Annotated in this window: 47 protein-coding genes (2 of these 47 cut by a window edge); 26 read left to right on the top strand and 21 right to left on the bottom strand. The window is 43.3% G+C overall.

Annotated features, from left to right (window positions below):
- A protein-coding gene (secDF, locus tag VL121_RS15715; RefSeq protein ID WP_325407055.1) for a protein translocase subunit SecDF crosses the window boundary here: on the bottom strand, nucleotides 1-2,161 show its 5' portion. It extends 896 nt beyond the left edge of the window; 2,161 of the gene's 3,057 nt are visible here — the first part of the coding sequence; the start codon lies at nucleotides 2,159-2,161; its stop codon lies beyond the left edge, outside the window.
- A gap of 442 nt (nucleotides 2,162-2,603) precedes the next feature.
- On the opposite strand from secDF, the gene VL121_RS15710 reads away from it, so the two are divergent.
- Entirely contained in the window at nucleotides 2,604-4,073 is a 1,470-nt protein-coding gene (locus tag VL121_RS15710; protein WP_325407053.1) for a DUF5723 family protein, read from the top strand.
- 154 nt (nucleotides 4,074-4,227) lie between these two features.
- Nucleotides 4,228-5,211 (top strand): glycoside hydrolase family 43 protein, encoded by a 984-nt coding sequence (locus VL121_RS15705; RefSeq protein ID WP_325407051.1) that lies wholly within the window; start codon nucleotides 4,228-4,230, stop codon nucleotides 5,209-5,211.
- Nucleotides 5,212-5,290: 79 nt separating this feature from the next.
- Here VL121_RS15705 and VL121_RS15700 read toward each other — a convergent pair whose 3' ends face one another.
- From VL121_RS15700 to VL121_RS15690, 3 genes are all read right to left on the bottom strand, one after another.
- Entirely contained in the window at nucleotides 5,291-7,333 is a 2,043-nt protein-coding gene (locus tag VL121_RS15700; protein ID WP_325407049.1) for a M13 family metallopeptidase, read from the bottom strand.
- 96 nt (nucleotides 7,334-7,429) lie between these two features.
- Nucleotides 7,430-8,110: a YggS family pyridoxal phosphate-dependent enzyme gene (locus VL121_RS15695; protein WP_325407047.1), complete on the bottom strand. Its 681-nt coding sequence runs from the start codon at nucleotides 8,108-8,110 to the stop codon at nucleotides 7,430-7,432.
- Between the two features lie 56 nt (nucleotides 8,111-8,166).
- Entirely contained in the window at nucleotides 8,167-9,321 is a 1,155-nt protein-coding gene (locus VL121_RS15690; RefSeq protein WP_325407045.1) for an acyl-CoA dehydrogenase, read from the bottom strand.
- Between the two features lie 222 nt (nucleotides 9,322-9,543).
- On the opposite strand from VL121_RS15690, the gene VL121_RS15685 reads away from it, so the two are divergent.
- The 5 genes from VL121_RS15685 (at nucleotide 9,544) to VL121_RS15665 (ending at nucleotide 15,857) form a co-directional block, all read left to right on the top strand.
- Nucleotides 9,544-9,861 (top strand): hypothetical protein, encoded by a 318-nt coding sequence (locus tag VL121_RS15685; protein ID WP_325407043.1) that lies wholly within the window; start codon nucleotides 9,544-9,546, stop codon nucleotides 9,859-9,861.
- Nucleotides 9,862-9,988: 127 nt separating this feature from the next.
- Complete coding sequence (locus tag VL121_RS15680; protein WP_325407041.1) at nucleotides 9,989-11,005, top strand: cation diffusion facilitator family transporter; 1,017 nt, start codon at nucleotides 9,989-9,991, stop codon at nucleotides 11,003-11,005.
- Nucleotides 11,006-11,056: 51 nt separating this feature from the next.
- Nucleotides 11,057-12,316 (top strand): YeiH family protein, encoded by a 1,260-nt coding sequence (locus VL121_RS15675; RefSeq protein WP_325407039.1) that lies wholly within the window; start codon nucleotides 11,057-11,059, stop codon nucleotides 12,314-12,316.
- A gap of 430 nt (nucleotides 12,317-12,746) precedes the next feature.
- Nucleotides 12,747-15,269 carry a phosphocholine-specific phospholipase C gene (locus tag VL121_RS15670; RefSeq protein ID WP_325407037.1) on the top strand — a complete coding sequence of 841 codons (2,523 nt, stop codon included), beginning with the start codon at nucleotides 12,747-12,749 and terminating at the stop codon, nucleotides 15,267-15,269.
- A 75-nt stretch (nucleotides 15,270-15,344) separates the two neighbouring features.
- Nucleotides 15,345-15,857 carry a hypothetical protein gene (locus VL121_RS15665; RefSeq protein ID WP_325407035.1) on the top strand — a complete coding sequence of 171 codons (513 nt, stop codon included), beginning with the start codon at nucleotides 15,345-15,347 and terminating at the stop codon, nucleotides 15,855-15,857.
- Between the two features lie 245 nt (nucleotides 15,858-16,102).
- Here the strand turns inward: VL121_RS15665 and VL121_RS15660 are convergent, their stop codons facing one another.
- Nucleotides 16,103-16,999: an SDR family oxidoreductase gene (locus tag VL121_RS15660; RefSeq protein WP_325407033.1), complete on the bottom strand. Its 897-nt coding sequence runs from the start codon at nucleotides 16,997-16,999 to the stop codon at nucleotides 16,103-16,105.
- A 172-nt stretch (nucleotides 17,000-17,171) separates the two neighbouring features.
- Between VL121_RS15660 and pfkA the strand changes: the two genes are divergently transcribed.
- From pfkA to VL121_RS15645, 3 genes are all read left to right on the top strand, one after another.
- Nucleotides 17,172-18,158 carry a 6-phosphofructokinase gene (gene pfkA / locus VL121_RS15655; protein ID WP_325407031.1) on the top strand — a complete coding sequence of 329 codons (987 nt, stop codon included), beginning with the start codon at nucleotides 17,172-17,174 and terminating at the stop codon, nucleotides 18,156-18,158.
- Nucleotides 18,159-18,271: 113 nt separating this feature from the next.
- Nucleotides 18,272-19,762, top strand: a complete 1,491-nt coding sequence (pyk, locus tag VL121_RS15650; RefSeq protein ID WP_325407029.1) for a pyruvate kinase — start codon at nucleotides 18,272-18,274, stop codon at nucleotides 19,760-19,762.
- Between the two features lie 98 nt (nucleotides 19,763-19,860).
- Nucleotides 19,861-20,193: a DMT family protein gene (locus tag VL121_RS15645; RefSeq protein WP_325407027.1), complete on the top strand. Its 333-nt coding sequence runs from the start codon at nucleotides 19,861-19,863 to the stop codon at nucleotides 20,191-20,193.
- Nucleotides 20,194-20,338: 145 nt separating this feature from the next.
- Here the strand turns inward: VL121_RS15645 and VL121_RS15640 are convergent, their stop codons facing one another.
- From VL121_RS15640 to VL121_RS15615, 6 genes are all read right to left on the bottom strand, one after another.
- The gene (locus VL121_RS15640) at nucleotides 20,339-21,688 is read right to left on the bottom strand and encodes a S41 family peptidase (protein ID WP_325407025.1); all 1,350 of its coding nucleotides are present in this window, start codon (nucleotides 21,686-21,688) and stop codon (nucleotides 20,339-20,341) included.
- A gap of 135 nt (nucleotides 21,689-21,823) precedes the next feature.
- Nucleotides 21,824-22,291 (bottom strand): GNAT family N-acetyltransferase, encoded by a 468-nt coding sequence (locus VL121_RS15635; RefSeq protein WP_325407023.1) that lies wholly within the window; start codon nucleotides 22,289-22,291, stop codon nucleotides 21,824-21,826.
- Nucleotides 22,292-22,394: 103 nt separating this feature from the next.
- Nucleotides 22,395-24,203 (bottom strand): serine hydrolase, encoded by a 1,809-nt coding sequence (locus VL121_RS15630; RefSeq protein ID WP_325407021.1) that lies wholly within the window; start codon nucleotides 24,201-24,203, stop codon nucleotides 22,395-22,397.
- 55 nt (nucleotides 24,204-24,258) lie between these two features.
- Nucleotides 24,259-25,485 (bottom strand): trans-sulfuration enzyme family protein, encoded by a 1,227-nt coding sequence (locus tag VL121_RS15625; RefSeq protein WP_325407019.1) that lies wholly within the window; start codon nucleotides 25,483-25,485, stop codon nucleotides 24,259-24,261.
- A gap of 176 nt (nucleotides 25,486-25,661) precedes the next feature.
- The gene (azu, locus tag VL121_RS15620; RefSeq protein WP_325407017.1) at nucleotides 25,662-26,183 is read right to left on the bottom strand and encodes an azurin; all 522 of its coding nucleotides are present in this window, start codon (nucleotides 26,181-26,183) and stop codon (nucleotides 25,662-25,664) included.
- Between the two features lie 135 nt (nucleotides 26,184-26,318).
- On the bottom strand, nucleotides 26,319-26,798 hold the full coding sequence (locus VL121_RS15615; RefSeq protein ID WP_325407015.1) for a hypothetical protein: 480 nt from the start codon (nucleotides 26,796-26,798) through the stop codon (nucleotides 26,319-26,321).
- Between the two features lie 177 nt (nucleotides 26,799-26,975).
- Here VL121_RS15615 and VL121_RS15610 point away from each other — a divergent pair, with 177 nt between their 5' ends.
- The 4 genes from VL121_RS15610 (at nucleotide 26,976) to VL121_RS15595 (ending at nucleotide 30,859) form a co-directional block, all read left to right on the top strand.
- Nucleotides 26,976-28,430, top strand: coding sequence for an arginine deiminase family protein (locus tag VL121_RS15610; protein ID WP_325407012.1), 1,455 nt, complete (start codon nucleotides 26,976-26,978; stop codon nucleotides 28,428-28,430).
- Nucleotides 28,431-28,475: 45 nt separating this feature from the next.
- Nucleotides 28,476-29,378 (top strand): citrulline utilization hydrolase CtlX, encoded by a 903-nt coding sequence (gene ctlX / locus VL121_RS15605; protein ID WP_325407009.1) that lies wholly within the window; start codon nucleotides 28,476-28,478, stop codon nucleotides 29,376-29,378.
- 51 nt (nucleotides 29,379-29,429) lie between these two features.
- Nucleotides 29,430-29,846 (top strand): hypothetical protein, encoded by a 417-nt coding sequence (locus VL121_RS15600; protein ID WP_325407007.1) that lies wholly within the window; start codon nucleotides 29,430-29,432, stop codon nucleotides 29,844-29,846.
- Between the two features lie 677 nt (nucleotides 29,847-30,523).
- Nucleotides 30,524-30,859, top strand: a complete 336-nt coding sequence (locus VL121_RS15595) for a helix-turn-helix transcriptional regulator (protein ID WP_325407005.1) — start codon at nucleotides 30,524-30,526, stop codon at nucleotides 30,857-30,859.
- 3 nt (nucleotides 30,860-30,862) lie between these two features.
- Here VL121_RS15595 and VL121_RS15590 read toward each other — a convergent pair whose 3' ends face one another.
- Nucleotides 30,863-32,215, bottom strand: a complete 1,353-nt coding sequence (locus VL121_RS15590) for an aspartate aminotransferase family protein (RefSeq protein ID WP_325407003.1) — start codon at nucleotides 32,213-32,215, stop codon at nucleotides 30,863-30,865.
- Nucleotides 32,216-32,472: 257 nt separating this feature from the next.
- On the opposite strand from VL121_RS15590, the gene VL121_RS15585 reads away from it, so the two are divergent.
- Entirely contained in the window at nucleotides 32,473-33,123 is a 651-nt protein-coding gene (locus VL121_RS15585; RefSeq protein ID WP_325407001.1) for a J domain-containing protein, read from the top strand.
- Between the two features lie 8 nt (nucleotides 33,124-33,131).
- Here the strand turns inward: VL121_RS15585 and VL121_RS15580 are convergent, their stop codons facing one another.
- Nucleotides 33,132-34,385, bottom strand: a complete 1,254-nt coding sequence (locus VL121_RS15580; RefSeq protein WP_325406999.1) for a peroxiredoxin family protein — start codon at nucleotides 34,383-34,385, stop codon at nucleotides 33,132-33,134.
- 35 nt (nucleotides 34,386-34,420) lie between these two features.
- Entirely contained in the window at nucleotides 34,421-35,368 is a 948-nt protein-coding gene (locus VL121_RS15575; protein ID WP_325406997.1) for an NAD-dependent epimerase/dehydratase family protein, read from the bottom strand.
- 267 nt (nucleotides 35,369-35,635) lie between these two features.
- On the opposite strand from VL121_RS15575, the gene VL121_RS15570 reads away from it, so the two are divergent.
- The 3 genes from VL121_RS15570 to VL121_RS15560 all read left to right on the top strand — a co-directional run bounded on the left by VL121_RS15570 (nucleotide 35,636) and on the right by VL121_RS15560 (nucleotide 38,135).
- Nucleotides 35,636-36,397, top strand: a complete 762-nt coding sequence (locus VL121_RS15570) for a 3-keto-disaccharide hydrolase (RefSeq protein WP_325406995.1) — start codon at nucleotides 35,636-35,638, stop codon at nucleotides 36,395-36,397.
- A gap of 242 nt (nucleotides 36,398-36,639) precedes the next feature.
- A complete protein-coding gene (locus VL121_RS15565; RefSeq protein ID WP_325406993.1) occupies nucleotides 36,640-37,113 on the top strand; it encodes a GAF domain-containing protein in 474 nt (157 codons plus the stop codon).
- A 14-nt stretch (nucleotides 37,114-37,127) separates the two neighbouring features.
- Entirely contained in the window at nucleotides 37,128-38,135 is a 1,008-nt protein-coding gene (locus tag VL121_RS15560; RefSeq protein ID WP_325406991.1) for an aldo/keto reductase, read from the top strand.
- A gap of 63 nt (nucleotides 38,136-38,198) precedes the next feature.
- Here VL121_RS15560 and VL121_RS15555 read toward each other — a convergent pair whose 3' ends face one another.
- Nucleotides 38,199-39,464: a neutral/alkaline non-lysosomal ceramidase N-terminal domain-containing protein gene (locus VL121_RS15555; protein ID WP_325406989.1), complete on the bottom strand. Its 1,266-nt coding sequence runs from the start codon at nucleotides 39,462-39,464 to the stop codon at nucleotides 38,199-38,201.
- Nucleotides 39,465-39,578: 114 nt separating this feature from the next.
- On the opposite strand from VL121_RS15555, the gene VL121_RS15550 reads away from it, so the two are divergent.
- Entirely contained in the window at nucleotides 39,579-40,712 is a 1,134-nt protein-coding gene (locus VL121_RS15550) for an AI-2E family transporter (protein ID WP_325406987.1), read from the top strand.
- Between the two features lie 321 nt (nucleotides 40,713-41,033).
- Here the strand turns inward: VL121_RS15550 and VL121_RS15545 are convergent, their stop codons facing one another.
- Entirely contained in the window at nucleotides 41,034-42,995 is a 1,962-nt protein-coding gene (locus VL121_RS15545) for an acetoacetate--CoA ligase (protein ID WP_325406985.1), read from the bottom strand.
- Between the two features lie 237 nt (nucleotides 42,996-43,232).
- Here VL121_RS15545 and VL121_RS15540 point away from each other — a divergent pair, with 237 nt between their 5' ends.
- On the top strand, nucleotides 43,233-43,634 hold the full coding sequence (locus VL121_RS15540) for a hypothetical protein (RefSeq protein WP_325406983.1): 402 nt from the start codon (nucleotides 43,233-43,235) through the stop codon (nucleotides 43,632-43,634).
- 22 nt (nucleotides 43,635-43,656) lie between these two features.
- On the opposite strand, the gene ade is transcribed toward VL121_RS15540, so the two are convergent.
- The gene (gene ade / locus VL121_RS15535) at nucleotides 43,657-45,294 is read right to left on the bottom strand and encodes an adenine deaminase (protein WP_325406981.1); all 1,638 of its coding nucleotides are present in this window, start codon (nucleotides 45,292-45,294) and stop codon (nucleotides 43,657-43,659) included.
- 102 nt (nucleotides 45,295-45,396) lie between these two features.
- Here ade and VL121_RS15530 point away from each other — a divergent pair, with 102 nt between their 5' ends.
- A complete protein-coding gene (locus VL121_RS15530) occupies nucleotides 45,397-46,119 on the top strand; it encodes a hypothetical protein (RefSeq protein WP_325406979.1) in 723 nt (240 codons plus the stop codon).
- 23 nt (nucleotides 46,120-46,142) lie between these two features.
- On the opposite strand, the gene VL121_RS15525 is transcribed toward VL121_RS15530, so the two are convergent.
- On the bottom strand, nucleotides 46,143-48,296 hold the full coding sequence (locus VL121_RS15525) for a hybrid sensor histidine kinase/response regulator (protein ID WP_325406977.1): 2,154 nt from the start codon (nucleotides 48,294-48,296) through the stop codon (nucleotides 46,143-46,145).
- A gap of 66 nt (nucleotides 48,297-48,362) precedes the next feature.
- Here VL121_RS15525 and VL121_RS15520 point away from each other — a divergent pair, with 66 nt between their 5' ends.
- Both VL121_RS15520 and VL121_RS15515 read left to right on the top strand, forming a co-directional pair.
- Nucleotides 48,363-48,782 (top strand): hypothetical protein, encoded by a 420-nt coding sequence (locus tag VL121_RS15520; protein ID WP_325406975.1) that lies wholly within the window; start codon nucleotides 48,363-48,365, stop codon nucleotides 48,780-48,782.
- Nucleotides 48,779-49,468 carry a LytR/AlgR family response regulator transcription factor gene (locus tag VL121_RS15515; RefSeq protein WP_325406973.1) on the top strand — a complete coding sequence of 230 codons (690 nt, stop codon included), beginning with the start codon at nucleotides 48,779-48,781 and terminating at the stop codon, nucleotides 49,466-49,468. Before VL121_RS15520 ends, VL121_RS15515 begins: the two co-directional genes overlap by 4 nt.
- A gap of 22 nt (nucleotides 49,469-49,490) precedes the next feature.
- Here the strand turns inward: VL121_RS15515 and VL121_RS15510 are convergent, their stop codons facing one another.
- Nucleotides 49,491-51,092 carry a L,D-transpeptidase family protein gene (locus VL121_RS15510; protein WP_325406970.1) on the bottom strand — a complete coding sequence of 534 codons (1,602 nt, stop codon included), beginning with the start codon at nucleotides 51,090-51,092 and terminating at the stop codon, nucleotides 49,491-49,493.
- Nucleotides 51,093-51,117: 25 nt separating this feature from the next.
- Nucleotides 51,118-51,807 carry a tRNA (guanosine(37)-N1)-methyltransferase TrmD gene (gene trmD, locus VL121_RS15505; RefSeq protein WP_325406968.1) on the bottom strand — a complete coding sequence of 230 codons (690 nt, stop codon included), beginning with the start codon at nucleotides 51,805-51,807 and terminating at the stop codon, nucleotides 51,118-51,120.
- Between the two features lie 58 nt (nucleotides 51,808-51,865).
- Between trmD and VL121_RS15500 the strand changes: the two genes are divergently transcribed.
- Entirely contained in the window at nucleotides 51,866-53,794 is a 1,929-nt protein-coding gene (locus VL121_RS15500) for a TonB-dependent receptor plug domain-containing protein (RefSeq protein WP_325406966.1), read from the top strand.
- A gap of 55 nt (nucleotides 53,795-53,849) precedes the next feature.
- On the opposite strand, the gene VL121_RS15495 is transcribed toward VL121_RS15500, so the two are convergent.
- Entirely contained in the window at nucleotides 53,850-55,763 is a 1,914-nt protein-coding gene (locus VL121_RS15495) for a gamma-glutamyltransferase family protein (protein ID WP_325406964.1), read from the bottom strand.
- Between the two features lie 471 nt (nucleotides 55,764-56,234).
- Between VL121_RS15495 and VL121_RS15490 the strand changes: the two genes are divergently transcribed.
- Both VL121_RS15490 and VL121_RS15485 read left to right on the top strand, forming a co-directional pair.
- Entirely contained in the window at nucleotides 56,235-57,545 is a 1,311-nt protein-coding gene (locus VL121_RS15490) for a DUF2157 domain-containing protein (RefSeq protein ID WP_325406962.1), read from the top strand.
- A gap of 7 nt (nucleotides 57,546-57,552) precedes the next feature.
- Nucleotides 57,553-57,671, top strand: the 5' end (the start) of a protein-coding gene (locus VL121_RS15485) for a GDYXXLXY domain-containing protein (RefSeq protein WP_325406960.1). The gene runs 460 nt beyond the window's last position; the window shows 119 of its 579 coding nt (coding positions 1-119); the start codon lies at nucleotides 57,553-57,555; the stop codon falls past the right edge of the window.

Below are 57,671 nucleotides of genomic sequence, written 5' to 3'. Positions count from 1 at the left end.
CATCGAACCCATAAAAGAAAGATCCGATGCCGAATATAAATACTACTACAGAGATAGCGTATGCATACTTGCGTGCTTCCACGAATTTGAAATGCGCCTTTTTAAATATAACACGGGATATCTTGGTAAAGTATTCAAAGTGACGGCCTTTTTTGTTGGTCCACCATTCGGAAACCAGCCGTGCAATAAGGATACCACAAAACAGGTTTAATACCACGGCAATAATTTGGGTAGTGGCAAACCCTTTAATAGGACCAGTACCAAAAATATACAGAATGATAGCCGTTAATAATGTGGTAACGTGCGCATCTAATACCGGGGGAAGGGAGCGGTTGTAACCGTGGTCTACGGCCATGGCATAACTTCGTCCCCACATGATTTCTTCCTTGATACGCTCAAATATAATTACGTTGGTATCTACCGCCATTCCAATAGCCAGTACCAATGCCGCAATGCTTGCGGAAGTTAGCGTGGCGCCCAAACCGCTTAGAACACCAATAGTAAAGAACAGGTTCAGGATGAGTGTAATATTAGCTATCCAGCCGCTGGTATTAAAATACAGTAACATCAGGGCGAATATCACAATAAAAGAAATCACAAATGACATAGCACCTCCTTTAACGGCTTCCGCACCTAAGGTAGGCCCAACCATTTGTTCCTGCACAATTCTTGCAGGCGCAGCTAACTGACCGGACTGAAGGATATTGGCCAGATCGGAAGCTTCCTCTACCGTAAAACTGCCCGAAATTTGCGAGTTGCCATCTAATATAGGATTGATAACATTCGGCGCCGAATATATAATATTATCTAATGAAATGGCTACGGGTTTGTTTACGTTTTCTGTAGTAAGATCAGCCCATTTCTTGGTTCCCTGCTTGGTCATTCTCAGCGAAACGGCCGGCCGGCCGCGTTCGTCATAAGAAATGGTGGACTCCTCTACGTCATCACCTTCTAACGGCGCTTTATCGCCATCGCGTGTTTTGATGGCATATAAAGGAAGCACAGTGGAGGTTGCTGCCGCGCCCCGTGGTGCAATACCATATAAAAACCTGGCATTATTGGGAAATATATCCCGGGCGATCTCCAGGTTTTCATTTAATAAAGCAGTGTCTTTTACCTGCACGTAAGCAATAGCCGCATCACCGGGAGAAGCCTGCATAAGCAAACCCAATATGGTATGCGTAGTAGCAGGCGCTGTATTAATTTCATTTGCCTGCTGATTAGTATCTGTAGAAAGATTAGTTAAGGAAAGGGTTTTGGTAGTATCAGCCGGTGCAGCAACGCTTGCTGTATCGGCCTGCTTTTTTGTCGTATCGGCCGTAGCCGTATGACTTTGCCCAATTTTTTTCAGCATTTCTTCAGCCTGGGTAAATGACTGCGACAGCTCATTACCTTTATACACTTCCCAAAACTGCATGTTGGCAGTAGCCTGTAATATTTTACGTACTCTTTCAGGATCGTCTTTTACGCCTGCCAGTTCCACACTGATGGTACCCTTACGCGGATCGGGGTTGATATTGGGCTGAGCCACACCAAACTGGTCAATACGCTTGGTTAATACCCTGAATGTGTTCTGAAAGGCCTCGCCTGCCATTGCCCTTAGCTTGATAATAACCTGCCCATCGGAATCTTCCAGTTTAATGTTACGCTGACCCGCATTAGCAAACAAGCCGGATAGTTTTCCGGAAGGATTTACTTCTTTATATGCTTCTGCAAACAGACTAATATAGTCGGCGTCTGTAGTTCCTTTTCTTTCACTGGCAAGGTCCAGCGCCTTGTTCAAACCAGGGTCTTTGGGGCTATTGGAAATAGACCGCAGCAAGTTTTCCAGTTCTACTTCAAGCGTTACACTCATACCACCCTGTAAATCCAATCCCAGGCTTAGTTCCTGTTCTTTGGCTTTTTGGTAACTGGTAGCCCCGTTAATGCCGTAAGTAATAATTTTCCCTTTAGTACTGTCTAATAAGCGGCTCAACCTGTGCTCGTAAGCAGAATCTTTGGCTTCCTGTGAAGCTCCGCTGTAATGAGAATTTACCCAGTTAAGGGCTTGTTTTTCCATCTTCCCCTCGTGGTTGTGTACCACCCATGTAAAATGCAGTTGGTAAAGGGATATAGCAATCAATGCAATCGCAAAAACAGAGACCAAACCTTTCAGTTGCATACAAAAAAGCGTTTACAAAAGTTTAAAGTGGGGGCAAAGATAGGGTTTCAACATGAATTATATAACATAAAAACAGTTCCCCTGAAGCTGCTTTTCTTTTCCCAATCGCTTTACAAGCAAAGGTTACGGATACATACCAAAACATAAAGATCACTATACCGGATTAAAGCAATTTACTATATATGCCGTCTTTACTTAACCCGGCCCTATTCGTAAAAAAAGGATGGCGGGGGTATAAACCTTCCAATACAGCCTCCCTCTTTTGCAGCAATAATAACCAAAGGATGCATGATATAGAAAAATAAAAGGCAGGTGTTATAAAATTCCGGTAAATCATTAATAGCAGGTTAGAAACAATGAATAACCTTTTTAACCGTTACGGTTATTCGCTTAAATTAATAACATTAGCAACCTTTATTTTGTTACAACCAAAATCCTTACTATGCGTATTTACAAGACCCTTGTTATTGTCAGTCTGTTCTTATCCACCCAATTGGCATCCCAGGACTTTCCCGGTTACAATACCGGAAATTATAACGGCGTTAACGGTGCTTTTTTAAACCCGGCCAATATTGCGGATAGCCGTTACAGTTGGGATGTTAACTTATTTGCCCTCCACACTTATGTGGGCAATAACCAGGCTTCTTTTAACCTTAAAAATATTGGACAAACCGTTGGCGACTCGTTACTCAACCAGTTCATTGGTAAAAATGCCGGGCTAACCAGGGCCCTTATAAACCTCGGCGTTCACGGACCTTCCCTAATGATCAATACCAGTAAAAAAAGTGCTGTTGCCCTTACTACACGCGCAAGGATCATGATAAACGCAAACGATATAGATGCGCCATTAGTCAATCAAATCACAGATGGCTCATCAGGCGATATTTCTTTCCCTTACAGTATTAACTCCAATGCCAACATGGGCCTTGGCATAAACGGCTGGACGGAGTACGGGCTTTCCTACGCCAGCGTGATCACCGATAAGGATAAACATTTTTTTAAAGGCGGTCTCACGCTCAAATATCTTGCAGGCGCCGCCAATGGCTACCTCAATATGAAAAGCCTTAAAGGCACAATGGATTATGATGATGTAAAAGAGGAAACCTACCTGCACAACAGTACCGGGAAAATGCAACTGGGATTTGGCGGGGTAAACCTTGATGATTTTGAAGCAGGCCAATTGCTCGCTTTTAAAAGTACAGGTATAGGCGCGGATATAGGTTTTGTGTATGAGTTCAGACCCGATTACGCCAAATACCGGCTTGATGATAATAGCTGGAGAAAAGACCTGAATAAATACAAATTAAGGATTGGCGTGGCATTATTGGATATCGGCTCTATTAAATATGAAAAAGATATGCAGCGCAGCGGCGCTTATAATATGGATATTACAGGCATGGAAAAATGGTATCTCAACGAGATGAGTGAAGTGGAAATAGATGAGATTAAGAATTATTTTGATACCAATCCGCAATACTTTATCCCGGAATCCGGTAACACTGAAAAAAAATATAAAGTGGCTTTACCTTCTTCACTGCGTATTGACGCGGATTATCATTTCAACAAAGGCATTTACATTAATGTTGCCGGACAAATAAGCCTGGTAAACACCGCCAACAAAGCCTGGAACAGCTATTACTATTCCTCCCTTACCATTACACCCCGCATAGAAGGCAGAAAGCTGGGATTGTATATACCCGTTAATTACAACCAGCTAACCAAACTCAACGCCGGCGTTTCCGCTCGTTTGGGACCATTATTCATAGGCTCCGGTAGCGCGCTTACAGCATTGTTTGGCAACTCCAAACAGGTTGATTTTCATGTGGGGGTACGTTTTGGCGGGTTGAGAAAAAACATGTTGAAAAAACAGGAGCGCCAAAAAGAAAAAAAGGTGGGAAAAGAAAATAACTAATTAAAAATGCAGGGCTTAGTATAAAAATGTCACTGTTCGCGGCGTCCTCGCCGCGAATCCTCTTATTATCGCCTCCGGCGATGGCCCAATATTATTAGTTAAGAGACCCAATTTTTACTACCAGCAAATCAAGTAGTTTCGCACAAAAAGCATAATGAAAAGAATAATGCTGATTAGTGCTTTATTGGTTTACACCACCATCCTCTATGCGCAAAAAAAGAAAGCGGTTACCCGTTCAGGTAATCCTGTTTTCCCGGGATGGTATGCCGATCCGGAAGGCATCATTTTTAACCATACCTGCTGGATCTATCCCACTTATTCAGCGCCTTATGACAAACAGGTTTTTTTAGACGCTTTTTCATCGCCCGATCTTATTCAATGGACAAAACACAGCCGCATCATAGATACCGCTGCTATTAAGTGGGCCAAACGGGCAGTGTGGGCGCCGGCTATTGTAGAGAAAGAAAACAAGTACTATTTATTCTTTGGCGCCAACGATATTCAAAGTGATAAAGAAATAGGCGGTATTGGCGTTGCCGTTGCCGATCACCCCGCAGGACCATTTAAAGACCACCTGGGCAAACCATTGGTAGATAAATTTCATAACGGCGCACAGCCTATTGACCAGTGTGTTTTTAAAGACAGCACCGGGCAGTATTATTTAATATACGGCGGATGGAGACATTGCAACATCTCCAGGCTCAATAATGATTTTACAGGCTTTATTCCTTTTGAAGACGGAACAACATTTAAGGAAATAACACCGGAGGGATATGTGGAAGGCCCTTTTATGTTTATACGCAACGGTAAATATTATTTCATGTGGTCGGAAGGCGGATGGACAGGCCCCAACTACAGTGTTGCCTATGCGATTGCTGATTCGCCGTTTGGTCCATTCAAAAGAATTGGAAAGATACTCCAGCAGGATCCCAAAATCGCTACCGGCGCCGGGCATCATTCGGTGATCAAGGTTCCCAACAGGGATCAATGGTATATGGTGTATCACCGGCGACCTTTAACCGAAACCGATGGCAATGCAAGAGTAACCTGCATAGACCATATGTACTTTGATGAAAAAGGATTGATTAATCCTGTAGTTATTACTAATGAGGGGGTTGAAAAGAATAAGTTGAAATGAAAGATGGTTGAATAGTTGATTGGCTAAGGGAACCTTCTTTGTTTGCCCATTATAAATTGCAACCTGCAACCTGCCTCCCCTACCATATCTTCGCTCTTACGCTATCTGCCCGGTACATTTTATCGCCGGGTTGTACATTAAATACATTGTAAAATTCCGGCATGCTGGAAACGGAGCCATTTGCCCTGAGTTTTTCAGGCGAATGCGGGTCAAGCAATAGCCGTTCTCTGACAGCCGCATCCCTGTATTTTGACCGCCATACATTGGCAAATGATAAAAAGAAACGCTGGTCGGGCGCAAGTCCGTCTGTTTTCTCATCACCCTTTCCCTGCGGCGTATTTTTAAACGCTTCATACGCGATCATCAATCCGCCTATATCGGCAATATTTTCCCCTAAGGTTAGCTCACCGTTTACGTGTAAACTATCCAGCACCGTATAGGCGTTATACTGTTCAACCACCACTTTCGCTTTACGTTTAAATTGTTCCGCATCATTTGCCGCCCACCAGTCGTGAAGGTTGCCATCCGCATCATACTGCCTGCCCTGGTCATCAAAACCATGCGTCATTTCATGCCCGATAACCGCGCCTATAGCGCCATAGTTAATAGCGTCATCGGCCGCATTATTAAAAAAGGGCGGCTGAAGAATTCCGGCAGGGAATACAATTTCATTAAACGATGGATTATAATACGCGTTTACCTCGGAAGCATTCATAAACCATTCGGTTTTGTCTACCGGCTTATCAATTTTAGCCAATTCCCGTTTAAATTCATATATCTTCAACTGCCTGATATTATTAAAATGCGCTCCTCTTTCTATGTGTACACCGGCATAATCCTTCCACTGATCAGGATACCCGATTTTTTTAACAAAGCCATTGAGCTTGTTCAACGCTTTTGCTTTGGTGCTGTCGCTCATCCAGTCTATATTCCTTATCCTGCTTTCATATACGTGCTGCAGGTTATTTACCAGGTCGAGCATTCTTTTTTTAGCATCGGCCGGGAAATACTTATTTACATATACCCTGCCCAACAGGTCGCCGGCCAAATTATCTACTATACCCGTAGCTTTTTTCCAGCGAACAGGTTTCTCCTGAATGCCTCTTAATGTTTTCCTGTAAAATGAAAATTGCAGATCTTCGAAAGGATTACCCAGTGACGCTTCTTCTATTACACCCAGTTTGAGTTTATTTTTCCATACCTCCAGCGGAGCAGATTGCAATTGCCTGTTCAGCTCTTTGAAGTAACCCGGCTGACCCACCAATACCGTATCTGTATTAGCGCCATAAGTTTCAATAAATTGACTCCAATTCATGCCAGGCGTTAATGCATTGAGTTCACTCACTGCAAACTTGTTATAATTTTTTACGGGATCTCTTAATTCAACCGGAGTGGAATGTGATTTGGCCAAAGCTGTTTCCAACTCAAGAATAGCTGACGCGCTTTTTGTTGCCGTTATGCTGTCTACTCCTATGGCTTTAAACATATTGGCTACATAGCGTACAAATTCACTGCGGATATGTTTTGTTTCAGCATCATCTTTCAAATAATAATCGCTCCCGGGAAGGGATAACCCGGCCTGGGAAAACTGTAATTTATTAACAGCAGCATTTCTGTCATCAGGACCCACATAGGCGCCAAACATATTACCTTTACCCTGGCTGTATTCATAAGCGCATTCCTTAACAACGTCTGCCGCGGTAAATAACGCATCAATACGTTTAAGGTCATTTGCAACGGGCGTATACCCGAACTTATCAATAGCCGCTGAATCCATTGCGCCGGCATATAAATCGCCCATCATTTGTTCGGGTGATCCTTTGGAAAAACCTTTGCCTGCAGCAACTTCCTCCAGCAAAGCGTGCAACTTCTTCCTGTTGTCTTCATACAACACATGCGCCGTACTCCAGCCAGACTGGTCTGCCGGAATAACCGCATGCTGATACCATTTTCCATTGGCATATGAAAAAAAATCTTCGCCTGGTTTTACCGTAGAATCCATACCGGCAAAATCAATAAACGATTCGCCTTTTACTGATGAACCATTGTTTTTGCAGGCTGATAAACTTATTATGACCACCAGGGATGAAAAGCCCCATACCAGTTGTTTAAAAATACGCATATGAATTTGTTCACTTTTTTGATGAAAGCGCTTAAAGTAAAGACAATTATACTACAAATGCAATACCATAGGTTACAAAATGCTTTGGCAGGCTAATCAGCGTTCGTAACTCCTGGAGCCAAAAAGCAAGCTCCCGATCCTAACCATATTGCTTCCTTCTTCAATGGCAATACGGTAATCGCCGCTCATGCCCATGGAGAGAGTGGTAAGTGGTGAGGGGTGAGGGGTAGGTTGTGGGGATAATGAGTACTGATCGTATAATGATCTCAGGTAGTGAAATTCCGTTCTGATGGTTTCCCTGTCATCTGTTAATGAGGCCATGCCCATCAATCCTTTTACCGCTACATTATTCAATCCGGAAAGGTTATTTATGATTTCTTTCAGCTCAGTTTCATCCAGTCCGAATTTTGTTTCTTCGCGGGCTATATGCACCTGTAACAATACGGGAATGGTTCTGCCGCATTTGAGCGCCTGTTTGCCGATCTCCATGAGCAGTTTCCGGCTGTCTGCACCATGAATCAGATGAACAAAAGGCGCTATCTCCTTTACTTTATTGCGCTGGAGGTGGCCAATAAAATGCCAGCGGATATCACCGGGTAACTGCTTCTGTTTTTCTACGAGTTCCTGCACATAATTTTCTCCAAAATCGCGCTGTCCCAAATCGTACAAGGTTTGTATATCACTAACGGGCTTGGTTTTAGATACTGCAACCAATACTGCTTTTTTAATATCCAGTTCCCTTAGTATACTTTGATATGCTTCTATATTTACCGCCATAACTTTCTTATTGCTTTATCCTTGAAACCTGCAACTTGTAACCTGCATCCCCTCCCTCACTTCAATATCCCTCTTCCAATCACTATCCGCTGCACTTCACTGGTGCCTTCATATATCTGTGTAATTTTTGCATCCCGCATGAGGCGCTCTACATGATACTCTTTTACATAACCATATCCCCCGTGAATTTGCACCGCTTCTGTAGTAACCCACATGGCTGTTTCAGAGGCAAACACTTTAGCCATGGAACTGCTCAGCGTATAATCATCGCCGTTATCCTTTTCCCAGGCGGCCCGCAGGCACAGTAACCTGGCAGCCTCAATGCGCGTAGCCATATCGGCCAGCTTAAACTGAATGGCCTGGTGCTGCGCTATTTCCTTTCCAAAGGCCTTCCTTTGTTTGGCATACTCAACTGCCCGTTCATAAGCGCCGGAAGCTATACCCAGCGCCTGGGCCGCAATGCCAATACGACCGCCGGCAAGGGTTTTCATAGCAAAGCTAAACCCAAAGCCATCTTTGCCCATGCGGTTTTGTTTGGGTATTTTTACGTCCTGGAACATAATGCTGTGTGTATCGCTTCCCCTGATCCCTAATTTATTTTCTTTAGGCCCAACCGTTATACCCGGTGTGGTTTTTTCAACAATAAAAGTGTTAATGCCCTTGCTGCCTTTTGAAGCATCCGTTTGCGCTATTACCAGGTACACGCTGGCCGTTCCGCCATTGGTAATCCAGTTCTTTGTTCCGTTTATGATATAATGATCTCCTTTATCTTCTGCAATAGTATGTTGTGAAGTAGCATCACTGCCAGCCTCCGGTTCACTCAGCAAAAAGGCGCCTATATATAATTCTCCGTTCTTTTTACCCTGTGCAAGGGGCATAAGATATTGCCCTTTTTGTGCTTCAGTGCCATATTTTTCAAGTCCCCAGCAAACAAGGCTGTTATTTACACTCATGCATACACTAACGCTTGCGTCTACCTTGCTGATTTCTTCCATAGCCAAAACATAACTGATGCTGTCCATGCCTGCCCCACCGTATTCGGGAGCAGTCATCATTCCCATAAAACCCAGTTCAGCTAATTTCAAAACCTGTTCTTTGGGAAATTGCTGCTTTTCATCTCTCTCTATTACCCCCGGCAAACATTCATTTTGCGCAAAATCGCGTGCCGCTTTCTGAATCATCAATTGTTCTTCATTCAACTGGAATTGCATAATGCTTATGTTTAAAAGAAAACAAAAATAAGCCAATTGTCCCATCTGACTAACAACTGTTCATTTTTGGCGTGCATTCCAATAAATAATACCTTTTGTTACTTCGCCTGCCTTTCCGATTGTAAAATAATAGTTAACACAAGCGTATTAACAACCGGTTATAGCTTCCTGTAATTTTTTGGAACTAATTATGCAGTATATATTTTTTAAAAAAATACAATTATGAAAAAGATCATTCTCGCCTGTTTTATTATGCTGTTCACCGGAAGCGCCATATTCGCACAGCAAACCCAATCGGCTCAGCCGGCACAGGAAAAAACAAAGACGGTTAAAAAAGATGTTGCACATGCAAAAACACATGCGGTAAAAACAGCGGACCATCAAAAAAAAACAACGGCTGCGGTTAAGGAACCTTCCACAGCAGCAAGCACCGCTCCTTTAAAGAAAGATGGCACGCCGGATAAAAGGTATAAGAAACACAGCCAGCATGTAAAAAAAGACGGCACGGCAGATAAAAGATTTAAAGAAAATAAGCAATAGCCGGAAGCAGGAATAGGAGAGCAACACAAAGGCTTGCTGAATAGCATTTCAGCGGGCCTTTTTTATTATTAGGAAGCCCGCTCCCGGTAAAGAGATAAAAAATACCTTTACCTGAAATTTTCCACTATTGCATACTGCCCGGGTTAATTTACAACTGCAAAAGATAGTAACCGTTATAGCAGTGGTTTTATTCATCATCAAAATCATTGCATGGTACCTTACCAGGTCCGTATCCATACTCACGGATGCACTGGAAAGCACGGTAAACGTAATTGCAGGGTTCATCAGCTTGTTCAGCCTGTACATTGCCGCCAGGCCCCGCGATGCCAACCACCCCTACGGTCATGGGAAAGCGGAATTTCTTTCCGCAGCCATTGAAGGCAGCTTAATTACTGTTGCAGGTTTTATTATTATTTACGCTTCCATTAATAGTTTTGTTTACCCGCATACGTTAAAACAATTAGACGATGGCATTGTGCTGATTAGCATTACGGCCATTATCAATTATATAACCGGATACTATTGCATAAGAACAGGTAAAAGGAATAATTCACTGGCATTAATTGCCAGCGGCAGGCATTTGCAAACCGATACATGGTCTACCCTCGGCATTATTGCAGGACTGTTGCTAATATGGTTTACCAAACTGCAATGGATAGACAGTGCTGTTGCTATTGGATTTGCATGCTTTATTATTTATACCGGCTACGGTATAGTAAGAAGTTCTGTTGCCGGCATTATGGACGAAGCGGATAAGGCGCTGTTACAAAGGATGGTGAACCTGCTGAATGCCAGCAGGCGGGTAAACTGGATTGACCTGCATAATCTGCGCATTATTAAATACGGCAATGTGCTGCACATGGACTGCCATCTTACCGTACCCTGGTATCTTAATGTAAAAGAAGCGCACGCTGAAATTGATATCCTCTCCCTACTAATAAAAAAGGAATTTGGCGAGTCGGTAGAGCTTTTTGTGCATGCGGATGCCTGCCTCGAATTTTCCTGCCGGATATGCAATAAAACGGAGTGTACCGTTCGCCGGCATGCTTTTGAAAAAAGAATAGAATGGACGATAGATAATATGTCACGCAACACACGCCATACGTATGAAGCTGATGCCGGAAGGCGGCAGATACCACTTTAACATCTATAATACTGAAAATATTATTTTACATTAGCGCAAAAAAAACTATCCATGGCAGCACAAAAAAAAGGAATAGCTATTACAGAAGACTGGACAGTGGTGATACTGGGCTTTGCACTTATTTTCCTGGCTATCGCAGGATTGTATTTCCCTTTACCGGCTTTTAAATGGAGCAACACGGAACAATTATTCAGCAATGTATTTTCAGGCCATAACCTGTCGGAGATAGGCCTGCAATTCTTAATTACGTTCGCCATTGCATTGGCGGGCGCCTGGCTAACAGGAAGGTCTATACGAAATCTCCTGGTTGTATTTCCCCTGGTTTTTTTGCTCACGGTTATTGCGCTGGTTATAACCGGGAATAAAACAATGAATGAACTGAATCTTGAATCTGTTATATTTAGCCTGGCTATCGGGTTGCTGATCGGCAATACCATGAAGTTACCAAGCTGGTTCAGGGAAACACTCACCACCGAACTGTTTGTAAAGATCGGGCTGGTATTGCTGGGTACTTCTATTATTTTTTCGGATGTGCTTAAAGCCGGCTCCAAAGGGTTGCTGCAGGCGGTATTAGTAGTACTGGCTGTATGGTATTTTGCCTACTGGGTTTGTAAAAAACTAAAGATTGACGCCGAATTAGGTATGATGCTGTCCAGTGCCGTGTCTATTTGCGGCGTGTCGGCAGCCATCGCTACTTCGGGCGCTATAAAAGGCGATCCTAAAAAATTATCGTACGTTGTTTCCCTGGTATTGATTACCGCCATTCCCATGATGATCTTTATGCCCTACATAGCCCTTTATTTTGGCTTTCCCGAAGCGGTAACCGGCGCATGGCTGGGCGGCACTATTGATACTACCGGCGCTGTAGTAGCATCCGGAACACTGGTTGGGGAAGAAGCCCTGAAGATCAGCACTATTGTGAAATTTTCGCAGAACGTATTATTAGGGTTGGCCGCGTTCGCTATATCGGTTTACTGGACTTACGCTAACAAAAGTGATATACCTGGTGTGGACCAGAAGCCCACATTAGGATTGATATGGGAACGGTTTCCAAAATTTGTAGTGGGATTTGTGGCAGCATCCCTGTTTTTTTCATTCCTCTTAAACCCGGCAGTAGTAGCAGAGGTAAAAGCGCCGCTAAAGAATATTCAAACGCTTTGGTTTTCCCTGGCCTTTACCAGTATAGGGCTGGAAACCAATTTCAGGGATCTGTTTCAAACCAACAACCGTAAACCGCTTTACGCTTTCCTGATTGCGCAGTTTTTTAATATTATTTTTACTTTAATTATTGCCATGATATTGTTTGGGTAACAAATTTTAAATTTGAGATTTGATGATTTGAGATTGAAGTCATTTCGGATTTGTATTACAGGGTGGAGGGTGCAAATTGCTTCAGACTTGAAATTTGAATCCGCCTCTGTGGACAGGTTTTGTTTGATCCTTGAGATTGCGCAGCCTTTATTCAATAATTGAAATAGACCAGCTTTAGATTAACCTGCACTTTTCTCCTGATTTTAATTTTTGAGGATCTCTTGTTTTGCAGTTTGGTTATGGTTTGAGAGGTTGTAGCAAAAAGTTAATATGGAAGAACAAACAGCATGGCATTATACTGAAGCACCGTCCCTCTCCCCTGCGTGGAGAGAGAAAGAGCCCGCCCGAAAGACGTTTAGTCGCGCGGGGGTGAGGTTATTTCCTCCCTATTTCCTATATTTATCCCTTAAACTTTAAACCCTTCTACGTTATGGATACCAGGAGAGATTTTATTAAAAAAGCAGCATTATTATCCGGCGGCGCCGGTATGCTAAGCGGGTTACCGCCTTCCATTCAGAAAGCATTTGCTATAAACCCGGAAGCAGGGTCCACTTACTTAGACGCGGAACATGTTGTTTTTCTGATGCAGGAAAACCGTTCTTTTGATCACTGCTACGGAACCCTGCAGGGCGTTCGCGGCTTTAACGACCCCCGCGCTATTCCATTACCCAACAAAAATAAAGTCTGGCTGCAATCCAACGCGGCCGGTGAAACTTACGCGCCTTTTCGTTTAAATATCAAAGAAAGCAATATTACCTGGCTGGGCTCACTGCCTCATGGCTGGAGCGATATGACCGATGCCCGGAATGAAGGAAGGCACAACAAATGGCTGGATTCAAAAAAATCGGGACATAAAGCGGTTAAAGACATGCCATTGACTATGGGACATTTTAACCGCGAAGACATTCCCTTCTATTACGCCCTCGCCGATGCCTTTACCATCTGCGATCAGCATTTTTGTTCATCATTAACAGGTACAACGCCTAACAGAACTTATTTCTGGACGGGTACCATAAGAGAGAAACACGATGAAAATGTGAAGGCCAACGTATACAATTCAGACATTACCTATGGAAGAGAAGCCTCCTGGAAAACTTTTCCCGAATACCTGGAAGAAAATAATATTCCATGGAGAATATACCAGAACGAAATCAGCATTCAAACCGGGTTTGAAGGAGAGGAAGAAGACTGGCTGGCAAATTTTACCAATAACCCTATTGAGTGGTTCAGCCAGTATCATGTAAAGTTTTCGTTTGGGCATATGCGTTATCTTGAAAAAATGGAGAAGCTATTGCCCGGCATCATAAAGGAAACGGAAGAGAAGCTGAAAGGCCACGCTGACGGCAGTACAGAAAAAGCGGAGGTACAAAAAGAACTTACGAAGCAGCAGGAGCGCTTTGCCTCGGTAAAAAAAGACAGGGAGAAGTACAACCTGGAGGAATACAACAAGCTATCGCAATGGCATAAGCACCTGCATGAAAAAGCGTTCAGCGATAACAGAACCGATCCAGAATACCGCACGCTCACCAGTATTAGCTATACCGATGGCGGTACGGAACGCAAAATGAAAATACCTAAAAGCGATGTGCTGCACCAGTTCAGGCAGGACGTACAATCGGGCAATCTCCCACTGGTATCGTGGGTGGTAGCTCCCTGCAATTTTTCAGATCACCCTGGCGCACCCTGGTATGGCGCCTGGTATTTAAGTGAGGTGTTAGACATTCTTACCCAAAACCCGGAAGTATGGAAAAAAACCATCTTCATTCTTAACTACGATGAGAACGATGGCTATTTTGATCATGTGCCGCCATTTGCAGCACCCGATCCTTATAAAGAAAACAGCGGGCTGGTATCTAAAGGCATAGACCCTAAAACAGAATACCTTAATCAAAACCAGCAATGGATGAAAGATAAGGCCAAAAGCAAAAGCGACCGTGAAGGTCCTATAGGCCTCGGTTTTCGTGTACCCATGGTAGTGGCATCGCCCTGGAGCCGCGGCGGGTTCGTGAATTCGGAAGTATTTGATCTTACGTCTCCCATACAGTTCCTCGAACATTTTCTGACCAAAAAAACCGGTAAAAAAATAGAAACCGGCAATCTCACCCAATGGCGCCGTACGGTTTGCGGAGATATTACCTCCGTATTCAGACCATATAATGGAGAAGCCATAGCAGCGCCGAAACCGGTGGACAGGATCCCTTTCCTGGAAAGCATTCATAAAGCGCAGTTTAAAGCGCTGCCCTCCGGTTTTAAAAACCTCAGCGCTGCCGAAATAGAACAAATCAATAAAGACCCTCAAGCCTCACCCTGGATGCCGCAGCAGGAAAAAGGAACAAGACCCGCTTCACCCCTGCCCTACCAGTTGTATGCAGACGGGAAGCTCAGCGAAGACAACCGGTCTTTTAAAATAAAGTTTGAAGCAAGGAATGAAGTATTTGGCGCATCGGCTGCCGGCTCGCCATTTTATGTGTATATGCCGGGAAAAGATGTGGCGCCCCGCAACTATGCGGTAAAAGCAGGCGACCAGCTTATTGACGCATGGACATTGCCCGCTAATGAAAACTATCATTTGCAGACCTATGGTCCCAATGGTTTCTTCCGTGAGTTTAGGGGCAATGGCAATGACCCTGCATTAGATGTAGCGTTTGAATACCAGCGTGCGGCAGCCACCCGGAATACGCTCACGGGGAACGCGGAAATAAAACTCAGGAACACAGGTAAGCAAAAACTAACCGTAGAAATAACAGACAATGCCTATAAAGGCAAGGCACAAACGAAGATCATCAACCCGGGTGCACAGGCGGGCATCATCGTTGATCTGTCTAAAAGTTCCGGCTGGTACGACCTGAGTGTAAAAATAAAAGGCCAAAACAGTTTTGAAAAAAGATATGCAGGCAGGGTGGAAACAGGCAGGATAAGCATTACCGACCCGCTCATGGGAAGAATGGTGTGAGAAGAGTGAGTAGTAAGTAGTGAGTAATTACTGTGGCTTATATCTATTGTTTAGCCTATTCAAAATAGCACCTGTATGGACAATGAAGTCTTGTTTTCTGAAAGGCAACGTTTTAAGCAGTGGTGGCTTTGGCTAATCTTATTTGGCATTAACGGACTTTTTATTTTTGGGGTATGTAAGCAGGTAATTGGCGGACAGCAATTTGGCAACAAACCCATGAGTAACACCGGCCTTTTAATTGTAACCGGGTTAACTCTTTTGCTGACTTTATTGTTCCTCAGTTTCCGGCTTGAAACGAGCATTAAAACAGATGGAATTTATGTGCGGTTTTTCCCCATTCATTGGTCTTTCAAACATTACGCCTGGAACAACCTGAACAAATCATATGTCAGGTCATATTCGGCAATTACCGAATATGGTGGCTGGGGCTTACGAACAGGATTACCGGGAAAAGGCGCCGCGTTTAATGTTTCGGGTAATAAAGGGCTGCAATTAGAATTCGACAACAATAAAAAATTACTGATTGGAACGAACAAGCCAGTTGAGTTGGAAGAAGCACTAATTAAAATTGGACGACTTAAACAATAGAAAAAGAGTAACCCCTCTTAGTGTGAGGCCCCTGAGTGCCAGGGTATCATAGCTACTGCAATGGCTTTTATGCAGACTCCGGCTCGGCTAATGCTGAAAACGATTATTTAATAATTAATTAACAATATAAGATGGTGCTATTTTGCTTCTGATCCGTCTATTAATAAAGACAATTACATACAGTCAATTTTCTCATAAGCAGTTAGTTTTGGTTGCGGCCCCTGTTTTTACAGGGGCCAATTTTTTTATTCTTTCTCCGGGAACATGTTGCGAATGCCCTGCATAAAGCTTACCGGGCTATAGCCCAGTTCCTTTTCCGCTTTGTTAATAATAAAGCCTGTTTTTAAGGGGCGCCGCGCCGGTTGCGTAAATACAGCAGCATCTACCTTTTCCATCAGCGCCCTGTTCAGTCCAAAATATTCGGCAACCTGAACCGCCATTTCATAGGGAGTAAGTACTTCCTTACCGGAGATATGATATATGCCGCCTGCGTTTTTTTCTATGATCAATTGTATACCACGAACAAGGTCTTCTACATAGGTGGGCGTACGTACCTGGTCGCTCACCACTTTTATAGTATTCCCTTTTTCAAGATTTTCTTTCACCCAGGTTACAATATTGCTCCTTGTGCCTGCTAATATATTTCCATATACCAGCACAGTGCGCACAATAGCCCAGTTGATCCTGCTTTGCTGCACCATTTGTTCCGCCTCCCATTTGGTTTCTCCATAATAATTAACCGGGGCAGGTATACCTGTTTCCCGGTAAGGACCATCATCACCGCTAAACACAAAATCGGTGGAAATGTATACCAGCTTTGCATGTACAGCCACGGCAGCATCTATAAAATAGCGGGTCGCATGTACATTAGTGTCATAGCACGCTTCCTTATTAAGTTCGCAGGTATCGGGTTGTGCCATGGCCGCAGCATGAACAATTACATCCGGCCGAATGGCAGCTACCTGTGTTAATACGCTCTTTTTGTCTGTAATGTCAATATCGGTATACCGGTAAGGTTTATACGCTGCCGGCAACCTGCAAACTCCCCTCCCTGTAGCCGTTACTTCATGCCCAGCGGTAGTAAGCACTTTCACTGCATTTTGTCCTAAAAGTCCGTTGGCTCCGGTAATTAAAATCTTCATCCTAAGACGTATAAGCCCCGAATATACAAAATCATTAAACCTTCAATCTAAAATTGGGAAATGATTGTAATTATGTACTTTTGACGCTTCTATAAAATAGATATAGAAAAAAATATAATAACTGTACTTGCCCTTTGAATGATCGTAATCATTTCAGACAAGTTTTAAACGAATGGAAAAGAAAGTTTCGAAAATCGGGGTACTGACTTCAGGAGGAGACGCCCCGGGTATGAATGCAGCCATACGGGCCGTAGTGCGTACCGGCTTATATTACGGATTAGAGGTGTTTGGTATTATGCGCGGATTTGCGGGAATGATAGAGAATGATATTTTTAAAATGGAATCCCGCAGCGTAGCCAACATTATACAAAGAGGAGGCACCATTCTGAAAACCGCAAGGTGCAGGGAATTTATGGAACCTGCGGGCAGAAAAAAGGCATACGAAAATCTTAAGAAGCTGGGCATTAACGGCCTGGTGATCATAGGTGGCGATGGCTCTTTCAGAGGTGCACAAACATTTTCCAGCGAATTTGATATTCCCTGCATTGGTTTACCCGGCACTATTGATAAAGACATTGCCGGAACCGATTTTACCATAGGTTTTGATACCGCTGTAAATACTGCCGTAGAGGCTATAGATAAAATAAGGGATACCGCTGATGCCCACGACCGGTTATTTATTATAGAAGTGATGGGCAGAGACTCCGGCTATATTGCTTTGCATAGCGGTATTGCCACCGGTGCAGAAAACATCCTGATCCCCGAACGCATAACAGACATTAATGAAGTAATTGATTCCCTCCAGGAAAAAGAAAAAAGAAAAAAATTAGTGAACCTGCTGGTAGTGGCCGAAGGCACTGAGCTGGGAGGAGCCAATGAAATAGCCAAAGTGCTAAAAGAAAAAATGCCTAACGCCGATATAAAAGTTTGTATACTCGGGCATATCCAGCGCGGCGGCTCACCTTCCTGCCTCGACAGGCTGATTGCCAGCCGTATGGGTTATGCAGCAGTGGAGTGCCTGATAACCGGCAAAGATGTTAACACTATGATTGGCATAATAAATAACCAATTACATTATACCCCTTTAGAACAGGCTGTAAAAGCGGAACAAACAATAGATTACGACTGGCTTAAAATAGTGAAAATCCTGGCTTCGTAGCGGCAAGCGCTATGGGTTGAAGGTAAATGCGCTATACGTTATACTTTTGCGTGCCTGCGTTTTATCATACTGTACCCTGTACCTTATAACAAAAATAAAATCATTACCATAGTATGTCAAAAAATATTACTAAATACCTGCACGAAGAGATGGACAAACAAGCAGGTATTGAACACACGTTTCACCGTACTAAAATTGTTGCCACTGTTGGACCAGCCTGCGATACCTACGATAAGCTGCTGGAACTGGTAAAGGCCGGCGTAAATGTGTTTCGCCTGAATTTTTCGCATGGTGCGCATGCAGACAAGCTGGCTATTATTAAATATATCCGCAGGATCAATACGGAAGAACCATACAATATTTGTATACTTGGCGACCTGCAGGGGCCAAAGCTCAGGGTGGGCGAAATTGAAAATGGTTCCATGCCGGTAAATGTTGGCGATATACTTACTTTCACCAACGAAAAATGTGTTGGTACCAGGGAAAAAATTTACGTTTCCTATCCCAACCTTGCCAATGATGTGGAAGCAGGCAACAAAATTTTAATAGACGATGGTAAATTAGAAGTGCAGGTAACAGAGGTTACCGGAAAAGGAGACGTGAAAGTAGTAGTTACCATGCCGGGTATTTTATCTTCTAAAAAAGGCGTTAACCTGCCCGATACTAAAATTTCATTGCCGGCACTTACGGAAAAAGATCTTGCCGACCTGGATTTTATGATTGAGCATGCGGTAGACTGGATCGCGCTTTCTTTTGTAAGAAGAGTAGATGATCTTAAGATATTAAGAAAAGTGCTGCAGGAACGTAAAAGCAAATGCAAGGTGATGGCTAAAATTGAAATGCCTGAGGCCATTGTTAACCTGCGCGAGATCATTCTTGAATCAGATGGTATTATGATCGCCCGGGGCGACCTGGGTGTTGAAATGCCCGTTGAACAGGTGCCGCTTATTCAAAAAGATATTATTCGTAAATGCCTTCACCGCGGTAAACCGGTTATTGTGGCTACGCAAATGATGGAGAGCATGATGGATCGCATTAAACCCAACCGCAGTGAAGCTACCGATGTAGCCAATGCTGTGCTGGAAGGCGCAGATGCGGTAATGCTGAGCGGTGAAACGGCTATGGGCCAGCACCCGGTGCTGGTAGTGCAAACCATGCGTAAAATTATCCTGGAAGTAGAGAAAAAAGAATACCGCTATAACCGTGAAGAAGATCTGAAGCCGCAACCACATTCGCCGTCTTTTCACAGCGATGCCATTTGTTATAATGCCTGTAAAATAGCGAAAGATGTAAATGCAGACGCACTGCTGGCAATGACCCAGAGCGGGTACACGGCTTTTGTGGTAAGCAGCTACCGGCCCAAATCGCCATTATACATTTTCACAAAAGAAAAAACATTACTTAACCAGCTTAGCCTGAGCTGGGGGGTAAGACCATTCTTTTATGATGAAGAAGAAAATATAGACCAGATTATTTTTGACCAGATTGAAATATTAAAAGGAAGGGGATTTTTAAAATCCGGCGATACCATCGTAAATACCGGCAGCTTACCCGTTCATCTGCATTTACCTACCAACCTGCTTAAGATCACAAAAGTTGAGTAGTTAAGGGGGAGGGTTCAGGTATCAGGTTGTGGGTTTAGGTTTTAGTTACCGGTTGAATACTAACCACGCCACGGCGTCCACTTACAAGCACCCCGCTTATGCGCACCATTATATTGTTGCTGTTTTCTAACATCTTCATGACCATTGCATGGTATGGACATTTAAAGCACCAGGATGTTCCGCTGTGGAAAGCCATTGCTGTAAGCTGGGGGATCGCTTTTTTTGAGTATTGCCTGCAGGTGCCGGCTAATCGTTTAGGGTATGTTAGCGGCTTCAGCGCTTTCCAGTTAAAAATAATCCAGGAAGCCATAACACTGGTGGTATTCGTTGCTTTCGCTTTATTATACCTGCGCGAACCCATGCACTGGAAATACCTGCTAAGCTTTATATGCCTGATGGGCGCCGTGTATTTTGCATTTATGAAATCATAGTTTTTGCTGTCAGCCATCAGCTATGAGCCTGCAAATCACGACACCACTCACGGACTCACGATTCACTCCCCTCTCCTCTCACGTTTCACCTCTCACCACGCCCCTCTTCCCATCATTCACATTTTCACATCTCCAAATTTTCAAATTACCACATTCCCCTCTGCTCCCCCACCGCTCCTTTAAACCGTTTTACGTCCAACGCAGTATTCCCGTTTTCCAGCTTAACATCCTGCTGCGCACGGGGTGAAATACGTGAAAAGGCCCCGTCATTTATATAATGCAGCGCGCTTGCCAGGCAGCTTTCATTTATATCGCCCCAGGGCTTATCTAATCCGTCATCCACGGTAGCGTCCGGCTGCAGTCCATTGAAATAATTGCCTTCGCCATTTTTATTTATACTTCTAAAGGATACCGGAAAAATATACCAGTTGCCCACCCCAATATTAAAATAACCTACAGGTTTTCCGTGGCTCGGCCTGCCAATCAGCTTCACATCCATATAAGGCTTAAGACTATTAATAAGCAGCTCGCTTGCGGACGCTGTATTTTTAGTGATAATAAAAAAGATACGGTTAAGGTTAAGCGCTCCCTTTTTTTGATAGTTGATGGTAGTATCAAAAAGAGCGCTATACTTATCATTATATTTTTCCTGCAGCATAATACCGTTATTGCCTGCTGAAGGCACTAAATAATTAGCCAGCTCATTCTGCAGCTCCACGTATCCTCCTCCATTATAGCGCAGGTCTACTATCATATCGGTAATGCCGGCAGTTGAAAATTCATTGAAAATATTTCCCAGGCGGCCTTTAATGCCGGTAACATTACCCAAAAAAGAATTGAAAACAAAGTACCCGGTTTTATTGCCGCCATTGTTGTACACCGTGTCTAAAATAATGGGCTCATCCTGGTAAGTTGCGGCGGTAAGCGTAATATCAATAGCTGTGCCATCGGGCTTTTCAAAAGTGAAACTGGCGGAAGAACTATTAAACACGGCGGTGGAAATACGTGATACCGTTGCGTCATCGGTATTAACAGTGGTATTATTGTTAACCGACAATATACGCCAACTCCTTTCTATGCCTGCCGCTGCGGCAGGAGACGCCGGTTCTACATAAGAAACCCGCAGGTCATTTGCCGACTTAAAAAATATCCCCAGTCCAAAATCACCGCTGATACCTGAGCTCACATTATTCCATTCGGCTTTTTTTATTGCAAAGCTCCACCGGTCTACAGGATCTCTAAAACCGGGCTCTATACTATACGGGCGGAGCGCTTTCATAATAGCATCGGGATCGGCATAAGATCTCGCATTAAAATCAGAAGGAAGGCTTTTATACCACAGGTAGATATCCTTCGCGTAATTCCAGGCGCTATCTTTAACCCTGTTCTCCGTTGTATTGCCTGCATTGCCGGAATTATTACTTTCCTTTTTGCAACTGTAAAAAGATAGTATAAGGACTGAAAAGAATAATAAGATAATGTTTTTCAAATTCATATCACGGCTATTGAAGTTCGGAACAGGAGGTTTATGACAGTAAATTGCATATTGAAATTACGCATTAACAAGGCATACCGTTGCCCCCAATTTTAGCCTTAACATTTATTTTCCAAAAATTAACGTTGGCTAACATTAAAAATTAACGTTGCAGTTTACCCACCCTGCATCAAACTCCGCATTGTATTTTTTATAGAATTGTATAGCAGGTTCGTTCCAGTCTAATACCTGCCACATCATGCCGGTAAATTTTTTAGCCCGGGCTTCTGCTACCAGGCGATCCAGCAACAATTTCCCAATTCCCCTGCCTCTCCAGGCTTTGGTAACAATAATATCTTCTAAGTACATGCGTTGCCCCTTCCAGGTGGAATAACGTATATAGTACAATGCAAACGCAACAATTTCTTTTGCCCCGGTTTCGTCCAAAGGAACCTCTGCTACAAATGCCCACCACACAGGGTTTTCACCAAAACCGCTTTCAGCAAAATGTACAGGGTCAACCGTTACTTCCTGCGGCGCTTTTTCAAATTCCGCCAGTTCCCGCACCAGTTCCATTAGCCTCGTACAATCTTTCTTTACAGCAGGCCTTATGGTTATACTCATTCTTACTTGATTTGTTGGTTGATTGATTGCACGCTTCTCCCATTTTTTCCCGCTCTTTTTTCACCTCTCACTTCTGACCACTCACTACTCATTTCTCACCTCCCTATTTCCTTTTCGCCTTAAAAATACCATTAGGCTGAATAAAGCGCATACCTGTTACTTTATCATTCGCCACATCAAATTGCACGCTAAATCCATCAAGCGCTTTTAACTTAAAAGTATGATTGCCCAGTGCAATGGTTTCATACTCTGGCTGACCAGGAACAAATACAAATAAAACTTCTTCTTTCAGGTAAACCTTCGTTGTCATGCCACCCAGCTCATACTCACCCACATACTTTTGCAGCGCTTCTTTGCTTAACGCTTTGGGCCCGGGTTTATATACAAACGTTATGGGTTTCAGGGATGGCTCCAGGGTTATGCTCAGGCTTCCAATCTTACCATCATCGCCGGTTCTGAAATTTAAAACCGTTCCACCGGAAGAAGTATCCAATCCTTCCTCCTTATCAAAACCTTTTACTTCAAATACATCGTAATGATAGTGTCTCAACCACATGGAGTCTTTATTAGTTCTGGCGAAAAGCGTATCTTTTTTTACATATACTTCCATATCGCCATACCCGGGATTATTGAAAACACCTTCATAATCCGTAAGTGTATGAGAAGGCTTGGTACCTGCAATACGATTAGAGGTTTTATTCTTTTCCGCTTCCTTTGCCTGCAGGGCCGATTTTGCAACCATCAGCTTATATTCGTTGCTCCAGTTCCTGTATTGTAGTTTCAGCATCCGGTCTGCAACCAGGTTACGTACGACAGAAGGTATAGCAGAGGCATTTTGATTGGTAAGTACAATAATTCCAATACTGTCGGAAGGAAAGAAACTGGTGCTTGCCGAAAAGCCGTCAATATTACCTCCATGTTCCACGCGGTAATGACCGCGGTAAGAAGTAAGGAACCATGCCAATCCATAATTAGAAAAATAAATATCGGGATGCGCTTTATCGGGCAACGCCCCACCCATGGCCATTTGAGTGCTGATAGCTCCCTGTATATAAGAACCAGGCAGGATTTCCTTGCTATTAAATTGTCCGTTATTTATCCATGTTATTACCCAGTTGGCCATTTCCGTAACGCTGCTGTTAATGCTGCCTGCCGGGCCCATACCGTCAATATTAAAATAGCCGAGTTTTTTAATACTGCTGTCTTTTTTCAGGCTATAGCCCAGGGAAGCATCTTCATCTTTCTCCATATTTTTGATACTCAGGTTAGAGCGGTTCATACCGAGAGGCGTAAATATTTTTTCCTTTATATTTTCTTCCCACGATTTACCGCTTATTTTTTCGGCGATCATGCCCTGTGTAAGAAACATGAAGTTATTATACTGCCATACTTCTCTTATGCCTGCATTCGGTTCCTGGTATTGTATGCGCTGCAGCAAACTGTCGCGTGAAGCGGTTGGGAACAGGTACCATGAATAATCATGACGGGGCAGGCCTGTACGATGGGTCGTCATATCCCGCACGGTAATTTTTTCATCCATGTCAGTATTAAAAAAATGCAGCGCCGGCAAGTACCCGGTTGCTTTTTTATCAAGAGACAGCTTCCCGTCTTTTTCCAGCATACCCAGTAAAGAAGCGGTAAACGCTTTGGTACAGGAGCCAATAGCAAAAAGCGTATTAGGTGTAACCGGCTTTTTTGCGGCATAGTCGCGATAGCCAAATCCCTTGCTATAAATCACTTTGTTCTTTTCCACAATAGCCACGGCAAAACCCGCGGTTTTCCAGTCTTTCAGCAGCTTTTCGAGGGCCGTATCCAACCCGGTAAGCCGTTTATCGGGCTGTATTTTATTTTTTTGCGCAAAGGCAAATAAGGAAAAAAGCAGCAGTAAAGAAATCGGGAGCAGTTTTTTCATTGCAGTATGTTTTGTACCAGTAAATTACGATGCTTAAAATAAATACAAAAGCGCACTATTTCAACGCCTGGTCCAGGTCGCTCAGGATATCCGCTATATTTTCCATGCCTACGCTCATACGGATCAAGCCATCGGTTATGCCATACCGTTCCCTTTGCTCTTTTGGCACACTGTAATGCGTCATGGAAGCCGGATGCGACAACAGCGTGTCGCAGGTGCCGAGCGACACTGTTCGGGTACACAACTGTAATTTGTTCATGAAGTTTATGCCTGACTGTAAACCGCCTTTCAGTTCAAAGCTCATCATAGCGCCGGGATGCCGCATTTGTTTTTTAGCTACCGCATAGTCGGGATGCGATGCCAGCCCGTTATAGTTTACCGAAGCCACCGCTTTATGTGTATTCAGCAGCGTCGCTACCTTTTCTGCATTGCTGCAATGCCTTTCCATCCGCACTTCCAAGGTTTTCATACCGTTCACCAGCAAAAAAGCGTCAAAAGGACTGCTGCTGCCACCCAGCGCTTTATATACTTTATAGGCTTTGCCTTTCATAAAAGAAATATCCCTGCTCATAAATACGCCGCCAATGGCGGTGCCATGCCCGTTAAGGAATTTGGTAGTGGAATGAATTATAAAATCAACACCATACTTAAAGGGTTGCTGCAGGTAAGGTGTAGCAAATGTATTATCGCAGGCAATGATCTTTCCGTACTGTTTGCCCAGTTTAGTTAACGCTTCAATATCTACACACTGGATGGTAGGGTTGGCGGGTGTTTCAAGGTATATCATTTTTATAGCCGGATGCTGTTTTAGCATATCTTCCGCGATATTAAGGTTGCGCAGGTCGGCTATAACTGCGTCAACACCAAAAGCGGGCAGCAAGGTGTTCAGTTGTTCCTGGGTGCCGCCGTAAAGTGAATAATGCGACAATACTTTATCTCCCGCCTTTAATGTACTCATCATTAAAGTGCTGATGGCCGCCATGCCGGAGGACTGCAGGTAGGCTTTTAAAACTATGGGAGCGCCATGCTCGTCTGTAAGTCCAAAAGTTTCCATGGCGGCAATCTTTTCTTCCGCTTCATGAAAAGTAGGATTCCCCCAGCGTGTGTATATATAGCCCGGCTCTTTACCGCTGAAACGACGCATGCCCTGTTCTGCATCATCGTATACAAAAGTGGAAGTAGCATATACAGGCGTAAGATGCGCATAATTAGGATCCTGCTGGTGTCCTGCATGTATGGCCAATGAACTAAAACCTGTGTAAGGAAACGTTTTATCTGACATATGAATTAGAATTATAAATAATTGAAGCGCCGGCTGGCCGATTGTCAAAATTACGTGAAAAGAAGAAGGAAACCGTTGGGCAAAACAAAACCCACTGTGTATACCAGTGGGTTTGTACAACCCGGAAACCGGGTTTAAAAATTATTATCATTAAGCTACCTTCAATTGCAGAGCAATTATTCTACAATGAAATCGCCTTTCATAAATCCGTAATGGCCGGGGAAGCTACAGATAAAAGGATAGGTTCCTGCTTCGGGAGCCGTAAACTCAATCGTAACACTTTCGCCTGCACCAATAATTTTGGTATGTGCGATTACATTGGCGGCTTCTGATTCAGGAAAATAATCATTGGCTTTAGCAGCAACAGCTTTAGCGGCAAAGGCTGCTACATCTGTACCGGTTTTTAATATTACAACATTATGCCCCATCGCTTCTTTAGCTAATTTACCGGAATGATGCAGGGTAAGCGTAACTTTCTGGCCCGCTTTTGCCCTGAGTTCAGTTTTATCAAACTTCATTACATCGTTTCCCGTAATTTCAAGTGTTACGCCTTCAGCCGCGGCGGGTGTTGCAGCAGGTGTTTCGGCTTTTTGTTCTTCTGCAGCAGGTTGATCAGTTGCTTTTGAGGATTCGTCTCCACTGCCACATGCTGCCAGGCTAACAACACCGGCAATCAGTGCATACTTAATAATTTTCATGATTGTTAATTTTTGCACGAAGGTACACTGCAAATTCAAACTAAAAACAAAATATTACAGGAATAACAGATTTTTTATCTTAATCGTAAAGTAACAAATCACCTGTTTGCTGCAATAATAATACCGCATGGATATTTAGTGTATGTTAAAGGCTTTTTCAACTGCCTGAATATCTCTCAGATTTACATCTTTGCGCAATGCCAGCCTGGTTGCATCAATTAAAATAACCTTGGCCGAAACTGTTTGTCCGGGCGGGTTAATGGTATTACCCGATAAAGCGCTCATATCAATACTAACATACCCGTTTCCGTGAATGGCACCATACGCAATACCGTCAAATACCTGGGGCAGCGCTTCATAATAAGAAGTACCGGAAAAAGAAAGATAAACCAATACCGCCCCATCCTGGTAAATAACATTATCGAGTTCAGGAATATCCAGCTCCGCGGAATAAATTAAACCTCCATTGGTAGTGGTCCAATCGCCCGGCGCTATATTATACACGGCTGAAAAAGCCTGGTCAACCTTTTGCACCTGCGTTACTTCTGTAACTTCTTTTTTACAGGAAGAAAAAATAAAAAGCGGTAGCGCTGAAAGTAAAAATAATCTTTTCATAAACGAATTTTTAAGTGAACGAACGAATACGGACCTTTGTTACAATTGCAGCTAAGACAAATATTATTCCTCTTAGTTTAAATGATCCGTTAAATTGCCGGGAAAAAACTTAATTCTCCGCAAATACGGTAATACCCCTTTTTCGCTCCGTGTAAAAAAGGTAAATTACATGTTGTTATGGATACCCATCAATTTAACCCACTCAGGGTAACTTCCGAAATAGGCACTTTACGCAGCGTACTGGTGCATACGCCGGATAGCGGACTGGGGAAAGTGGTTCCTTCCAAAGCGCAGGACTGGCTTTTTGAAGACATTGTGCACCTGGATACCATCCGGCGCAAGGAATATGATTATTACACCAAATTACTCCTATACTTTCTTGATCCCGCAAAGATCAAAGGAAAATTAAAGCAGGCGGATGATCCCAAAAATAACAGGAATTTTTACAAGCCCGAGCATCCGGATTTTTTTCGTTCGGATAAAGTAGTGGAATTACAAAACCTGCTGTCGGATATCCTTAATGATGCCGGTATAAAAGAAAAACTAACGGCATCGGTATGCGCAGTTGAAAACTGTTCTTATCTCCTGCAAAAAGAACTGGCGCAACTGCCATCGTGTGCACTGGGCAAAGTATTTATTACCGGCAGCCTGCCCGATAAAACCATGATATTCCCCCCTATTCCCAATTTTATTTTTACGAGAGATATTGGTATCGTAATCAAAGATCATATACTGCTGAACAAGCCTGCTAAAAAGGCCCGCATACGGGAGGCCTTGCTGGCTAAATATATATTTTATAATCACCCGCTTTTTTCAGGCTACCGGCAAAACATTATTGAGCTGGCCGATACCCACCGTCATTTTCTGATGCCGCGCGATGGCGAAGATAAAAAGGTAACGCTTGAAGGTGGTGATGTAATGGTAGTAAGCCCTAACCACCTGCTGGTAGGCGTTAGCGAACGCACCAGCATGGAAGCCGCGCTACAGGTAATCCGCATTTTATTTAATAAACAATTAGTGAATAAAATAAGCGTAGTAAAAATTCCGCGGAAGAGAGATTTTATGCATATTGATACGGTGTTTACCCAGGTAAAAAGGAACGTATGGGTAATGCTGGGCAATTTTTCAAAAGCGGCCATTCGCCAGGAAGCTGCCGACCCTGTGCAAAGGATCCTTGACGCGCCTAAAAAAGATGACTTATTACGGATCATACAATTCCATAAAAACAATACCGGCAAACCGGTTTATATGGATAACCTTGAGGACCTGCTGACCGACATCAGCACGAATGACCTGAAATGCAGGGATAAAGTGCAGTTCATTTATTCGGGCAATAATGAATTTCCTTATGACAGCCGCGAGCAATGGACGGATTCCTGCAACCTGCTGGCGCTTAAAGAAGGCGTTGTGCTGGGATACGACCGCAACGATAGAACCACTGAAGCCTTTCGCCGGCAAGGCTTTGCCGTAACAGCCGCGAGAGAAATGGTGGATGCTTTTGAAAATGGCGCCATAACACCCGACAAAGTAAAAGACACGTTAATATTAATTCCTTCAGCAGAATTATCAAGGGCAAGAGGCGGATTTCACTGTATGAGCATGCCGCTGCTGAGAGATGAAATTGAAGGATGAGAGATGAGGTATCAGGTATCAGGTAATTAATTAAGTAACAACTAAATGCAAACTGCATCACAACTCTTAATGATAAGGCCGGTTAATTTTAGCTTTAACCCTGAAACTGCGGTGAATAATACTTTCCAGGTTGCAAATGAAGACAGGGAAGCGCAGGAAAAAGCATTGAAAGAATTTGAACACTTTGTACAATTACTCACCGCTAACGGTATTGATGTTACCGTTATCAATGATACACCCCTGCCTTATACGCCCGATTCCATATTTCCCAATAACTGGATATCTTTTCATGAAGGAGGGATCATCTGCCTTTATCCTATGTTTGCTCCAAACCGCAGGCAGGAACGAAAGCCGGAGCTGATAGCAACACTGCAAAAAAAATTTAATGCTGCTTCAATCGTTGATCTTACCCGGCACGAAAAGGATAATCAATTTTTAGAAGGTACAGGCAGCATGGTATTGGACCGGCGTTTTAAAATAGCATATGCCTGTCTTTCACCCAGAACAGCTATTGAAGTGCTGGATGAATTTTGCCGTTCCCTGAAATTTATGCCGGTGGCGTTTAATGCATTTGATGATAAGGGCAGGCCCATTTACCATACCAATGTAATGATGTGCGTGGCCAAACAATATGTTGTTATTTGTTTAGAAAGCATTACCGATGCTAAAGAAAGAAAGAACGTAATTTCAGCTATTAAAATGTCCGGTAAAAAGGCAATTCCCATTACCATGACGCAAATGAAACATTTTGCGGGTAATATGCTGCAGGTAACCAACAGGAAAGGAAAAACATTTTTAATCATGTCATCGCAGGCTTACCGGTCCTTATCTCCCGGACAAATAAAGGAGCTTGAAAAATACAATTCCATATTGCATGCCCCGTTAGATACCATTGAAGCTAACGGCGGGGGAAGCGCGAGATGTATGATAGCCGAAGTTTTTATGTAAAATGCCGTATCTAACCCATAAAATAATCCGTTCCATTCAACAACAAATACCATGCGTTACGGGAAAAACATATTGATAACTACCGTTTTGATGATACTGTTCCTTTTCTTTTATATCCGGCAGGTTAACCAGGAAAGGGTTTCAGGCATACAATTGTTATTTACCCAGCCGCAAACGGGCGATGTGTATAAGATAAGATATACCAATAGTGAAGGCAATAAAACTGTTCGTTATTTTAAAATAGCCCGCATCAAAGACGGCGCAGTTTTCTTCTACCGGGGCAAACTCAGCGCATGGAATGTGAGCGATGTATTTTTAGATGATTTTGACAGAGACAGGATAGAAAGCTTTTCAGGAAAAGAACTACGGCAAATAAAAGATGGCACATTCAGTAATAACGAAATGAGCAATGCCCTGCTGGTTGAAATTGAAAGGAAAAACAACAGGATACCTGATAACAGTATTTAACGACCTGGGACTTCCGGTGCTGCTCTACGAAAGTCTCTGACTTTGTACCTCATATGTTCTCCCGGAACTCCGTTCCGCAAAACGATAATAATGCTGTAGTTACAAGTATCAAAAACAAAAAATGGCGCAGTTTAACAGGTATATTCTGGGAACTAATGGTTATTTACAATATATTTTAAGTTGTGGTTTTATAACGCTTTCACCACTGGCTGCTCTGGTACGTGAGACACGTACCAGAGCAGTAGGCACTTACCAGGGCTGTAAGTATACCTGTAGTGTAAACTTTTTGTCAGGCAGCATATTATAAATAACACCTTCGTTACCGTTAAAGCCTGCGAGGTTATGACCGGCACCGCCAAAAAGCCAGAGATATTTAAAAGGCTGGCATTCCGCTTTTATTCCAAGTCCTCCGGGATCAGGATCAACGCCTGGTCCAACAAAAACAGACTGCTTCTTTTGCGCTATGCAAATTACAGATGTAATAAGGCATAGTACTAAGCTAACCCCTGCTGTTCGAAGTCTCCGACTTGGCTGTACAATGTCTCCGTCTCAAAAGGAACATGCGGTCTGACGCTCCTTTGTTGCGTACTGACCGCATTCCCGAATCGCGCCGGCATGACCAGGATCATCCTCAAAGCTGATCTCTCCATTCCTGTTTTTATTTTTACCCCACATTTATGGGTATTTTAAAAACGTTTGAATCCAATGTGCTTTTTCTGGCGCTTGATGCCGTTGGCGCAAACGGCACTTACTATCCGGAACTGGTGCATAATAAATTAATGTGTGCTTCGAAAGAAGAGCGATGCAAAATAGTGGAGTCGTTAAATGAACGGGAATTGCTGTTTCTTAAATATGCGGCTATGGACATTCCCTATAGCGAAGTAGCGGATAGAATGAACCCTGGCCGGCAAAGCATTACCGGTTACCAAAAAAACCTGTACCAAAAATTTGGAGTAAGCTCAAGGATAGGAATGGTATTGTTAGCGGTTAAATATAAGATGGTGGAAATTTAATGCTTAGTATTTACCCGCCTTTGCAATAGCCGCATCTACTATATCAATAGCTTTTTTAAGTTCTTCCCTGGTTATTGTTAAGGGCGGCGAAAGCTGCAGTACATTATCTTGAGAAACCTTAAAGCTCAGCCCGTTGGCCAAACATTCATATAAAACCATTTCCGCTTCCTCAATCGCCTTCTCTTTGGTTTGCTGGTTCTTTACCAGTTCTATGCCCCATAACAATCCTATACCCCGTACATCGCCTATTAAAGCATGTTTTTGTTTGAGCGCTTCCAGTTCGGCTTTCATAAACGAAGCATCGGCATTCACTTTCGCAAGTATCTCCTCTTTTTCAATGAACTCCAGCATGGCGGTGGCTGCCACACTGCCCAGCGGGCTTTTTTCGTGCGTATAATGACCAAGTGACACATCAGTGGCAATATTGTACGCATCACGGGTAACCATAGCCGCTAAAGGCATAATACCCGCTCCCAGTCCTTTTCCCAAACAAACAATATCCGGTTCTATATCATAATGCTCAAAGGCAAACATTTTACCCGTTCTGCCAAAAGCTATGGGTATTTCATCTAATATCAGCAATACACCATGCCGGGTACATATTTCCCTTACTTTTTTCCAATAGGCTTTTGAGGGTATCTGCACATCGGTATTGCGTATCGTTTCTACTATGAAAGCGCCTATATCACCTTCCTTCTCTATTACATATTCAAGATAATCTGCGTACACCACGTCATTGCCATCATCGCTAAAAACACCACGGTAAGAAGTAGGCGGCGGTATTCTTTCCACTCCGGGCATCAGCGGTCCCATACCCTTGCGGAATACCTGTTCACCGCCCGCGGAAATAGCGTCTAAGGAAGCGCCATGAAAAGAATCCCACAGCGATACTACCTTATGTTTACCGGTAACGATACGGGCTAATTTCAGGGCCATACCAATAGCCGAAGTACCTCCCGGCGCCAGCAACACACGGTTCAGGTCGCCGGGAAAAAGGGACGCCAGCTTTTTAGCCAGCGTAATAGCCGGCACATTGGTATAACGGCGGGGGCTAAACGGCAATATATCCATCTGCGCTTTTACCCTTTCCATTACAAACGGGTTACGGTAACCTACCTGGTGCACATTATTACCATGAAAGTCCATATAGGATTTGCCGGTAAGGTCGGTAATATAAACTCCTTCACAGGATTGCAGCACATCCAAACAGGGCGTAGACATAGACTGGTGCATGAAATATTGCGCGTCTTCATCTAAGTATTTTTGCGTTTCTGCATGCGCTATTACCTTATACCAGGCACTGCGCGAAGCGGATAAATTGATATCGCCTTCCGTGCGGCTGTATGCATCTTTCATGCCGTAAAAATAGTTGTTTAGTAATTGTAAACAAGCCAAATACCGTGAATTGTTGAAAACGATATGCGCTTTTTATTTTAATCTGGACTTTATAATTATCGCCCAAAAATACTAAGCGCCAGGGTCTGCCGCCCGCAATGGTTATTTATGAAGACCCCAACGCGACTAAAAGATCTTACCTCTTATCTCTTACCTCTTACTTCTTAAATTTTATTTAGGCACTGTAATTTGTTTTTGGGAAATTTGCACACCCGGCTATGACTTTTAAGAATCATTATAGAACCTTAGGTGTTTCTCCCCATACGAGTTCGGATGCTATTAAAAAAGAGTTCAGAAAGCTCGCATTACAGTATCATCCCGATATGAATGCGGGGAACGAGTTTGCCACACTGCGGTTCAGGGAACTGCAGGAAGCTTATGAAACCTTATCGCATCCTTCAAAAAGAGCAAAATATCATTATGAATGGAAATTACATTTTCCGCACACCGATGTCAATACTGACTGGGAACATACGCCCCTGACCATTTTAAATGAGGGCATCCAGCTCAATAGGCAGATCGCGGCTATGGACATATTCAGGATGAATAAGGAAGCTATATTCATCCGGGTAAAAAAAATACTGTCTGAACCGAATATCAACTTGCTGCTGCAGCATAAAGATGCAATGTTAAACCAGAAGCTTATCATCCAGCTTTTATCCGCTTCATCGGAACTGCCTTTTAAATATGTTGATTCCATTGCCGCTTCCTTAAAAATGCTAGCCGGCACTGATGATGCGGCTATAAAAATGATAACGGATTTTGTAAAAACAGCGCAACAAAAAAATTACTGGGAAAAATTTTATCCGCTTATTGTGCTGCTCATTACGCTGGCGATATGCGTACTGATATACGGTGCGAGCCGGTAGCACGGGTTTTACTGCTGTGCCAGCAAATCTTCAATGATCTCTATATATTCTCTTTTCTGCTTTTCATAATCGGCCCCTGTTCCGGGGCCGTTAAACCCTGCATGTATTTTTTGAATTTCACCTTTCCTGTTCACAAAAATAGTAGTTGGGAAAGCGGGTATTTTTTCTAACTGTGGTAATGTTTTTTCAGCACGCTGAGGGTCGCTTACGGCAACCGGGGTAATGAGTACCGGGTATGCTACTTTTAACCGCTTCATAAAATTTTTTACACTTTGCTGCGAACGGGTAAAATCGGCTGTTCTTTCGTATGCCAGCCCCAGTATCTCTACTCCTTTTGATTTATACCGCTGATATATTTGATTCATAAAAACGGTCTCATCCATACAGTTAGGACACCAGGAGCCCAAAAGCTGTACGATCACTACCTTATCTTTAAACCTGTGTTCATTAACAGATACCGGCTTACCATCCACATCATTAAAAGTGAAGTTTAATTTTGGAGATGTGCCCTGCTTTAAAAGGCCGGAAGAACTATTACCGGCTAATGCTGCTGCCGCATCTTTGTTGGCTTCCCATTCTCTGGGTATTCCCGCACCCGAAAAATATTTTCCACCACTGATCTTTTTTGCATCATCAATTTTTGCGGTAAACAACATGGCATACCCACCATCAAAACCCGACAGCTTGAGCGAGTCGCCATCTACCACACCTTCAAGATAGCGGTAATCGCCCGATGGCGTAAGAAAAGAACCTGTTAATGCCGTTCCTGCCTGGTTAAAAACGCCTACTGCTTTTACCGTGCGTTCACTACCCGGAATAAAAAAAGTAGTTGCCCATCGCCCTGTTATATTCGCGGCAGGTTTTGTATTGCCCGCGTTAAACCGGTAGCTCTTTTCACCTTCGTTTACAGCAAAAAAAGGCATAACCAGGTTACGGTCTGCCAGCCGTTTTATCCAAACGCCCTGTAGCTGCTTATCATTCGTAAAAACAGCCCTGAACTGCGAATCAAAAAAGGGAAGCCGTATAAATACAGAGTCATCCTGTACTGTAATATCATCAACGGCTAAGCGCTCTGCAGCATTGCGAACATATATGATTGGCTTCCCCGCATTTTTGCTTACCTCAAAGTTGAAGATAATATTATTGCCGTCTGTTCTTTCCAGTTCACCACGCCACTGCCCTGCGGAGAGCTTATTTTTTTGTTGCGCCGGGGCATATAAACCGCCTATTAATAAGGTTAGCGCCAATACCGTTCGTTTCATAAAGTTGCATTCCATAAAGTGCAAAAATACAAAACTTATTCCTGCCGCAGGTTAAGCAGCATATCGGCGGTTATGCCCGGCAAATCATATTCGTGCTTCCAGCCCCAATCCTTTCGGGCAGCGCTGTCGTCAATACTTTGCGGCCAGCTATCGGCAATAGCCTGCCTGTAATCCGGTTCATAGGTAATCGCAAAGCCGGGTATATGTTTTTTTATTTCTGCCGCAATTTCCGCTGGCGAAAAGCTTATAGCAGCAAGGTTATAGGAGGTTCGAACAGCAATGTTAGCAGCGCTTGCTTCCATTAACTCAATAGTTGCCCTGATAGCATCGGGCATATACATCATGGGCAGGGAAGTGCCGGCAGATAAAAAACTGGTATACTTCTTTTCTTCCAGTGCTTCATTAAAAATTTCTACCGCGTAATCGGTAGTACCGCCGCCCGGTGAAGATTTGTAGCTGATCAGTCCGGGATAACGCAGGCTTCTTACATCTACGCCAAAACGCCTGTTGTAATAATTACACCAGAACTCCCCGGCGTATTTGCTTATGCCGTATACCGTAACCGGTTCTATTATTGTTTGCTGCGGGCAGTTTTGCCGCGGGGAAGTGGGTCCGAATACGGCGATACTGCTTGGCCAATATACCTTTTGCAGTTGTTCTTCCCTTGCAATATCCAGCACGTTCAATAAGCTTTGCGTATTCAAATGCCAGGCCAGTCCCGGGTTTTTTTCGCCGGTTGCCGATAAAATGGCCGCGAGTAAATATATCTGGGTAATGTTTTGCCGGATCACCTGCACATGCAGCATTTCCTTATTCATTACATCTAATGAAACATAAGGCCCCGTACCTTTTAACAGGTCGTTTTCTTCCCTGAGGTCGGATGCAACTACCTGGGCATTGCCATATATCCTGCGTAAAGCCAGCGTTAGCTCCACACCTATCTGGCCCGATGCGCCTATAACAAGTATTTTATCTTTCATCATGGTATTATATGTATTACAATTTAAACATGTACAAACGGGATGTCGGCTATTAGCCGTCAGATTCAGCAATCAGCAGCGATCGGCTAAAGTATACTAACGATGAGCTAACGCCTTCTTTCACTTCTTACCTCTTACCTCTCAAGGTAACGATAAACAACAAACCAAAAACTTTAAACTCCCCATTCGTTGCGTATTTGTTAAAAGCCATCTCAAACCATATTTTTTTATAAATTGTACTCTCTTTTAAAAACGCAATAAATTTTAACTATGATCATTCGTTTATCCAAAATTGTATTGAGCGCTTGTTTATGTTTTACTATTTCCGCGGGTTTTGCACAACAAGCCCCCAGAAATGGCGACCCTAAATTAACCGAATACTGGGACCCTGCCGTAAGGGTTATAACACCCGGCAAAGCCAATGCCGATGCCCCTTCGGACGCTATTATATTATTTGACGGAAAAGATGCTTCTAAATGGAAGTCTGCAAAAGACGGCAGCCCGGTAAAATGGAAAATTGAAGGAAATGCTTTAGTAGTAGAAAGCGGTACTGGTAATATAAAAACCAAAGAAGGCTTTGGCGATTGCCAGTTGCATATTGAATGGCGCACTCCTGCTGTAGTAAAGGGTGAAAGCCAGGGCCGTGGAAACAGCGGTATTTTTTTAATGGGCAGATATGAACTGCAGGTACTGGATTCTTATAATAACCGCACCTATTCCAACGGACAGGCCGCAAGTATTTATAAACAAACGCCTCCGCAGGTAAATGCTTCCCGCGGACCGGGTGAATGGCAGACCTATGATATATTATTTACTGCTCCTACCTTTCAGGAAGATGGCACCGTTAGAACACCCGCAAGGATCACGGTATTTCACAATGGCGTGATAGTACAAAACAATACTACCATATGGGGATCTACCCAATATGTTGGTACACCCAATTACGAAAAACATGGCGATAAAGAACCGATCGAATTGCAGGATCACGGCAACCCAACTGCTTTCAGGAATATATGGATAAGGCCTTTGTAGGAAATGTGAAAGTGTGAGAAATGTGCTAATTTGATTGGGAGCGGCAAACCCATGAGGCTTGTGGGAGGGGATTGCAGCGTGGGAAAGTATCATCATCGGTTTGTGGAAATGTGAATATGGGTGTATCCTGATGATGGGCTGTGAACCGCAAATTTTAATGCGAGTGGTGATAGTGAGCAACCCGATACCTGACACCTGTAACCTGAAACCTGCAATAACCTCAAACTTTCTACCTTTGCTGTATGGCAGAAGATTTGATTATTGCAACGGGTTCCAAGGCGGAGCAATACCAGTTACTTATTCCCCAGGTAAAAGCACTGATAGAGGGCGAGTCCGACCTGGTAGCCAACCTTGCGAATATAGCTGCCGCGCTGAAAGAACAGTTTGGCTGGTTTTGGGTGGGGTTTTATATGGTTAAGGATAATGAACTCGTAGTGGGGCCTTTCCAGGGACCGGTAGCATGTACCCGTATCCGTAAGGGACGGGGTGTATGTGGCGCCTCCTGGGAAAAAGCGCAAACGATTATTGTACCCCATGTTGAAAAATTCCCGGGACACATCGCCTGCAGCAGCCTGTCGAAATCGGAAATTGTTGTGCCTGTTATCAGGCATAATGCAGTAGTGGGCGTACTGGACGCAGACAGTGATGCTTATGACCGGTTTGATGCTACCGACCAGCAATACCTTGAGCAGATAGTGGAGTTAATACAATGGTAACAGTATAAAAAAATATGATGCAATACAGAAACCTGGGTAACACAAAAGAACAGCTATCCGCTATTGGCCTGGGCTGCATGGGCATGAGCTACGCCTACGGCCCAACGGATGATACGGAAAGCATCGCTACGCTGCATAAGGCATTGGACCTGGATATCAACTTTTGGGATACAGCCGATATGTACGGCAATGGTACAAATGAAGAACTGGTATCGCAGGTGCTGGCATCCAACCGCAATAAGGTTTTTATTGCCACTAAATTCGGCTTTCGTTTTAAAGACAGCACTCCGGGCCATAGCGGTCTGCCCGGCACTTACGTTGACGGGTCGCCGGCTTACATCAAAACGGCTGTAGAAAAAAGTCTGAAACGATTAAAAATTGAGACTATTGATTTGTACTACGCCCACCGCGTAGATAAAACCATTCCTATAGAAGAAACCGTTGGCGCCATGGCCGAACTGGTTAAGGAAGGCAAGGTACGCTACCTCGGACTGAGTGAGGCTTCCGCTCAATCTATCCGGAAAGCGCATGCCGTTCACCCCATTGCCGCGTTACAAAGCGAGTATTCATTACTGAGCAGGGATATAGAAGGCGAAATATTAGATACTGTACATGAACTGGGTATTTCATTAATTCCTTACTCACCGCTGGCACGCGGAATTATTACCGCTACGATAAACGATCCTGCACAACTGGCTGCAGATGATTTCCGCCGCACATTACCCCGCCTTAATGAAGAACATTTGCAGAACAATATTCAACTGGGAAATGCATTTGCGGCGCTGGCTAAAGAAAAAAACGCCACGGCTGCACAGCTTGCCCTTGCATGGGTGCTGGCACAGGGCAATAATATCATTCCCATACCCGGTACTAAAAAAAGAAAATACTTAGTGGAGAATGCAGGCGCAGTGGATATTCACCTATCAGCAAATGATTTAAAAAAGATTAATGATTTAATGACCCGCTATCCTAATGTAGGCAACCGGTATGGCGATGGCGGTATGAAGCTGGTGAATGTGTAGGTATCAGGTATCGGCTGTCAGGTTCATATATCCTGTGTTGCAACTTATCCCTTATCTGTCCTGTCATTTCCCCTCATTCTGCTCCGCCAGTTCCGTGAGTACCTGCAGCATAGCAGATCCGGCTTGTTCGCCCGGCGACATTCCGGTAAGGTAAGGAGCGGCATGCAGTTTGGCGCCCGGTTCAAAAAAATCTGGTTTCAGTATATAGCCCAGTTCATCCTGCCCCAGGCCTATAACAAATTTTGGACCTTTATTAGTCATTAATTTTTTGGTTGCAAAAGCGTATAACGGGGAGGTCTCACCAGGATGCGTGGCAAATGCCGCATTGCCAATAGTAAACCAGGCAATTTCAGTAGGGGTGCCATCGCTGATATCCCTTTTAATTATTCCCGCGGCGGTCATTTGCTTAAACCCATTATTGCTAACCGGCATTTCAAAACGGCGTGAAGCAAAAGATATACCGGTTCCCTCCAGTTTCTTCGCTTGCTTTAACGCACCGGTAACCGCGGTGGCAAGCGCAGCTCCTTTCTTTTCAGCTTCTTCAAATGTGCGCGCCACTTTTTCAGGTTGCACCCACCCTCCAATCGCCCCCTGCACATATAAGTTTATGCCGCCCACACCTTTCTTCATTTGTTTATAAAACCCGGAAGGAAAGTCGGCACTCACCAACGTATTTTCTCTTCCCAAAAAAGTAGGATGGCAGGCAAAATTGGTAAGCGTAGCAATATTTTTTCCACCCGGAGCGGTAAATTGCACAGTTGTAACGGAACGGTCTATTTCCAGGCTGTCTGAAACATTTTCCACCCATCCTTCACCAAATACGGTATCGGCATATTTTGCCACAGCCTGCTGCCGGCGCTTCCATGCTTTTTCAATCACCTCCGCGGTAGTCTTAACTAAAAAGCCAATATATGCGCTGTCTGTGCCGGTATGCGCCATATCCTTTCCCCATATGCCAATTACATCCGGTCCCGAATGGGTGTGTGTAGAAGAAACAATGATTTGTCCTGCATTAAATACACCAGGCGGGAGCTTTAATTCAACCGCGTCTCTTATTTGCTGCACAACAGGATAGGGCAACCCAATACAATCTATAGTAACCAATGCCAGTGCGTTGAGCTTGTTGGATACTACTACAGCTTTTACAAAAAGGTTGTCGTGCACACCTGTGCTCCTGCGGTTCTGATCATAACCGGCGAGGAAGCTTTCACTATCCGGATTGATTACCGCCTCAGCCGCACCCACCAGCAGGCGGCCGGGTGCATTGTTTTGAGCGGCAAGTAAAGTGGTTCCAAAAAGAAAAATAATAAACAGGAACATCTTTCTCATAGCTGTATTCTTTATTTGAAAATAAGTAATTCGCTTTTTACTAAAAAGGATTGCTACTTTTTTTTATTAAACTGGCATATTTTTTATACGTAACTTGTTAACAATACCTGGTGTATGAAGCAATTGCCTTTAACTGTAAAACGTTCCATAGAACTTTTGGGGTTATGTTTACTCATAGCCCTTTTTTCTGTAGCCAATTCCATTATCATGCCTTTGCTGATGGCTTTTTTCATCAGCCTCATGCTATTGCCCCTGTTCAGGTTTTTACGAAAAATAAGAATCCCCGAACTCATTGCTATCATACTGGTTATCTTAACCGCCGCTCTTATAATAATAGCTATACTGGCATTTTTTTCCCTGCAGATCGCTTCCTTAGTGAACGATTTTCCCCAATTAGAGAAAAACCTTAACATACACTGGACTACGCTAAGCAACTGGATTAACAGGAACCTGAATCTTTCTGCCGACCAGCAAATTAAAGTACTGCAGGAACAGGGCAGCAAGCTGGTGAATAACGCGGGTTCTTACCTGAGCGGTGCCGCCGTGTCTGTTACTGGTGTATTTGTATTTATGGGACTGCTCCCTATTTACGTTTTCCTGATTCTTTTTTATAAAAACCTTTTGCTGCGTTTTGTTTTCCTGTGGTTTAACAGGGACGATCACCCGCAGGTGGAATCGGCACTGCGTGAAACGGAAGTAATGGTTAAAAGTTACCTGATGGGTTTAGTGATACAGGTAACCTATATGACCATTATGTTAGGCGGCATTTTAATGATTATAGGTATTAAACATGCCATGCTCATTGCTATCATTTTTGCCATTCTTAATCTTATCCCCTATGTGGGTGCTCTCATTGGCAACGTAATTGGTGTATTGCTTACGCTTACTTCTTCCAGCGAATTATGGCATGTATTTGCCGTATTGATCGTGATTGCTGTTGTTCAGTTTTTAGACAACAATATTCTCATGCCCCGTATCCTGGGCTCTAAAGTAAAGATCAATGCCCTGGTAAGCATTATAGGCGTTATTATCGGCGGCACGCTTGCCGGGGTTTCGGGCATGTTCTTATCGCTGCCCATGATTGCCATACTTAAAATTATTTTTGATCACACTACGGATTTCCGGCACTGGGGTATTTTGCTGGGCGATGAACGCCCCGGCCTCAGCCCTATGACCAACCCGGCGGTAAGGTTAAGGAACAGGCATGTAAGAAAAACAGATGCGGAAGAGGAAGAAGAGGAAGCATGAAAATTTTAAATTTGAAGTGCCTGGCATACATTGATTGAAAGCATTTTGCCTGATCTCCTTCGTGGCAGGATATTTTTATGTCCTTAGCTGCATTGCTACTATTAAGCTACAGTTGCCACGCTCGCTTGTGCAACACCAATTCTATCCTGCTTTTCCACCCCTTACTACCGGGTCAATCAAGTGCTGAAAATAACATGATGTGCCATTGGCGGCCCGCTTACCATGGAACGAACTATTTGTATTTTATTATGCGTTGCCCCGCACTTCTTCATGTATTAACCACAATACATTTACAGACCAGACATCCCTGTACCCTGCAACCTACTTCTTCATCATAAATGTTTTAAAAAACTCCAGCGATTCCGGGTTTTTTACAGATCCGGCGTTCACTGATTTCTCTAACGGCCTACCCATTAATATCTTTTTAACGGGCATTTCCATTTTTTTTCCGCTAATAGTATAGGGAATATCATTTACCGCGATCATTTCATCGGGCACATGACGTGGAGAATAGGTGCTGCGTAAGGTTCTTTTGATAGTCTCTTTTATTTCTGCGGTTAAGCTGTGGTTTTCTTTCATCACCACAAATAAGGGCATATAATCACCGCCGCCGGGCAATTCAATATTAACGATCAGGCTGTCTTTAATTTCCGGAATCGTATCTATCGCCCGGTATATTTCCGCCGTTCCAATCCGTACCCCCTGCCTGTTAAGCGTAGCATCCGACCGGCCGAGAATGATCACCCCGTTGCGGGGTGTTATTTTCACCCAGTCGCCATGCCGCCATATTCCGGGATAGGTTTCAAAGTAGCTGGAAAGATATTTTTCAAACTGCTTATCGTTCCAGAAAAATACCGGCATAGAAGGCATGGGTTTAGTAATCACCATCTCTCCCACTTCATCCCACAGCCGATTGCCCTCCTCATCCAGCGCATACATTTCGCAACCCAGGGCCCTGCATTGAATTTCGCCTTCATAAACCGGCAACAGGGAGCATCCACCTACAAACGCGGTACACACATCCGTACCGCCACTCATACTGCACAACCACAAATCTTTTTTTATTTTTTCATACACATAATCAAATCCTTCCTGCGGCAGCGGCGACCCGGTAGAACTGACAGAACGTAATGCGGAAAGATCGCCGTACTCACCCGGAAGGATACCTGCTTTTTTACAGGCCATGATAAAAGGCGCACTGGTACCAAAATGATGCACCCGCGCATTTGCCGCCATCCGCCACAGCACGCTGATATCCGGGTAACCGGGATTACCATCATACAGTACAATGGTAGCGCCTGTAAGCAGGGCAGCGTGCAGGTAGTTCCACATCATCCAGCCGGTAGTGGTAAACCAGAAAAAATTTTCACCGGGCTGCACATCATTATGAAAAGCCAGGTATTTATAATGTTCGAGTAATACACCGCCATGACTATGCGTGATGGCTTTTGGAATGCCGGTTGTGCCGGAAGAATATAATATCCATACAGGATGATCAAAAGGAACAGCGGTAAACCGAAAATCCGTATATGGAGTTTGCATCGCTTCACTCCACAACACGGCGCCCGGCATATCCTTCGCATCAGCATCCTTACCTGCATAAGGAATCCTTATTAATTTTTCAACCGAAGGAAGTGCCGCCTTAATGGCTTTTACTTCGTCTGTACGGTTGAACATTTTTCCATTATACATGTATCCATCCACCGCAATCAATATTTTGGGTTCAATTTGCTGAAAGCGCTCCATAACACTTCCCGACCCAAAATCGGGTGAACAACTGCTCCATACCGCCCCAACACTCATAGCGGCCAGTAGCGAGATGGTAGCCTCAGGAATATTAGGTAAATAAGCCGCGATTCTGTCGCCGGGCTGTATACCCTGCTGTATAAATAAACTTTGCAATGCCGCTACCTTCTGTTTCAGCTCTTCCCAACTGACGGATGTAAGCGGATGCCGCTCGGATTGAAATAATATGGCAGGACGCCCGCCTGTTGCATTACGAAAAATATGCTCGGCATAATTTAATGTAGCGCCCTCAAACCATTTTGTATGCGGCATAGGATCGTTACTCATCACACTCCTGTATGGAGCATGATGGATGATCTTAAAATAAGCTGAAATGCTCTTCCAGAAATCTGCTGTATGCTCAACAGACCATTGCCACAAACTGTCGTAATCTTTACAATCTAATTGCAGGGTATCCTTTAACCATTGCATATACTGCGTAAGGTTTGAGCTGCGTTTAAAAGCGCCCGAAGGCTTCCATAATATAGGTGGTACCATAGTGTGCTAAGATAAAATAATTACTGTCAATATAAAATGCCAGGCCAGGTTACGAAAAGCTACACTTAGGGGCTATCGTTTTTTTGAGCCCTTCCTTGCCAGGGGTGACAGGCAATGGGTTTTTAGGCGTAACGCCGCAATTTGTTATATAAAAGTAAAGATTTGGCTTAGTTTTTTCTGCAACTGTACTTTTGTATGCGTTTATACGTCATAACCATACATAAAACAACAGCCGGTTTGAAAAAAATAGTACTTATACCAGTTTTACTTTATTTCTACAGCATCACTTTTGCTCAAAAAGTGGACAGCATTTATTTTAATTTGTATACCGATAGCCTGAAAAAAGGAACATACAATTATATTAATGTAATTGGGAAACTCTCAAACGGCAATTTCCGTCCGATGGACAGCACCCAGCTTCTGTTTACTGCTTCTTATGGAAAATTCTACGGCAACAGCCTATGGTTACCCTTTGAACCCACGGTTGAAAAAGTAGAGGTCACGGTTAAAGCAAGGCAAAATCCTTCGCAAATACTATATCGTACCATTTATATAAAAAAAGCAGCCGATGATGCAAAATTGAAAACCGTGGATGAAATAATGGCTGAACCACCAAAATCAAAGCGGAGAAAGCATTAACACAGATATTTCCTTCTGCTATTTACATCAACCTGAAAGTATCGCCGTCAAACAGCCCCCTGTCGCTCAGTTTTAAATGGGGTATTACCAATAGCGCCATAAAAGACAATGTCATATAGGGTGCAGACAAAGCTGACCCAAGCGCTTTGGCAGCTTTATCCATCATGGCGTAACGCGCGGCTACGCTGTAACCATCCTCAGTACTCATTAAACCAGCTACAGGAAGTGGCAATATCAGGTTTATTGGTTCGCCGCTGCCGGGTGAAGGCGCCCACAGGCTCACCCCTCCTTTACATTCAATGACCATGTTTACAGCATGGCATATGGCCGTATCATCTGTTCCTACAGCAACAATATTATGACTGTCATGCGCAACCGAAGAAGCTATGGCTCCTTTTTTCAAGCCAAAATTTTTAATGAAGGCTTTAGCAACAGGAGCATTGGTGTAACGGTTAACCACTACAATTTTCAATATATCATTGCCGGTATCTGAAACGGATACGGGATGTTCATACAATAATTTATTGGTAATAAGCTGGCCATCCAATGCTTCTATTACCGGCAATAAAGCATGCGTTTCCACAAAGGAGAAATCCTGTATCGTTTTCTTCTTACAGTGAAAATTATTAATCGCTCCGCTGTTCGCAACAGGTTGTACCAGGCTCTTTCCCTTATCTGCCACCCATTCACCTTTTACCCAGGTTTGCAGCACTTCAAAGCTGGTTAAATCTTTAACTAATATAAAATCGGCACTATCACCTGCGCGCAGCAACCCCACATCAAGCCGGTAATGCAAAACAGGATTGATACATGCCGCTCTTAATATCTTATATATGTCTATCCCTTTGGATGCCGCCCTGGCGCATAACTGATTAATATGCCCTTCCACCAGGCTGTCGGGGTGCTTGTCATCGCTGCAAAACATTATCTTTTCCGGGTAGTCATGCAACAGGTCAATTAAGGCTTCAAAATTTTTAGCCGCGCTTCCTTCTCTTACAAGAATATGCATTCCGTATTGCAGCTTATCCAATGCCTCGGCTTTGGTAAAACATTCATGGTCTGTTGAAATGCCCGCATCAATATATTGTTTAGCCTGCCCGCCCCTGAGTCCCGGCGCATGCCCGTCTACGGGTTTATTAAGCGTTTGCGCCGCAGCAATTTTTTTCATTACGCCTGCATCCCTCCTTAAAACTCCGGGAAAATCCATCATCTCGCTCAGGTATTTAACTTCGTCTTTCCGCAGCAGTTTTTCAACATCATCAGCATTTAACTCCGCTCCCGCGGTTTCAAATACAGTAGCCGGCACACAACTGGGAGCACCAAAGAAAAAATGGAAAGGAACTTTTTTACCATCATTGATCATATATTCCACGCCTTCCATACCACAAACATTAGCTATTTCATGGGGATCGCTAATGGTGGCTACCGTACCGTGCACCACAGCAAGTCTTGCAAATTGCGAAGGCACGAGCATAGAGCTTTCAATATGAATATGCGCGTCAATAAAACCCGGTAAAATAAAAGGAAGGTCGCGATCATCTTCATTCTCTATTTCCTGTATTGCCTGTATCTTACTCCCGTCAGTAAAAATGATTCCGGGGTATATGGTTTGCCGCAAAACATCCACGATCCGGCCTTTAATTTGATTAGTATATGTCATATTATCAGAAAGTAATGATCCGGTAACAAGTTAAATGATAAACGGAAATTATAAACAGGCCGGAAACACTTATTTTTGACGGAATAATTAAAAGTAAAATCAATGAAAAAATTAAAGTTCGCCATATTGGCTGTTCTTATAAGCATCATGGCTATACCTGTACAGGCGCAAACAGTGGATGAATTGCAAGCCAGCTATATTAAAGCATTGGGTGGCAAAGAAAACCTGTCTGCATTGAAAAATATTTTCATTGAAACCAATATGGAAGTAATGGGCATGCAAATGCCGGCCAAACAATGGATCATTTATGGCACAGCCTCGCGCCAGGAAGTAGCGTTTCAGGGGCAAAAAATGGTCACCTTTATAGCCAAAGATAAAGGCTGGATGATCAATCCTTTAATGGGGAGTACAGAAGCCCGGCCCATACCTGATGATGCCGTAAAGGCAGCAGAAGGAACTTTAATTGCAGGAAGCGAATTAACCGATTACAAGGCAAGAGGATTTACCGCTGTTTATAAAGGAAAAGATACGGTTAATAACATAGCAGCACACAAGATCATACTGAGCAGGGGCAACTATGAAAGTACTTTTTACCTGGATCCAAACAGCTATTATGTGATCCGCAACATTGTAAAAACTGAAGTAGATCAGCAAACGGTTACACAAACCACCGATTTTTCGGATTACCGTAAAACACCGGAAGGCTTTGTTTTTGCCTATAATGCCGTAATAAGTAATGCTATGGTAGGAGAAATAAAATCCAGCATCAGTAAAATTGAGATCAATACCTCACTTGATATTAAAGCTATGGAGCAAACGAATTAACGGACAGCAAAAATATTTTAACGCTAAGATGCCTTCCTGTGTTCATTAAAACCGGGCGATGTGGCTGCTATGATTTTTGAGTGCAGCTCTTCAGGCTTAAAGGGTTTAGGCACATAATCATTAAAGCCCTTACTGAGCAAATCTTCCTTTATGTTTTCATAAGTAGCCGCTGTAAAAGCGATAATAGGTACATAAGGGTGTGTTTTTCTTATTTCCGCAACGGTTTGCGCTCCGTCCATTTCGGGCATTTCCAGGTCAATGAGTAACAAATCGGGTTGATGCTGATGAAAAAGTGCTACTGCCTTTACGCCATTTTCTGCTTCAATTACCTCCATATTCCATTTTTGTAAAAATCGTTTGGCAACTATCATATTGATAGGATTGTCTTCCGCCAGCAACACTTTTATTCCTTCCAGGCTGGAAAGTCCTTTCAGTTTACTTTCATCAACATACGATTTTTGCTGCCTGGCAATTTTAAAGCTAAGTGTAAAATAAAAGGTACTGCCAATTCCTACATTGCTTTCGGCCTGCAGGTCGCCTCCCATTTGAGCAACAATTTTTTTGCTTATCGCAAGCCCCAGTCCTGTACCGCCAAATTTTCTCGTTGTTTCAATATCCGCCTGTGTAAAGCTTTCAAATATCTGCCGCATCTTATTTTGCGCGATGCCAATGCCGGTATCTTTAACCGCGATATAAATATCAGCATGATGGCTCTTATGCGCAATTTCTTTTACCTCAATCGTAATCTTTCCGCTCTCCGTAAACTTTATAGCATTTGCCACCAGGTTATTCATTACCTGTATCAGGCGCATTTCATCGCCATATACTTCCAGGTTCGCATTGTCATTAACATCAATTTGAAGCAACAGGCGTTTTGCCGCTATGGGAGCGGCAAAAGGAGCTATCACTTTTTGTAAAAAAGCCTTCATATTAAATGGCGCATTTTCAAGCACCATTTTCCCGGCTTCAATTTTGCTAAAATCAAGGATGTCGTTCACCAATTGCATCATGTGCTCTGAAGAATATTTGAGTACTTCAAAACTCTGTTTTTGCGATGGCAGATACTCTTCATGCAGTATGATGTTTGTAGTGCCTATAATAGCGTTTAACGGCGTTCTGAGCTCATGGCTCATGTTTGACAAAAACCTCGACTTTACCTGAACCGCTTTTTCCGCTTTTTCCTTGGCTTTCAATATTTCAAATTCGGCAATTTTAATTTCCGTAATATCCAGGATACTGATTTTACAAAAATGATATTCCCTGTGCGAAAAGGGAACAATGTTTACATATGCGAAAAAGGGCGTATCGTCTTTTCGCACAAAATCCATATTGCCATACCAGGGAGATTTTTTGGCAAACTGCTGCTTACCCTGTACAACTATATGTTCTTCCATTATATTACCCAGGAGTTGCTTGGCAGATGTACCTACTATTTCTTCTTTACTGGTTAATCCAAATACTTCAATGGCCTTTTTATTACAGCCGGTTATTACCATACTATATGTATCAACAATGAACACGCTGTCTAACGAGGTATCGTACACGGTATCCTTAAACCGTGTTTCATCTAATAGCTTTTCCTCATTAATTTCCAGGGTTTTTAAGATATAGTAAGTAAAGCATGCCGTTATAACCAGCGAAAGGCTAAGATTTGAACTGAATAAAGCGCTGTATTGCTCCGTACTGATGGCCTGCACATTACTTACATAAGGCGCCACAATAAAAATTAATGCCGCAGTAATGAAAGTTACTACAGAAGTCAGGATCAGCTCTTCATAATTCTTACGGATATCAATAACAAAAATCAGCGCTAATAAAAAGGGGAAATAATACATATGCTCTCCGGCCCTCAGGCCTTCCGCATAGCTAATGGCAAACAGGTAAAAGTTGATGGTAATAATACCCAGCACTTTGGCAAATACCCGTTTACCATCCTTATTTAAAAAAAAACATACCGATAATAGAATGATGGAAGTAATATTCAGGGAAATGCTGATGTATAACCCATGCACAATATTCATTATTACCGATATCAGGTTTACACCTATTCCGAAAAAAATAAAAATGATGAGTCTTTGTACCTCCTTATTCTCTTCATGCCCTTTGGCAGGATCAATGCCACTGTTTAAAATACTATAGCAAAAAGATACTAATTTATCTAAAATGTTCGTTTGCATAAGCTGAGATGATGATTTGACCACATTAATATTTATTCAACGCAAAAGGTAAAACGCCTTTATGCTATGCAAATTGTGATAATGTATAATGAAGATCAGAAAATAGTATTCCTTTTTTCACCTGAACTGGACAACGCGTTTCTGCAGGAATTATATGGTGATGACCTCCTGCAGGCAGAAATGGTTTTTGAATCTTCTGTTCAGCAACTCCGTAATGAGCAGCAGTTGGCAGAAACCAGGTTTCACAACGGGGATATGCAGGGGTTAAAAAAAGTAATTCATAAAATGAAACCCCTGTTAGGCTATATGGGCATGAATGAGATCATGGAGGAGTTTGCAGTATTTGAACAAACCTGTGCCCAGTCTGAAACGGCAGCAGAAGCGGAGGCAGGATTCTATCATATTAAGATTATAACGCTTGAAGCGGTAAAAAAAGCGGAAAAAGAAATTAAACGGCTGAAACAGCACAATATCCAATATCTATGAAGTATCAAAGCATTATTGTAGAAGATCTCCAGGTTGCTGCAGAATTTCTTAAAAGGTTCTGCGAAAAATCCGGGGTGGTAGACGTGGCGCATCATTTTCTTAACGCGGAAGACGCCATGCTGTTCCTGAAAGACAATGTAGTAGATCTTATTTTCTTAGATGTTGAAATGCCCGGCGCCACCGGGTTTGAATTGCTGGATCAACTGGTGTACACACCACAGGTAATTCTTACTACTTCTAAAACCGAGTATGCTTACAACGCGTTCCAGTATAACGTTACAGATTATCTCAAAAAACCATTTACCTATCAGCGTTTTTTAGAAGCGGTACAAAAAGTGAGTAAAAAAACGGAACAGCTAAATGGGGGTTCCGAGCAGGATCATATGTTTATTAAAACAGATGGCAAACTGATCCGGCTGCATAATGATGATATTCTTTTTATTGAAAGCATGGGCGACTATGTTAAGTTTATAACGCCCGTAAAAAAATACATCACGCACAACACCATCAAAAACTTAGAAACCAAGGTAAACCCGCAGGTGTTTATGAAAGTGCACCGTTCCTATATTGTAAACTTTACCAAGATCAACGATATACAGGAAAATGTTTTATTCATCAATGGCAATATGATACCCATTAGTAAAACACATAAATCGGGGGTAATGCAAAAGATTAATATACTGTAACCGGAAATCTTTATTCCCTATTTTAAAACATTTGTTTGGCAATCCTTGCATCGTGCCCGTAAATATCATCCCTGCAATTCAACGCTCCCATTGAGTCAACCCAGGCGGTAAAGTAACCAATAAATACTTTAACGGGATATTTTAGCGTAACATACTTTTCTTTCCCGCTGTTCATAGCCGCAATTATTTTTGCGCCGGTCCATGCACTGTCGTTGCGCAAAAGAAACTCTGCTAATTTCCGGGGTTCGTTTAACCGTATACATCCATGACTGAATGCCCTTCGCGTTTCGCCGAATAAACTTTTCTGGGGGGTGTCGTGCAGGTAAATATTGTAGCTGTTAGGAAACAAAAATTTCACCTTTCCAAGCGAGTTGTTAGGCCCGGGCTTTTGCCGCACTATGGGTATAGCGCCCGAATAACCCGTGATTTCCATATTATGCCCGGTAATATAATTCTTATCCTTTTCCATGCCCGGTATAATTTCATTTTTTACAATGCTCGCAGGCACATTCCAGTAAGGGCTGAATACAACGTATTTCAAATCGCCGCTAAAAACAACGGTGTTATGCTGCGTGGTTCCTACCACCACATTCATACTGAATGAAAGGCTGCCATTTTCAAACACATGTAATTTAAATTCGGGAATATTCACCAGGAGATAGTCGCTGTTAATTTCCGCAGGAACCCATCGCATTCTTTCCATATTAATCAGCATTTTGCGGATAGCAGCCTGCGGTGGTTCATTCATTTTACGAAGTGTGGCAGCACCTATAACACCATCCGCCTGCATACCATGCCTCATCTGAAATTTTTTGACGGCTATTTTTAAGGAGTCTGTAAATAACCTTGAACTGTCGGCCGAGCGCATATCCTGCAAAAGCAATAACCTGTGCTTTATAGCCGCAATAACGGCTGCGGTATCGCCCACCTCCAGCCTCTTCCGGCTGGTAACAAGCAGCTCCCATTCTCCCGCTTTCTCTATAGCATAATAATCCAGCAGTTTTTGTTTCAGGCGCCGATAATAAATGTTTACAGGTTCATAACTGTCAACCTTTTCGCCTTTATGCGCAATAAGGGAATCCAGTAAGGCCACCTCATTTATTTTTTTTCGGGGAATATACCATTTCAGGTCGCTGGTATTGAGATTCCGATCGCCCTGGTAGGCTTTTTCAGCATAGCGGAAAAACTGGACGGTGAGCGATAACTCCGCTTTTAAACGGTTCGTATCGCTTAACGGAACGAAATGCCCTCCTGCTTTCAGCGTATCAAACACCTGTTGCAATACCGGGTTATACAAGCTGCTGTCTCCGCTATATGCAATATAATCGCTCTGCATATTTAAGAAGTTGTATGCCTGCTCTGCAGGCCCATCGCTGAAAAACCAGGCATACTGATAATTACGGGCATTATAAAAGCTGCGGAACCGGTTGGCTGTGGTATCTGAAAATTGCTGCTGCTGAATATAGCGCTCCAGCGCAATACTGTTGAAGAACAGTTGCGTATAAGCATTAGATATGGTAATGGTTGTGTCTCTTTCTTCCACTACGGGGGTTTCATTCTGCCGGTTGCGGCAGGCCGAAAAAAGAAAACATAGCGTTATCACCCATACAATAAACTGCTTCATATCTGAAAGTTAAAGATACCAGCACTTAAACATCGCTTTCCGTCTCCGTTATATCCGGTCTCCTTTCTTTGGTTCGCTGTACAGCTATTTCATAGCGCCAGTCGGCTATTTTCTTCGGATCGCCGCTTAGCAATATTTCCGGCACTTTCCATCCCCGGTAATCAGCGGGACGTGTATAAACCGGCGGTGCCAATAAATTATCCTGGAATGAATCAAAAAGCGCGGAAGTTTCATCATTCAAAACGCCAGGCAGCAAACGCCCAATAGCATCTACCAGTATGGCAGCGGGCAGTTCGCCGCCGCTTAATACATAGTCGCCGATCGAAATTTCCTTAGTTACAAAATGTTCCCGCACTCTTTCATCAATGCCTTTATAATGACCGCAGATCAGCAATAAGTTCTGTTGCAAAGAGAGCTGGTTGGCTGTTTTTTGGTTAAATTGTTCCCCATCGGGAGTAAGATAAATGATTTCATCGTAAGCCCTGCTTTTGGATAAATGTTCAATGGCATTTACCAAAGGCTCACACATCATTACCATACCGGCTCCTCCGCCATACTGGTAATCATCTACTTGTCCGTAAGCATTTACGGACCATTGTCTTAACTGGTGTATTTCCACCTGCAGCAATCCCTTTTCTCTTGCCCGTTTCATTATGGAATGCGAAAGCGGGCTTTCTAATAATTCCGGCAATACGGTAATAATGTCTATGTGCATACCGCAAAGATAGAGGCAGTAATTATTATTCGTTCATTTTACTACTTTTGCCGCACGTATGAATACTATTACCAAAGCACTAACTGCCATTTTTCTCATAACTGTTTCCTTTGCCCATGCGCAGGAAATAGAATTAGACCCCATTACGGTAACCGCTACCTTAAGCCAGAAAAGAGCTTCGGAAACCGGAAGGAATATTACTATAATAAAAGGAGAACGCATTCAGAACCTGCCGGTACATTCATTAGATGAGCTGCTTCGTTATATCCCTGGGGTTGAAATACAGGCACGCGGCCCTATGGGGTCGCAGAGCGATATTGTGTTACGCGGCGGAACATTTCAACAGGTACTGGTAATATTAGACGGTATGCGCCTGAATGATCCCAATACCGGTCATTTCAATAGTTATATCCCCATCGCCCCGTCTGAAATAGAAAGAATTGAAGTTTTAAAAGGCGCCTCTTCCGCCATTCATGGCGCTGACGCGGTAGGCGGTGTAATATATATTATCACCAAATCATTCGCTGCAACACAAAACCAGGAGAAAACAAATATCTCGGCAGGTATTTCTGCAGGCGAATATGGTTTTTTAAATACCGATGCCGGTTTTTTTTACCGTAAAAATAAACTAAGCATTGGCGGCGGCGTATTAACCAATAATGCAAACGGTGTGCAGCAAAGAGGTACCAAAGGCTTTTTGCATAATACTACGGCATCCGTTTCTGCCAATTATCATCTCAACTCCAAATGGAATATTGCCTACCGTACGGCATATGACAACCGGGACTTTGCCGCACAGAATTTCTATACCAGTTTTTTGTCTGATACTGCAAAAGAAAAAGTATCGTCTTTCTGGAATCAAATAAAGATCGGCTATCATACCGAAAAGCAAAGCCTTTCATTAGATGCAGGCTTTAAATGGGCGAAGGATACTTATAGCTATAACAGCAAGAGTGTTCCAAATAAAAATATTTCGCAACTGTTTCAGGCGCTCTTACTTTATCAAAACAAGCTGAGCAATAAAAGCACATTGGTTACCGGATTAAATTACCAGCAAAAAATGATTCATTCCAATGACAGGGGTGATCATTCGCTGTTTATGGCTTCTCCATTTATTTCTGTTTCGCAACAACTCGCCCAGCATTTTTCAGTTCGCCCTTCTGTACAATTGGTATTCTTTGAAAAAATTCCGGCTGAACTGGTGCCACAGCTTGATCTTTCATACAGGATACAGCAATGGCAGTTACGGGGAAGCGCCGGAAAAACTATCAGGGACGCAGATTTTACGGAACGGTATAATAACTACAATAAGGAACTGGTTACAAGCGGAAGGATAGGTAACCCCGGACTTAAAGCAGAAAGATCATTCAGCTATGAAGCCGGTGCAGACTGGTTCTGGAAAGAAAGACTTAAAATATCAGCTACTTTTTTCCAACGTTTTCATCAGCGCCTTATTGATTACAGCACTACGTCTTATACTAATATGCCGAGAAAGGAAAATCTTTCTCCAACGGGTGTTTACGCTTTAGCAAAAAATATAGCTACGGTAAATACGCTGGGTTTTGAAACGGATATAGAATATATGCATATGCTGAATGAAAACCAAAGCATTACCGCGTCTGCCGGCCTGGTATGGCTCAACAGCAAAAGCAGCGATACGGTTCCATCGTTTTACATTTCCTCACATGCTAAATTTCTCACCAATTTTTCTCTGATCTACCAGTGTCATAATCTTACAGCAAGCTTCACCGGTTTATATAAAAAAAGACAGGAGCAATCTGCTTCTGCCATTCATGCCAGCATAACTCCTGATTATTTTATACTGAATGCCAAACTCGAGTATGCGTTCTTTCATAAAGCATTATCCATTTTTGTACAGGCAGATAATGTTTTTGACAGGCAATACAGCGATTTGTTAGGTACTCCAATGCCCGGACGCTGGTTGATGGGTGGCGTAAAGTGGCAATGGAACAGGAGGAGCTTATAGTTTGTCGTTTATAGTTTATTGTAACCTGCACCCTGTAACATGTACCCTGCACGTCTCACCATCCAATACCATAATCCTCTCCGTGGTTACTGCTGCCGCCCCATAATGTTTTATGCTTCCAGTCGAAATAAATAGCATTGATGGGTCCGGATGTGCGGTCTTCAAAACTAAGCTTATACCCTTTTCCGGTTAATTCTTTCCTGGTCCATGGCGGCGTATTGCTGTTGAGCAACAAGCTCCCGGGCCTTGGTCTGCGGTCGGCATTGCCGGTTCCGCCGAGCGATAGCCATAGCTGATTGGTATTTACATTAGCTGCTTCGGTAGCCTCCTGTACCGTCATATCAAATTCAACCACATTCAAAAAAAACTGCAGCAGGTTCTGATCCTGGGTATCGCCGCCCTGCACCGCAAATGCCAAATAGGGTTTCCCGTCTTTCAGTGCCAGGGTAGGCGTTAGCGTTACTCTCGGACGCTTGCCCGGCGCTACTACATTAAAGGGATTTAATGTACTGTCGCATACAAAGCTCTGCATACGCTGGCTCATGCCCATGCCCGTATTACCTGCTATACAGGCCGGTATCCATCCGCCACTGGGCGTTACAGATACCACCCAGCCTTCCTCATCCGCAGCTTCTATCGAAGTAGTACCCCGCCATAGCCTGTCTTTATACAACGCTTCTTCTTCGGGTGAAGAAAATGATTGCATAGTTGTTGTCGCATCGTGCGCAGGCATAAACTTTTCCGGGTTTTGACTTTTTGCTGTGTCAGCAAAAAACCCTCTCTTATTTAGGATGTTAAGATATGGGTTGGATTTATTTTCATAGGCATAAGGATCGCCCGGGGCGGCATTGGGGTTGTTACGTTGCGGATTAATCAATTCCGCTCTTTGCTTTGCATAGTCTTTCGACAACAGCCCTTTCATGGGTTCCTCAGGAGGGAAATAAGGATCCCCATAATAAAAATCCCTGTCGGCAAAGGCAAGTTGCATAGCCTGGGTTATAGTATGTATATAATTGGCAGAATTATATCCCATGCCTTTCAGGTCAAAGTTTTCAAGGATGTTTAAAGTCTGTAGCATAGCAGGTCCTTGCGTCCATTGTGATAATTTATATACTTCAATGCCTTTGTAATTTACTTTTAGCGGTTCTTCTATTTTTACAGTCCAGCGTGCCAGATCTCCGGCAGTGATCAATCCTCCCTGCTCCCGGCATCCTCTTGCAAATTCAGCCCCGATATCTCCTTTGTAAAACCGGTCATATGCCACGTATATCGCTTCCTTCCTGTTTTTCTTTTTCTTTAAGGCCTGCTGCTCTGCATCTACCAGTTTTTGCAGGGTTTGTAACAGGTCATTCTGCACAAAAACTTCTCCCGCTTCAGGCGCCTCACGTTTTTCACCGGCGTGCGGCAGAAAAACTTTCTTTGAATAAGGCCATTGCTTAATTCGTTCTTTATTTCTTTCTATACTATTGGCGGTTTGCGCTTCCATAGCATAACCTGCTGCCATTTGTATAGCAGGCTCCAGCACTTCTTTCAGGCTCATTGTTCCATATTCGGCAAGCATGGTGCATAATCCGCCTGGCGTACCGGGAGTAACCGCGGCAAGCGGCCCATATTCCGGGGGAAATTCCATACCCTTACTTTTAAAGAAAGCAGGTGTTGCCCCGGTTGGCGCCACGCCCAGCGCATTGATGCCAATCACTTTCCCCGTTTTGGGATTGTAAATCAGCGCCTGTGTTTCTCCACCCCAGCTCAATACATCCCACATCGTACAGGTTGCTGCCAACATAGCGCAAGCCGCATCTACCGCATTGCCACCGCGTTGAAATATAGCGGCACCTGCCGTAGCAGCCAAAGGTTTACCGGTAATTGCCATCCAGTGCTTGCCGTGTAAAGGAGGCTTTTGGGTAGGCTGCGCCTGTATGAAAACAGTGCAGAAAATAATGATGAAGCAGCTTATGACATATTTCATATGCATACGATTTGATTTTTAAAGGTACGGTATCAATACGCTTAAAATAGCGGAAGGATACGACCTGCTTAAACTTTTACCAGGACTTACCCCTGAAAACTTTAATGGCATAGTAAAAACTGCTAAAGAAGTAAATATCCCCTTTGCGGGACACGTTTCTTACGATGTAGGCATATGGAATGCTATTGCGGCCGGCTATGCCTCCGTTGATCATATGGACGGTTTTGTAGAAGGCCTTGTTCCGGGCATAATAGATCAGATACATGATTTGACTTGCATTGGAGTAATGCACTAATAGAGCAAGTAATATTTTTGTACTTATTTGTACTTAGCTCCAATACTACTATTGCACTTTACTTGCCACGCTCGCTTCTGCTGTAGCACTAATCTCCCCAAAAAATACCAGGTCATTTAATATGCAGGAAATATCGGGTTTTTTATTACGTTTAAGGTATATATGCACAGAAATTTATGAGCAAGCCTTTTGTAAAAGAACTACAGGAATTAATAGCGGCTAATATCATAACTCCGGCTACAGCACAGGAAATAGCTGATTATTATAAACACAGAGAAAAAGACAGCCCCAACAGGTTTTCCGCAGTGGTTAATATTTTGGGCGCTTTACTGGTAAGTCTGGGCATTGTGCTGGTAGTGGCTCATAATTGGGATGAACTGGGAAGGTTTGCCAAAACTTTTTTTTCTTTCTTTCCATTGGTAATAGGTCAGGGTTTATGCTTTTACGTGCTGGTGAAAAAGAAAAACAATATTGCCTGGCGGGAATCGGCTGCTGTTATACTTTTCTTTGCTGTAGCCTGTTCTATTTCTCTTATCAGCCAAACCTATCATATTACAGGTACCATGAGTGCGTTTTTACTGACCTGGATGCTGCTTACCATACCACTTGTTTATATTTTGTCCTCTTCCACAGTGGCATTATTATACATTGCAGGCATTACCTGGTATGCCTGCGCCACAGGATTTTTTAATTATTCAAACAATGTGGTTCCTATCTATTATCTACCCTTGCTCGCTTTGATTGTCCCGCACTATTATTCATATTCCACACATAAAAAAGAAAGTAATTTTTTTCATCTGCTCAACTGGTTGCTTGTACTATCTGTAACGATTGTACTGGGAAGTTTTAGCGGTGGGGAAGACAGAACCGAATGGGTATTTACGGGATATCTTGCTTTGTTTTCTGTGTTTTATCTTTTGGGCAGGTTGGAAAACTTTAGCAATCAAAAACTATTCGCCAATCCTTTTTTAATCGTTGGAACATTGGGAACAATTTGTATTCTTATGTTCTGGAGTTTCGGCTGGTCGTGGACAGATGCCTACCGTTATTCAGACATTGACCGTCCATCCATATATTTTTCTCCGTTTCTATATGTTACTATTTCTATACTTATCATTGCAGCGTGGCTCGTACTATCAGGCTACAGGACTACTAAAAATATCATTTTCGATCCCACGGGCTTTTCGGGTTTTGTTCTGCTTGTATTGTTGCTGGCGTTCCGGAGCCTGCCTCATATTGCTGTGTTGTTCATCAACCTGTGGATACTGTACCTGGCTGTTTTTTTCATTCGTAAAGGGGCTTTACAGGATCACCTGGGCATATTAAATTTTGGTTTATTAATGGTAGCAATATTGGGGGTCTTACGTTTCTTCGATAACGGGATTCCTTTTATATGGCGCGGGGTTTTCTTTCTTGCAGCAGGTGCCGGTTTTTTTGCCGGTAATTATATGATGATTAAAAAAAGGAAGTCCATTACCAAAAAATAATTTTATTATGAAACAGTTCGCAATTGGAGCGTTTATCATTATTGCCATAATACAATGGTTTGTACCCGGCAAAATGATATGGGATAAGGAAGCTGTGTTGCGAAAAGGGAAGATTTTCAATTTCCG

It is taken from the genome of Agriterribacter sp., assembly GCF_035497235.1.
Classification (GTDB): domain Bacteria; phylum Bacteroidota; class Bacteroidia; order Chitinophagales; family Chitinophagaceae; genus Agriterribacter.
Note: the sequence above shows the minus strand (reverse complement) of the source record. Positions and strands in the feature narration are given on the sequence as shown.

What these genes read in the sequence shown, in the direction of transcription:
- VL121_RS15610 (WP_325407012.1), top strand. Translation starts at nt 26,976, where the DNA reads ATGGATACCCATCAATTTAACCCACTCAGGGTAACTTCCGAAATAGGC.
- VL121_RS15675 (WP_325407039.1), top strand. Translation starts at nt 11,057, where the DNA reads ATGGCAGCACAAAAAAAAGGAATAGCTATTACAGAAGACTGGACAGTG.
- VL121_RS15695 (WP_325407047.1), bottom strand. Translation starts at nt 8,110, where the DNA reads ATGGCGGTAAATATAGAAGCATATCAAAGTATACTAAGGGAACTGGAT.
- ade (WP_325406981.1), bottom strand. Translation starts at nt 45,294, where the DNA reads ATGACATATACTAATCAAATTAAAGGCCGGATCGTGGATGTTTTGCGG.
- VL121_RS15545 (WP_325406985.1), bottom strand. Translation starts at nt 42,995, where the DNA reads ATGGTACCACCTATATTATGGAAGCCTTCGGGCGCTTTTAAACGCAGC.
- VL121_RS15570 (WP_325406995.1), top strand. Translation starts at nt 35,636, where the DNA reads ATGATCATTCGTTTATCCAAAATTGTATTGAGCGCTTGTTTATGTTTT.
- VL121_RS15525 (WP_325406977.1), bottom strand. Translation starts at nt 48,296, where the DNA reads ATGCAAACGAACATTTTAGATAAATTAGTATCTTTTTGCTATAGTATT.
- VL121_RS15625 (WP_325407019.1), bottom strand. Translation starts at nt 25,485, where the DNA reads ATGTCAGATAAAACGTTTCCTTACACAGGTTTTAGTTCATTGGCCATA.
- ctlX (WP_325407009.1), top strand. Translation starts at nt 28,476, where the DNA reads ATGCAAACTGCATCACAACTCTTAATGATAAGGCCGGTTAATTTTAGC.
- VL121_RS15600 (WP_325407007.1), top strand. Translation starts at nt 29,430, where the DNA reads ATGCGTTACGGGAAAAACATATTGATAACTACCGTTTTGATGATACTG.
- trmD (WP_325406968.1), bottom strand. Translation starts at nt 51,807, where the DNA reads ATGCACATAGACATTATTACCGTATTGCCGGAATTATTAGAAAGCCCG.
- VL121_RS15555 (WP_325406989.1), bottom strand. Translation starts at nt 39,464, where the DNA reads ATGAGAAAGATGTTCCTGTTTATTATTTTTCTTTTTGGAACCACTTTA.
- VL121_RS15495 (WP_325406964.1), bottom strand. Translation starts at nt 55,763, where the DNA reads ATGAAATATGTCATAAGCTGCTTCATCATTATTTTCTGCACTGTTTTC.
- VL121_RS15670 (WP_325407037.1), top strand. Translation starts at nt 12,747, where the DNA reads ATGGATACCAGGAGAGATTTTATTAAAAAAGCAGCATTATTATCCGGC.
- VL121_RS15705 (WP_325407051.1), top strand. Translation starts at nt 4,228, where the DNA reads ATGAAAAGAATAATGCTGATTAGTGCTTTATTGGTTTACACCACCATC.
- VL121_RS15630 (WP_325407021.1), bottom strand. Translation starts at nt 24,203, where the DNA reads ATGAAAAAACTGCTCCCGATTTCTTTACTGCTGCTTTTTTCCTTATTT.
- VL121_RS15490 (WP_325406962.1), top strand. Translation starts at nt 56,235, where the DNA reads ATGAGCAAGCCTTTTGTAAAAGAACTACAGGAATTAATAGCGGCTAAT.
- VL121_RS15575 (WP_325406997.1), bottom strand. Translation starts at nt 35,368, where the DNA reads ATGATGAAAGATAAAATACTTGTTATAGGCGCATCGGGCCAGATAGGT.
- VL121_RS15510 (WP_325406970.1), bottom strand. Translation starts at nt 51,092, where the DNA reads ATGAAGCAGTTTATTGTATGGGTGATAACGCTATGTTTTCTTTTTTCG.
- VL121_RS15520 (WP_325406975.1), top strand. Translation starts at nt 48,363, where the DNA reads ATGCAAATTGTGATAATGTATAATGAAGATCAGAAAATAGTATTCCTT.
- pyk (WP_325407029.1), top strand. Translation starts at nt 18,272, where the DNA reads ATGTCAAAAAATATTACTAAATACCTGCACGAAGAGATGGACAAACAA.
- VL121_RS15580 (WP_325406999.1), bottom strand. Translation starts at nt 34,385, where the DNA reads ATGAAACGAACGGTATTGGCGCTAACCTTATTAATAGGCGGTTTATAT.
- VL121_RS15565 (WP_325406993.1), top strand. Translation starts at nt 36,640, where the DNA reads ATGGCAGAAGATTTGATTATTGCAACGGGTTCCAAGGCGGAGCAATAC.
- VL121_RS15515 (WP_325406973.1), top strand. Translation starts at nt 48,779, where the DNA reads ATGAAGTATCAAAGCATTATTGTAGAAGATCTCCAGGTTGCTGCAGAA.
- VL121_RS15560 (WP_325406991.1), top strand. Translation starts at nt 37,128, where the DNA reads ATGATGCAATACAGAAACCTGGGTAACACAAAAGAACAGCTATCCGCT.
- VL121_RS15615 (WP_325407015.1), bottom strand. Translation starts at nt 26,798, where the DNA reads ATGAAAAGATTATTTTTACTTTCAGCGCTACCGCTTTTTATTTTTTCT.
- VL121_RS15635 (WP_325407023.1), bottom strand. Translation starts at nt 22,291, where the DNA reads ATGAGTATAACCATAAGGCCTGCTGTAAAGAAAGATTGTACGAGGCTA.
- azu (WP_325407017.1), bottom strand. Translation starts at nt 26,183, where the DNA reads ATGAAAATTATTAAGTATGCACTGATTGCCGGTGTTGTTAGCCTGGCA.
- VL121_RS15640 (WP_325407025.1), bottom strand. Translation starts at nt 21,688, where the DNA reads ATGAATTTGAAAAACATTATCTTATTATTCTTTTCAGTCCTTATACTA.
- VL121_RS15585 (WP_325407001.1), top strand. Translation starts at nt 32,473, where the DNA reads ATGACTTTTAAGAATCATTATAGAACCTTAGGTGTTTCTCCCCATACG.
- VL121_RS15590 (WP_325407003.1), bottom strand. Translation starts at nt 32,215, where the DNA reads ATGAAAGATGCATACAGCCGCACGGAAGGCGATATCAATTTATCCGCT.
- VL121_RS15645 (WP_325407027.1), top strand. Translation starts at nt 19,861, where the DNA reads ATGCGCACCATTATATTGTTGCTGTTTTCTAACATCTTCATGACCATT.
- VL121_RS15500 (WP_325406966.1), top strand. Translation starts at nt 51,866, where the DNA reads ATGAATACTATTACCAAAGCACTAACTGCCATTTTTCTCATAACTGTT.
- VL121_RS15530 (WP_325406979.1), top strand. Translation starts at nt 45,397, where the DNA reads ATGAAAAAATTAAAGTTCGCCATATTGGCTGTTCTTATAAGCATCATG.
- VL121_RS15660 (WP_325407033.1), bottom strand. Translation starts at nt 16,999, where the DNA reads ATGAAGATTTTAATTACCGGAGCCAACGGACTTTTAGGACAAAATGCA.
- VL121_RS15690 (WP_325407045.1), bottom strand. Translation starts at nt 9,321, where the DNA reads ATGCAATTCCAGTTGAATGAAGAACAATTGATGATTCAGAAAGCGGCA.
- VL121_RS15550 (WP_325406987.1), top strand. Translation starts at nt 39,579, where the DNA reads ATGAAGCAATTGCCTTTAACTGTAAAACGTTCCATAGAACTTTTGGGG.
- VL121_RS15710 (WP_325407053.1), top strand. Translation starts at nt 2,604, where the DNA reads ATGCGTATTTACAAGACCCTTGTTATTGTCAGTCTGTTCTTATCCACC.
- VL121_RS15700 (WP_325407049.1), bottom strand. Translation starts at nt 7,333, where the DNA reads ATGCGTATTTTTAAACAACTGGTATGGGGCTTTTCATCCCTGGTGGTC.
- VL121_RS15665 (WP_325407035.1), top strand. Translation starts at nt 15,345, where the DNA reads ATGGACAATGAAGTCTTGTTTTCTGAAAGGCAACGTTTTAAGCAGTGG.
- pfkA (WP_325407031.1), top strand. Translation starts at nt 17,172, where the DNA reads ATGGAAAAGAAAGTTTCGAAAATCGGGGTACTGACTTCAGGAGGAGAC.
- VL121_RS15595 (WP_325407005.1), top strand. Translation starts at nt 30,524, where the DNA reads ATGGGTATTTTAAAAACGTTTGAATCCAATGTGCTTTTTCTGGCGCTT.
- VL121_RS15685 (WP_325407043.1), top strand. Translation starts at nt 9,544, where the DNA reads ATGAAAAAGATCATTCTCGCCTGTTTTATTATGCTGTTCACCGGAAGC.